Consider the following 56,800-nt stretch of genomic DNA (forward strand, 5'->3'; position numbering starts at 1 on the left):
CGTTCACCGCCGACGGCTAGGGGGCGCCACGGCGCCGACTCAGGACTTCAGCTGGTCGAAGGTCACCCCGGTCAGCCGCTCCGAGCGCTCCCAGAGGAGTTCGCCGGCCCGGTCGTCGAGGGTCCAGGGGGCGCGCGGCGACCTGGCGGGCGCGCCGCGCCACATCAGGAACCGGGGGCCGATGAAGGAGTCGGGGGCGACGCCGGGCGCGGTGGCCGCGTACAGGGTGGGCAGGGCGCCCGCGTCGGCGGACTGGGCGAAGAACCGGTTGCCGACCCGCATGAACCGCTCGGTCGCCTTGCGGCCCTCCGCCTTGGCCCCGGCGGTCTGGAGGTTCGTCGCCGCGTACCCGGGGTGGGCGGTCGCGGCGACGACGTCGGAACCGGCCGCCGCGAGCCGCCGGGCCAACTCGTGCGTGAACAGCAGATTGGCCGTCTTGGAACGGCCGTACGCCAGCCAGCGCCCGTACTCGCGCGCGGTGTCCAGGTCGTCGAGGTCGATGTTGGCGCGCAGGTGCATCCCGCTGGAGAGGGTCACGACCCGCGCGCCGGAGGTGGCGAGCAGCAGGGGCGCCAGCAGGCCGGTGAGCGCGAAGTGCCCGAGGTGATTGGTGCCGAACTGCGTCTCGAACCCGTCGGCGGTACGGCCCTCGGCCACGGCCATCACGCCCGCGTTGTTGATCAGCAGATCGAGCCGCTCGTACGTCTCCTCGTACGCGGCGGCGAACTCCCGCACGGAGGCGAGGTCCCCGAGGTCCAGCCGCAACAACTCGACGCGGCCATCGGGCACCTCGCCCCTCATCCGCTCCAGAGCGGCAAGACCCCGCTCCTCACTGCGGCAGGCGAGCACGACCCGGGCCCCGCGCCGGGCGAGTTCACGGGCGGCGACGTACCCGATGCCACTGTTGGCACCGGTCACGACGGCGGCACGACCACGCTGGTCCGGAATGTCGCCCACGTTCCACCCCGCCATACCGCCACCCTCCCGGAAGCGACCGTCTTCGACACCGCCAGCGTAGGAGCAGGCGGGACGGTTGTCTGCGGGTGAGACCCCGTGGGGGCCGCGGGGAAGCGGGGCGCAGCCCCGGCTTCTCAGGGGCGCGGAACTGCGTGAGCGGCCAGGACGGACGCCGCACTCGCCGACGCGCCCCGCCCCGGGCTGGAAGGCGCCCTACCAGCCGCCCCGAGCCTCCTCCACACCCTCCGGCATCGGCCGCGTATCGAGATAGAACCACTCGGCATCGGGCCCAGGCCCGGCCGACCCGGTCGGCACCTGCACCGCCGCCGGCACGGGCACCGGCACCTGCACCGCCCCCGGCACCGACATGGGCCTCGACACCGGCGGAGCCTCCGGCCGCGGCGGCACGGCTCCCCGCCCCGTACCCCGCCCCTCGGGGACCGACCCCGTCGCCGTCAGCTCCGGCATCAGCAGTTCGACCCGCACCCCCGCTCCCCGCTGCTGCGCCACGAACTCCTCCACCTGGCTGCGGCACGCATGGTCGAGATGCGTGACCCCCAGCAGATCGAGCCGGATCCGCGGCTTCCCGGAGGCCGCCGCGTTCTCCAGCGCGTCGATCAGCCGCGGCAACCGCAGAAACGTCGCGTTGCCCGCCATGACGACCTTCGCCGTGTCGTCCTCGATGTGCTGCCGCACCACGGTCTGCGACATCCGCAGCGCGGCCAGCACGACACCCGCCGCGAGTCCGAACAGCACCCCTTCGAGCAGCGCCGTCGCCGTGATGACGAGCGTCGTCAGCGTCATGACGGCGAACTCCCCGCGGTCCTGCCGCCACATCTTGGGGAACTCCTCCGGCGCGAACAGTTTCCACCCGCTGTGCACCAGCACGCCCGCGAGCACGGAGATCGGAATGAGGGCGAGCACCTGCGGCAGCAGCAGCGCGAAGGCGAGCAGCCAGAGCCCGTGAAGCGTACGGGAGAGCCGCGTCTTCGCCCCGGCCTGCACGTTCGCCGAACTCCGGGCGACGACGGCGGTGATGGGCAGGGCGCCGAGGAGACCGGCGACCGTGTTGCCCGCGCCCTGTGCGATCAGCTCGGTGTTGTAGCGGGTGCGCGGCCCGTCGTGCATCCGGTCCACCGCGGCGGCGGTGAACAGGCTCTCCGCCGAGGCGATCACCGTGAACGTGAGGATCGCCGTGACGATCCCCGCGTCGGCGAGCCCGGCGAGCTGTGCCGGTCCGGGTACGTCCACGGAGGCCAGCAGGTTGCCGACCTGGAGCGTCCGCACGTCGACGCCCGGCAGGGAGGCGACGGCGATACCGATGCCGACCGCCACGAGCGCGGCCGGGACCTTCTTGACGGCGGCCGGACCGGGCAGCCGCTTCCACAGGAAGCTCAGCACGACGGTGACGATGCCGAGCCCGGCGGCGACGAGCGCCTGCGGATCGGTCAGGGTGTCGGCGATCAGACCGGGGACTCCGGCCATGTTCTCGAAGGGGGTGCCCGGCGCCTTGGCGTCGGTCATCGGGTACAGCTGGCTGAACATCAGCGGCAGTCCGATGCCGGCCAGCATGCCCTGGACGACGGCGAGGGAGATCGCCTGGAACATCCGGCCCAGTCTCACCAGGCCCAGCACGATCTGGAGGATGCCGGAGAAGAGGACGATCACGCCGAGCATGGCGACGCCGAACTCCATCACCGTCTCGGCGACCAGCGCGGCGAGCCCGGCCGCCGGCCCGCTGACCTGGAGGGTGCTGCCGCGCGCGGCGCCGACCACCAGACCGCCGATCACCCCGGAGATGATGCCCAGCTCGGCGGGGACCCCGGAGGCGACGGCCACGCCGATGCAGAGCGGCAGCGCGACGAGGAACACGACGAGGGAGGCGGTGATCTCGGTAGCGAGGTCGCCCCGCCCACCACCCCGGTCGGCACCCCGGGCCCGCCCGGCACGCCTTGTCGGGGCGGAGGCGGCGGGAGCCTCCGGTAACGGCGCCTCGGGCGGCCCCCACTCCGCTCCTCCGGGGCCGCCGCCCCAGTCGGTCGCGGGGGGCCTGCGGTGGGTGCCCGCCGCGTGCCGGCCGTGGGCGCCGCTCATGAGCCGTGCACCTCGAAGCCGCCGTCCTCGTCGAGTTCGTGGATCGTGCCGGTGTCGATCTCGTAGTACCAGCCGTGCAACCGCAGCCGTCCGGCGTCCAGTTGCTGCCGGGCGACGGGGTACTCGCGGAGCACGGCGAGCTGGTTGCGGATGTTCAGCTGGACGACCTCGCGCAGAGCGGGGTCGTCGGACACGGCGGCGACCCCCGTGGCGGGCCCGTCGTCACCGTCCGCCCCGCCTCCGTCGCGCAGGACGGGGGCGAGCGCCGGCCGGGCGTAGTCGAGCCACGCGTCCACCCGGGGCAGCCCGGACAGGTCGGCGCGGTACTTCAGCGCGCCCATCGCCCCGCAGTGCGAGTGACCGCAGACGACGATGTCCTGAACGCCGAGCACCTCCAGTGCGTACTCGATGGTGGCGGCCTCGCCGGAGGCCGCTCCGTACGCGTCGTGCGGCGGCACGATGTTGCCCGCGTTCCGTAGCTCGAATATCTCTCCGGGGCGCGCTCCGGTGATCAGCGCGGGAATCACCCGTGAGTCCGAGCAGGTAATGAACAACGCCTCGGGGAATTGCCCGACGGCGAGTTTCCGGTATTCGTCGCTCTCGAAGTCGACCCGGCGCCTGAACGACCGGGCGCGATCCAGCAACGCCTTCATCCTGCCCTCCTTGCTGCTTCCGACCAGGTAGGACGACCGTAGGGGGGCGATGACCAGAGGAAGGTTAAGCGAACACTAAAACGCCGCCAGGGTTTCCACAGATTTCAGCCAGGCCGCCCTTCTCCGCAGGTCGACCGGCTGAATACAAGCGGTTTCTGAGGGTCATTTCACAATGCTCCGGATTCACTGCGCATCACTGTTCGGTCTCTTGTAGCGTGGTCGATCCCACAGCACGGGAACCGTGTTGTACGGACCCTTTGGAGAGACAGGACGCCATGGGCGTACGAGTGCTGCTCATCGAGGACGACGAGACGATCGCCGAACCGCTCGCCGACGGGCTGCGCCACTTCGGCCTGGCGGTCCATCACGTGGCCACCGGCGCGGACGGGTTGAGAGGTCCGCACGGCGATGTCGTCCTGCTGGATCTCGGTCTGCCCGACATGGACGGCATCGACGTCTGCCGCGGCATCCGCCGGTCCTCCGACGTCCCCATCATCATCCTCAGCGCGCGGGGCGAGGAGGCCGACCGCGTCCTGGGCCTGGAACTGGGCGCCGACGACTACCTGGCGAAACCATTCAGCATCCGCGAGCTGGTGGCCCGGATACGAGCGGTGTCCCGACGGCACCGACGGCCCGGGCCGGAGGAGGGGACACCGGACGCGACCGGCGCGCGGCGCGGCATCGGTGCCTCGCCCGAGTACGACTGGGCGACGGCGTACGAGACGCCCGCGCACGGCACCCGTGTGGACGAGGCCCCTGTCCGCGACCACACCGTCCACGAACCCCCCGCCTACCGAACTCCCGCCTACCGGTCCTCCGCCTACGAACCACCCGCCTACGAGCCCCCTGTCCACGAACCACCCGCCTACGAGCCCCCTGTCTACGCACCCCCCTCCTACGAACAGGCCCCGGCCGAACCCCGTGACGCCTCCGCCGTGGACGGCACCGGCAGCGAGGGCGACCGTTCCGTGTCGTCGCCCGGGCCGCTGGTCGTGGACCGGCGGACGCGGCAGGTGTGGGTGGGGGACGTGCCGGTCGCGCTGACGCCGAAGGAGTTCGAGCTGCTGGCGCTGCTCACCGAGGACCCCGGGGCGGTCTACTCCCGGCAGCAGATCCTCAACCGCGTCTGGGACGACCACTACCAGGGCCCCACCAAGACCCTGGACGTCCATGTCGCCACCCTGCGCCGCAAGCTCGGCGACCCGGCGTGGATCCAGACCCTGCGCGGTGTCGGCTTCCGGCTCGCCGTCCGCGGGCCCGGGCCGGGGCAGGGCCGTGGGCCGGGACCCGGTCCGGGCCGGCACCACACGCCCGAGGCGGCGGCCTCATGACCCGCCGGCTGCTGCTGAGCTACCTCAGCCTCGCCGCCCTCGTCCTGCTGGGCCTGGAGATCCCGCTGGGCTTCGTCTACTCGCGGGCCGAACGCGAGCGGATCGTCAACTCCGCCAATGACGAGGCGGAGTCGGTCGCCGCGTTCGCCGCGCTGTCCCTCGCCGCCCGGCGTCCGGACGAACTCGCCGAACGAGCCGCGCACTGCGCCGAGCGCATCGGCGGCAAGGTGGTCATCGTCGACGCGCGGGGGAACCTGTTGGCCACCTCGCACGACCTGTCCGAGGCGGAGAGACGGGACCTGGCCTCCCTCCCCGAGATCTCCGCCGCGCTCAAGGGCCGCGCCACCACCGACGTACGCACGACGACGACCGGCGGGGTCCACTACCTGTCCGTGGCGGCCCCCGTGGGCCACACGGCCACGGCCACAACCGCCGACACCGCCCCAGCCGCAGCTACGACCCCCCGCTCCGCCGTGCGGACGGCCGCCGCTGCCGGCCCGGCCTCCGGCGGAGCGACCCAGGGTGCCGTGCGCGTCACGCTGCCCACCACCATGGTGCACGCGCGCGTGTTCGCGGTGTGGCTGCTGCTCGTGCTGGCCGGGCTGGCGGTGCTCGCCGGTGTGACGGTGGCGGCGTTCGCGTTCGCGCGGTGGGCGGGGCGGCCCATCCGGCAGTTGGAGGAGGCCACGCACCGTCTTGCCGAGGGCGGGGCGGCCACCTCCGTGAAGGTCACCTCGGGCCCGCCGGAGGTGCTCCGCCTGGCGGCGGCCTTCAACACGACGGCCGCCCGGCTGGAACACCTGCTGGCCTCGCAGCGGGCCTTCGCGGGGGAGGCGTCGCACCAGCTGAAGACGCCGCTGGCGGCGCTGCGGCTGCGCCTGGAGAACCTGGAGCCGGACATCGCCCGGCCCGCCCGGCCGAGCCTCGACGCCGCCGTCACCGAGACCGACCGGCTGGCCCGGATGGTCGAGGGACTGCTCGCGATGGCCCGCCTGGAGGAGGCGGCGGCCATCCCGGTCCAGGTCGACGTGGGCGCGATCTGCGCGGAACGGCACCGCACCTGGGGCCCGTTGTTCGAACGCGAGGGTGTCTCGCTGGTCCTCTTCGCCGGCAGCGTGGGCCCCGTGACGGCACTGCCGGGAGCCGTGGAGCAGCTCCTCGACAACCTGCTCTCCAACGCGCTGCGGGCCTCGCCGTCCGGCAGCACGGTCACCATGGAGCTACGGCTCCACGCCCCCGCCCGTCGGGGCCTGCGCGACGCCCGGCCCGCCTGGGTCGACCTCCATGTCACCGACGAGGGGCCCGGGATGACGGCCGAGCAGCGGGCCCGTGCCTTCGACCGCTTCTGGCGCGCCCCCGGCGCCCCCAAGGGCGGCACGGGGCTCGGTCTCTCCCTCGTCCAGCGGCTCGCGCACGCCAGCGGCGGCGAGGTCACGCTCCACGAGGCGGCCACGGGCGGTCTGGACGCCGTCGTCCGCCTGCCTTCGGCGGAACCGCCGGTCCCGCCCGGCGGCCACGGTTTCGGTACGCGTCCCGGTCCGCGCAGGCGCGAGGCGCCGCCGCTGCCCGCGTGAGCGGGCGCCGCCCGAGAACGCCGCCGCACGGTCATTGATTGTCCATGCCCCGTCCATCACGCTCCCCTAAGTTCCGTCACCGCGCGACCCCGCCGCCGACCGGCAGGCGGGCCGGTCAACGCACCTTTGGAGCGACAGTGGAACGTCGTACCCTGCTACGCGCGGCCGTCCTCGGCGGCACCTCGACCGCGTTCGGCGGAACCCTGTGGCGCGGCGCCGCGTACGCCGCGCCCGCCCAGCCCGGCGCGGGCCCGTACGGTGCGCTCGGCGCGCCGGACGCCAACGGCATCAGGCTCCCCAGCGGTTTCACCAGCCGGGTGATCGCCCGCTCCGGCCAGCGGGTCCCCGGCACGTCGTACACCTGGCACAACGCGCCCGACGGCGGGGCCTGTTACGCGGACGGCAGCGGCTGGATCTATGTCTCCAACTCGGAGATCAGCCCGTCCGGCGGTGCGAGCGCGGTGCGGTTCTCCTCGACGGGCGCGGTCACCTCGGCGTACCGCATCCTCTCGGGCACCCGGACGAACTGCGCGGGCGGGAAAACGCCGTGGAACACCTGGCTGTCCTGCGAGGAGGTCGACCGGGGATACGTCTACGAGACCGACCCGTGGGGCGTGAAGGCGGCGGTGCGCCGGGACGCGATGGGCCGGTTCAAGCACGAGGCGGCGGCCGCCGATCCGGCGCGCGGGGTCGTCTACATGACGGAGGACGTCACCGACGGCTGCTTCTACCGCTTCCGGCCGACGACCTGGGGCGATCTGTCGTCGGGCACGCTGGAGGTCATGGTGGCCGGCACCGGCACCAGCGGCCCCGTGACCTGGGCCAGGGTCCCCGACCCGTCCGGCGCGACCGCCACCCGCAACCAGGTGTCCGGCGCCAAGCGCTTCAACGGCGGTGAGGGCTGCTACCACGCCGACGACACCTGCTGGTTCACGACGAAGGGGGACAACCGCGTCTGGCAGTACGACGCGGCCGCGCAGACCATCGAACTCGCCTACGACGACTCCCTGGTGACCGGCGGCAACGCCCCGCTCACCGGCGTCGACAACGTCACCGGCACGGCCTCCGGCGACCTGTTCGTCGCGGAGGACGGCGGCACCATGGAGATCTGCGTGATCACCCCGGACGACGTCGTCGCCCCCTTCCTCCGCGTCGACGGCCAGTCCGCCTCGGAGATCACCGGCCCGGCCTTCTCCCCCGACGGCCGCCGGCTGTACTTCTCCAGCCAGCGCGGCACCAGCGGCAGTTCGTCCGGCGGCATCACGTACGAAGTGACGGGGCCGTTCCGCACCTGAGCAATTCCCGAAGGGAATCCCGAAGGGGAATACGGAGAGGAATCCGGAGGGGAAATCTCGAACCCATTTCCACGCCAAACCCGTTCGATTTCCCTTCTGCTAGGTTCTGCGCGTGGTCTTGCCCAAAGAATCGGGGCCGGCGAGCCCCGGAGACGGCATCCGCCCGCGCAAGGTTCTCCTCGCGGCATGCGGTACCAGCGAGGACGTGCGGCCCTTCCTCGCACTGGCCGTGGCGCTCCGTCGCCACGGCCACACACCGTTATTGGCCGCTCCGTCGCCGTACGCGTCCGAAGCGGCCGCGTACGGGGTGGATTTCGCGTCGATCGACGACGGACCCACCCGGATTCTCGACGAGCCGGAAACCCGCCGGATCATCGACCACGGGCTGCTGGGAGTACGTGGGAACATCGCGGCCGCGAGAACGGTCGCCCGTCTGAAGAAACTACTGATTCCCTCGCTTCAGGACGTGGCAGCGATCGCCCACGATCACGGCGACGTGGCGGCCGTGGTGCATTCGGCGGCGTTCCCCGCCCAGCATGTGGCCGACATGCTGGAGGTGCCCGCCGTCGTCGTCGCCCTGCAGCCCGGCTGGATTCCCACCGATGAGTTCCCCTGCTCCCTGCTGCCGTTGCCGCGGGTACCCCGTTTCCTGAACCGGAGCACCTACGCCGTGGTGACGGCGACCCAGCGGTCCCGTGAGGTGGAGCGCTGGCGGACGACGGAGCTGGGGCTCGCGGCGCGCAGGTACGGCGCCCGGGGGTGGCTGCGCGATCCCGAGGGCAAACGGCGGCAGGTTCTCCAGTCGTTCAGCCGGCATGTGATGCCCGTCGACCCCGTCTGGGGCGACGCCGTGCACACCACGGGCTTCTGGTTCATGCCGGCGCGCCACGACTGGACGCCGCCCGCGGAGCTGACCCGCTTCCTGGACGAGGGACCGGCACCGGTCTGCATCGACTTCGGGAGCATGTCCGACACCTGGGCGCCCTCGTACAACGCCCTGGTCATGGAGGCGGTCCGGCTGTCCGGGGCGCGGGCCGTCGTGGCGACGGGGCGCGGCGGCATCGAGCAGTCTCCCCCGTCACGGGACGTCCTGACGATCGACGCGGCGCCCCACGACTGGCTCTTCCCGCGTACGGCGGCGGTCGTCCACCACGGTGGCCCCAGCACCGTCGCGGCCGCCCTCGCCGCCGGTCGCCCCCAGGTCCTCTGCCCGCACATGGGCGACCAGTCCCACTGGTCCGAACGGATGCGGGCGCTGGGCGTGGCCCCCGCTCCCGTCCCCGCCCAGCGCCTCACGGCGGAGAGGCTCGCGGAGGCGATCGGCCGGGCGGTCGAGGACCGGCACCTGTGGTACCGGGCGACGGAGATGGCCCCCTTGATCCGCGCCGAGAACGGCGTCAACGCGGCGGTGAGTTCTCTGCTGGCCCGACTCGCTTGACGTGTTTGTCCGGTCCCCGGTCCTCGCGGGAAATCCGCACCCCTGCCCCCGCCCCCCCGCTCCCTCCCACGCACACGAACAGAGAGCCTCGGAGTGCTACAGATTCCTTTCACCGAGACCCGAATCGCGCCCGGCACCCTCGTTTCCTGGTCCCTGCGCGCCAAACACACCCCGCGTTCCGGGGGAGACGATCCGGCCGCCGTGTCCAAGTCCGCGTCCTTCAACCAGGACAAACATCATTCGTCGTTCCAGGCGACGCGGAGCACGAGTGACTGCATCGCCAGTTCCATCACGATCACCTTCGAGATCGAGGGCCGGCTCGACCTCGCGGCGCTGGAATCCGCCTTCCTTCTCCTCGTACGCCGCCATGAGGTGCTCCGCTGTGAATTCCGGCGGCCGGCCGGTGATCTGACCTGCACGGCCCTCTCACCCGAATCGGTCTCGCTGGAGGCGGAGCAGGTCGGCCATTTCCACACCGCGGAGGGACTGCACACCCATCTGGACAAGGAGTTCAAGAGCATCGACACGCTGTCCTGGCCGCTGCTCCTGATGGGCGCGGTGGTCCGGGAGTCGCGTTCCACGGTCTATCTCTGTTTCGACCACCTCGTGTGCGACGGCATGTCGATGCCCGTGGTGGTGAACGAGATCCAGACGGCATACGCGGCGCACACGGCCGGCCGTCTCCCCGAACTGCCGCCAGCGGCCAGCTATCTGACCTTCGGGGACGCGCAACGCCGCCGCTGGTCGTCCCTGCGGCCCGACGACGACCGGCTGGACTACTGGAAGGGATTCACCGCCCGGAACGGTGGGTTCTTCCCCCGGTTCCCCTTCGACATCGGGGTGGCGGACGACCGCCTGTACCCGATGGCGAACCGCAGCCGCCGGTTGCTGGACGCCGACGAGACGAAGGCACTGGCCGCGGGTGCCCGTGCGGCTGGGGGCAGCGTCTTCACCGGTGTCCTGGCGGCGGTCGCGACGGCGCTGCGCCGTTTGGGAGGCCCCGCGGTGTACCGGGGGCTGCTGCCGGTCAGTGAGAGGAACGCGGAGGTCTGGGAGCATTCCCTCGGCTGGTTCGTGAACACGATGCCCATCGAGTTCGAGGTGGGCGAGGCGGGCGTCGGGGGCCTTGGCGCCACCATCGCCGGGGCGGGCGCCGCCTATACCGAGATGCAGCGGCACGTGGACGTCCCGTTCGTACGGGCCTGGGAGCTGCTCGCACCGGAGGCCTACTGTCTGCACCACTGGCCGTACGCCGTGAACTTCTTCTCGTACATCGACTTCCGCAGGGCTCCGGGCGGCGAGCAGCACCCCCTGTGGAACCCCAAGCTGCACGTGTGGGCGGCCCGCGGCAACGGCATCAGCCACTGGTTCCACCGGACCGCGGCAGGCCTGCACGTCAACACGCTGCACGTCGACACACCCGAGGCACAACAGATCAACGACGCGCAGCACGACGAACTCGTGGCGGTGCTGCGGGAGATCGGGGGCGCTCAGCGGAACTCGTGAGTGACCTCGATGGGGCCCACGATGTGCGCGTTGAACTCGTCGAGCTCCTCGGCGGGCACCCACAGCTCCAGGATCGTCTCGCCGCCGGCCCGGCGCACCGGGTAGCGGCGCAGGAACGCGGTCTCGACCTCGAACCGGGTCACGAAGCCGGCCCCGCTGTGCTTCACGTTCCAGTCCCGCGCGATCCTCACGGCGTAGTCCTCGTTGAGGACGGGGTAGAAGATCGGCTGCTCGGGAAGGCGCGGCGGCCAGGCCCTCCAGCCCGACTCCCGCACCAGCGCGAGCTCCTCGGGGCCGGTGGGACGCCACAGCGTGGTCGTCCCGGACGGCGTCTCGTACGGCGTCGGGCGCGGCGTACTCACGGAACTCACCCTCGGGGAACGGGCCGACTGCCCGGCGCGGTCGGCGGTCCCCCGACGCTACCGACAGCCCGGCCCCACGGGCCACGGAGTTTTCCTCGCACGGAGGGCGGCACCCCCCGCACGGGGTGCCGCCCTCTTTTCGTGATCCGGAACCGCCGCCCATCGGTGAGGGTCGGTCGGGGACAAGCGGCGGTTCCGGGGTCCGGGGTGCGAGGCGGATGCCTCGCGGTGCCGGCTAGCGGTGGTCGCTGCCCTCCGACTGCGTCGCCGCGCGGCCGGCCTCCAGACGGGCCACCGGGATGCGGAACGGGGAGCAGGAGACGTAGTCGAGACCGACCTCGTGGAAGAAGTGGACCGACTCGGGGTCGCCGCCGTGCTCGCCGCAGACGCCGAGCTTGAGGTCGGGGCGGGTGGCGCGGCCGGCCTCGGCGGCCAGCTTCACCAGGGAGCCCACACCGTCCTTGTCGATCGTCTCGAACGGGCTGACGCCGAAGATGCCCTTCTCCAGGTAGGCCGTGAAGAAGCTCGCCTCCACGTCGTCCCGGCTGAAGCCCCACACCGTCTGGGTGAGGTCGTTCGTGCCGAAGGAGAAGAACTCCGCCGCCTCCGCGATCTGGCCGGCGGTCAGCGCGGCCCGCGGCAGCTCGATCATCGTGCCGATCGCCAGCTTCAGCTGCGTACCGGTCGCCGCCTCGACCTCCGCGACGACCTGGTCGGCCTCCTCGCGGACGATCTCCAGCTCCTGCACCGTCCCGACGAGCGGGATCATGATCTCGGCGCGCGGGTCGCCCTTGGCGTTCTTCCGCTCGGCCGCCGCCTCCGCGATGGCCCGCACCTGCATGGTGAACAGGCCGGGGATGACCAGGCCGAGGCGGACACCACGCAGACCCAGCATCGGATTCTGCTCGTGCAGCCGGTGGACGGCCTGGAGGAGCCGGAGTTCGTTCTCGTGGGGCTCCTGGCGGGACTCCGCCAGGGCGACCCGGACCGACAGCTCGGTGATGTCGGGCAGGAACTCGTGCAGCGGCGGGTCGAGGAGACGGATCGTCACCGGCAGTCCGTCCATCGCCGAGAACAGCTCGACGAAGTCCTGCTTCTGCAGCGGGAGCAGCGCCTTCAGGGACTCCTCGCGCTCCGTCTCCGTGTCGGCCAGGATCAGCCGCTCGACCAGCTCACGCCGGTCGCCGAGGAACATGTGCTCGGTGCGGCACAGTCCGATGCCCTGGGCGCCGAAGCGGCGGGCGCGCAGCGCGTCCTCGGCGTTGTCGGCGTTGGCCCGGACCCGCAGCCGGCGCTTGCGGTCGGCGAAGGCCATGATCCGGTGGACGGCCTCGACCAGTTCGTCGGCGTCGTTGGCGCCGGCGTGCATCCGGCCCTCGAAGTACTCCACGACCGGGGACGGGACGACCGGGACCTCGCCCAGGTAGACCTTGCCGGACGAGCCGTCGATGGAGATGAGGTCGCCCTCCTCCACCACGTGCCCGCCGGGCACGGTCATCCGCCGGCGCTTGGTGTCGACCTCCAGCTCCTCGGCGCCGCAGACACAGGTCTTGCCCATGCCGCGGGCTACGACGGCCGCGTGGGAGGTCTTGCCGCCGCGCGAGGTCAGGATGCCCTCGGCGGCGATCATGCCGTCGAGGTCGTCGGGGTTGGTCTCCCGGCGGACCAGGATGACCTTCTCGCCGGACCGGGACCACTTCACGGCCGTGTACGAGTCGAAGACGGCCTTGCCGACGGCCGCGCCCGGCGAGGCGGCGATGCCCCGGCCGACCTGCTGGACCTTCGCGTCCTCGTCGAAGCGCGGGAACATCAGCTGCGCGAGCTGCGCCCCGTTGACGCGCTGGAGCGCCTCGGCCTCGTCGATGAGGCCCTGGTCGACGAGCTGGGTGGCGATCCGGAACGCGGCGCCCGCGGTGCGCTTGCCGACGCGGGTCTGGAGCATCCACAACTGGCCGCGTTCGATGGTGAACTCGATGTCGCAGAGGTCCTTGTAGTGGTTCTCCAGCGTCTCCATGATCTGCATCAGCTGGTCGTACGACTTCTTGTCGATCGACTCCAGCTCGGCCAGGGGGACGGTGTTGCGGATGCCCGCGACGACGTCCTCGCCCTGCGCGTTCTGCAGGTAGTCGCCGTAGACGCCCTGGTGGCCGGAGGCGGGGTCACGGGTGAAGGCGACGCCGGTGCCGGAGTCGGGGCCGAGGTTGCCGAAGACCATGGAGCAGACGTTGACGGCGGTGCCGAGGTCGTGCGGGATGCGCTCCTGGCGGCGGTAGAGCTTCGCGCGGTCGCCGTTCCAGGAGTCGAAGACGGCCTTGATGGCCAGGTCCATCTGCTCGCGCGGGTCCTGCGGGAAGTCCCGGCCGGCCTCCTTCTTGACGATCTTCTTGAAGGTGGTGACCAGTTTCTTGAGGTCGGCGGCCTCCAGCTCGGTGTCGACCGTGACGTTCTTGGTCTCCTTGGCCTTGTCGAGGGCGTCCTCGAAGAGTTCGCCGTCGACGCCGAGGACGGTCCTGCCGAACATCTGGATGAGCCGGCGGTAGGAGTCCCACGCGAAGCGCTCGTCGCCGGCCTGGTCGGCGAGGCCCTTCACGGACTTGTCGGAGAGGCCGATGTTCAGGACGGTGTCCATCATGCCGGGCATGGAGAACTTGGCGCCGGAACGGACCGAGACGAGAAGCGGGTCGTCGGCCTGGCCGAGCTTCTTGCCCATGCGCTTCTCGAGCGCCTCCAGATGGGCGCTCACCTCGTCACGCAGTGCCGCGGGCTCGTCACCGCTGTCCAGGTAGACCTTGCAGGCCTCGGTGGTGATGGTGAAGCCGGGAGGCACCGGAAGACCGAGGTTGGTCATCTCGGCGAGGTTCGCGCCCTTGCCACCGAGGAGGTCCTTGAGGTCCTTGTTGCCCTCGGTGAAGTCATAGACGAACTTCACGCCCTCAACGCTCCGAGCTACGTGGCCTACGTGGGGATCTTTGTTTTCCGACACAGGTCCCAACTCCTTGAGGACGCGGTGGCTGCCCTGACGGCCAGGAACATACCCAGATCGAAGGCTCCTGGGTACGTCCACTTGTGCGTCATGCGCCTGTAACCACCCGTCCGCCAGCAGATCGAAAGTCAAGGCTTGGCAAGGTGTTGAACGCTGATGTGTTCACCTCTTGAAGGCGACATGCCCCGAGACCCGCGATATCCGCTCAGATGAGCGGCAATCAACACGTCTGAGTTCGCGCGATGAACGATCAAGGGGTGGCACTGAGTGCCACCCCTTGAAGACCCGGAACCGCCCAAGATCCGCTCATCTGAGCGCAACCCTTATCAGGGGTGGCGAGAATCACGCGTTCACGGAGGCCGGGATTTCACCATGCGGACCGCCGCACGGGACGGAAACCCGCCTGTCACACGCCCGGCGGAGGCACCCGTCACACCCCCAGGGCCGCGAGCCGCTCCTCCGCTCGTTCGGGCGCGTACAGGTATTCGACGACCAGGGCGCCCGCCCCGACCAGCCCCGCCCGCTCCCCGAGCCGGGAGGTGACGACGTCCAGGTGGGCCGTCGAGCGCGGCAGCGCCCGCTGGTAGAGCAGTTCGCGCACGCCCGTGAGGAAGGGGGTTCCGGCCAAGTCCCCGGCGATCATCAGGACGCCGGGGTTCAGCAGGGTCACCACCGTCGCCAGGACGTCGCCCACGGAGCGGCCCGCCTCCCGTGCGAGCGCGGTCGCGCCGGGGTGCCCGGCGACCAGCAGATCGCGCACATCGGAGCCGGACGCCGCCGGAACCCCGGCCTCGCTCAGCCGCCGCGCGACGGCGCCGCCGCTCGCGACCGCCGCCAGACAGCCGTAGGACCCGCACTTGCACTGGGCGTCCGCGCCGTCGGGCACCCGGATGTGGCCGATGTCGCCGGCGCCGCCGTCGACGCCCCGGTAGATCGAGCCGCCGACCACCACGCCGGCGCCGATACCCGTGGACACCTTGACCAGGGCGAACGCCGAGCAGTCCGGGTAGCCCGTGCGCTGTTCGCCGTACGCCATGAGGTTGGCGTCGTTGTCGACGAGGACGGGGACGCCGGGCGGGCCGGCCGCGTGGTCGGCGAAGGCGCGGGCCAGCCGGCCGCGTATGTCGTAGCCGTCCCAGCCGGGCATGATCGGCGGCTGCACCACCCGGCCGGTGTCCATCTCCACCGGTCCGGGCACGGCGAGCCCGATGCCGCAGACCGCGTCGGCCGACTGCCCCGCCTTTTCCAGCAGTTCGGCGAACCAGTGCCCAAGGCCGTCCAGGACGGCCTCGGGACCGTCCTCGATGACGAGAGTGCCGCTGTGCTCGGCCTGTATCTCGCCGGTGAGGGAGACGACGGCGGCGCGGGCGTGGCGGGTGTCGAGGTCGGCGGCGAGGACGACCGCATGCTCGTCGTCGAACTCCAGTGTGATGGAAGGGCGTCCACCCAGCGGGGAGCCGACCGGACCGCCGGCGCCCTCACGGAGCCAGCCCGCGCGGAACAGCCGGTCGAGACGCTGCCCCACCGTGGCCCGGGACAGGCCCGTCGCCTGCTGGAGCGCGCCACGGGTGGTGGCCCGGCCGCTGCGGACCAGCTCCAGCAGATCTCCTGCACCGGCGTGACTGCCCACCTTCACGACCTCCCGTTCGCGTGGTCCCTCACCCGATCATCCCCGCCCCGGCGGCCGGACGACGCACCGCTCCCGCGATCGTCCGCGGACCGTTCCGCGCGACCGCTTGCGCTCACCCTCTTGCGTTCCCCAACTCTGCATTACATATTGAGTTTTGCGTGTTAAATAGACGTAACCCTACGGTACCTACTGCCGAACCGGTCGGCACCTTGTTCTCGGGGAGCCCTGAGTGGATCGCACAACCCAGCTCACAGCCCGCCGACCAGGCACGGGCGTCCGTCCTGAAGGCGCTGTATACGATCCGGGCGTCCGGGGCGGATCGCTGCACCGCAGGGCATCCGAGGTGCTGGAGGGCAACTGGACGGGGACGTCCACGGTGCCCTCCCACCGGCTGTACCCCCACCAGTGGTCGTGGGACTCGGCGTTCATCGCGATCGGGCTGCGCCACCTGTCGCCGCTGCGGGCGCAGACCGAGCTGGAGACCCTGCTCGACGCCCAGTGGGGTGACGGACGGATCCCGCACATCGTCTTCAACCCCTCGGTGCCGCTGGAGGCGTACTTCCCGAGCCCCGACTTCTGGCGCTCCTCGACCGCGGGGCGCGCTGCGGGCGCCCCGCGCACCACCCAGACCTCCGGCATCGTGCAGCCGCCGGTGCACGCACTGGCCGCGTGGCTGGTGCACCGCTCCGACCCGGGGCTCTCCCGGGCCCGCGGCTTCCTGCCCCGGGTGTACCCGCGGCTCGCGGCCTGGCACCGCTATCTGCTGCACCGCCGGGACCTGGGCGGCGGCGGGCTGGCCTCGGTCGTCCACCCCTGGGAGCAGGGCATGGACAACAGCCCCGCCTGGGACGCGCCCCTGTCCCGGGTGACCCCGGCCCCGACCCGCTCCTTCCGCCGCGCCGACCTCGACCACGGCGCGGCCGAGGACCGGCCGACGGATCTGGACTACGGGCGGTACGTGCGGCTGGCGACGGACTACCGGGACGGGGGATACGCCGACGGGCGCGGCGAGTTCGCCGTCGAGGACCCCGCCTTCAACGCCCTCCTCATCGCCTCCGAGCACGCCCTGGCCCGTATCGCCGCGGAGTTGGGGGCGACCGGCACGGCCCGCGACGCCCGCGCGGAGCGGCTGACCGCCGCCCTCGTGGAACGGCTGTGGGATCCGGCGGAGGAGATGTTCCTGTGCCGGGACGTCGTCGGTGGCGGCCTCGTCCCCGAGCGCGGTGTCTCCGGACTGCTGCCCCTGCTCGTGCCCGGTCTGCCCCGCGAGATCGTCGCCGCCCTCGTGCGGACGGCGCACGGACCGCACTTCGGGCTCGGGGACACCACCCGTCTCGTGCCGTCGTACGACCTGCTGGGCGAGGCGTTCGATCCGCACCGGTACTGGCGGGGCCCGGCCTGGTTCAACACCAACTGGATGCTGGAGCGGGGCCTGAGGCTCCACGGGGAGCTGGGGCGGGCGGACGCGCTGCGGTCGGCGCTGCTGGAGACCGCGGGCGCCTCCGGTTTCGCCGAGTACGTCGACCCGTACACGGGCGAGCCCTGCGGCGCCCTCGGCTTCAGCTGGACCGCCGCGCTCGCCCTCGATCTGCTGCACCAGGACGACCACGGCCGCCGAAGCGGCGACGGACCGGACCGCGACGACGACCGGCACCACGACGACCGGGCCGGATTCGACACGTGCGACATGAGTGACCAGGGAGGGGACCGGCGATGACGGACCGGCATCACCTGCTCGTGCGCGGCGGCACTTTCGCCGCCGTGGGCGACGGCGGCGACATCAGCGGGCGGCGGGGCGGCAGTTCCCCGGACGGCTTGTTCGTACGGGACGCACGGCATCTGAGCCGGTGGCAGCTCACCGTGGACGGCGCCGTCCCCGAGACGCTCACCCCGGTCGGCGACGGCGACACCGCGCGGTGTGTGCTCGTCCCCCGGGGCGGGCGCCAGGAGCCGCCCGCGTACACGATCTTCCGGGAGCAGGCCGTCTCCGACAGCGCGTTCGTCGAGGCGCTGCGCGTCACCAGCAACCGTCCGGTGCCGGCGACGGTCCGGATCGCGCTCACCGTGGACGCCGACTTCACCGACCAGTTCGAGCTGCGCTCCGACTTCCGTACGTACGCCAAGATCGGCGCCGTCAGAAAGCGTGAGGTCCTCGACGACGGAGTGGAGTTCAGCTACCGGCGCGGTGAGTGGCGGTCCTGCACGACGGTCACGGCCGAGCCCGCGCCGGATGCCGTGGAGGAGACCGGGACGGGCGCGCGACGCCTCGTCTGGGCGCTGGACCTGGAGCCGCACGGCTCGGTGGAGCTGACCCTGCGGGTGATGGCCCGCCCGCACGGCGACCGGCGGCCCCTGCGCGTCCCGGCCTCCCCGGCCGCCGTGACGCACCAGGTCCTCGCCTCCGAGGGCGCGTTCATGGAGGGTGTCGCCTTCCCGACCGGCTGGCCGGAGCTGGCCGCGGCCTGTTCGCGGGGCCTCGCCGATCTCGCCGCGCTCCAGGTCCCCGCGACCGGACCGGACGGCGAGAGCCTCCGGGTGCCGGCGGCCGGGGCGCCCTGGTTCCTGACCCTCCTCGGCCGCGACGCGCTGCTGACGTCGCTGTTCACCCTCCCCTACCGCCCGGAACCGGCCGCCGCCACGCTCCTCGCGCTCGCCGCCACCCAGGCCGCCGAGGTCGACGTGGACGCGGTCGCCCAGCCCGGCAAGATCGTCCACGAGGTGCGCCACGGCGAGCTGGCCCACTTCGGGCAGGTGCCGTACGGCCGCTACTACGGCTCGGTCGACGCGACCCCGCTGTTCCTGGTGCTGCTCGGCGCGTACGTGGAGCAGACCGGTGACGTCACCCTGGCCCGGCGGCTTGAGCCGCAGGCGCGGGCCGCGATCGGCTGGATGCTGGACCACGGCGGCCTCACCTCCCGCGGCTACCTCGTGTACCGCGCCGACCAGGGCGGGCTCTCCAACCAGAACTGGAAGGACTCCCCCGGCGCCATCTGCTCCGCCGACGGCAGCCGCCCGCCCGCCGGGCCGGTGATGGCGGCGGGCGCCCAGGGCTACGCGTACGACGCGCTGCGCCGGACCGCCGCGCTGGCCCGGACGGTCTGGGAGGACGAGGTCTACGCGGCGCTCCTGGAGCAGGCCGCCGGTGACCTCCGGGACCGTTTCCAGCGGGACTTCTGGATGCCGGAGCACGACTTCCCGGCGCTGGCCCTGGACAGCGAGGGCCGCCGCACGGACGCGCTCGCCTCCGACGCGGGGCATCTGCTGTGGTCGGGGCTGCTGGACAAGGAGTACGGCAAGACCGTCGGCCGGCGGCTGCTCGAACCGGACTTCTTCTCCGGGTGGGGCGTGCGGACCCTGGCCTCGGGGCAGCCGGCGTTCCATCCGCTGTCGTACCACCGGGGCTCGGTCTGGCCCCACGACAACGCGCTGATCACCCTGGGCCTGGCCCGGTACGGGCTGCACGACGAGGCCCGCACGGTCGCGGGCGGGCTGGTGGACGCGGCCACGGCCATGGGACACCGGCTGCCGGAGGTGCTCGCCGGGTACGGCAGGAACACGCATCCGGAGCCGGTGCCGTACCCGCACGCGTGTGTGCGGGAGTCCCGGTCGGCGGCGGCGCCGCTGGCGCTGCTGACCGCGGTCGGGGGCGCGTAGCCGCGCGCCGGGCGCGCCTCAGGGCAGGTCGACGAGGAGCCTGCCCGCGGTCTCCCTCGCCTCCGCCTCGGTGCCCGCCCAGGCCACGGTCGCGCCCGGTGCGGTCGGGGGCCGGTGGGCGGTCCAGGTGTCCCAGTAGCTGCGGATCTTGCCGTAGCGGTCGGGGACGAGGACGTGCGGCAGGGCGAGGAGCAGACCGAGGACATGGCCGTGGAGGCGGTCGGTGACGGCGACCCGGCCGGACGTCAGCAGGCGGCAGCCGCGCGCGAGTTGGAGACGGGCGAGGCCGTCGTAGGCGGTGAGGAGACCGGGGGCGGCTCCGACGGGGTCGCCCGAGGAGGCCCGGCACAGGGCGCGGGCCCGGCCCCGCCACAGGGTCTCCTTCGCCTGCCGCCACTCGGCGTCCGTGGCCTCGCGTGCCCAGTCGAAGACGTACGGGCCGCCGCACCCGCCGCCGATCGCGCCCCGCCCGGCGGGCGGGCCCTTCGCGGACTCCTTGTCCTCCCGGGCCAGCCAGACGACGTCATGGCTGGCCGTGCCGCCGGTCAGCGCGTCCGGGGGCACGGCGAACGCGAGGTCGGGCACGAGCAGCGCGGGCGCCTCGAAGACGGTGCGGCAGCGGTGCAGGCTGTGCCGGTCGCGCAGCAGCAGGGTGAGGTCCGGATGGGCGTCGAAGACCCGGCGGGCGCGGGTGAGGTTGGCGTGGTCCGTGAAGTGCACGGACTGGGCCAGCTGGACGATCCGGCGGTCGGGGAAGTCGCGCAGCACCCGCTCCCGCAGCAGCTGGCTGTCCTCCCACAGGTCGCCGAGGGTGCCGCCGCCGGTCAGCATGATCGGCCCCTCCGGCACGCAGGCCGCGAGGTGGGCGGCGTCGTACGACACCAGGTCGCAGGCGTAGCGCACCTCGGCGCCGAGCGCGGCGAGCAGGGCGCGCTGGCCGAGCCAGATCGCGCTGTCGCCGACGTTGGAGTTGAGCGGGGCTCCGATGACCGCGCACCGGGTGCCGACGGGCACGAGCCGGTCCAGGACGGTCAGGAGGTAGGAGACGTGGTGGGAGCAGTGCGGGACGTAGGACGGCGGGGGCGGGGCTCCCGCGGGGGGCGGGGCCGGCCGGTTCGGCCCTGCCGCCGGTTTCCGCGCGATCCGGCGGGTGGGCCGCTTCGCCGTCTTCTTCGGGGTCCTGAGGGTCTTCGGGGTCTCGTTCGCTCCGCACACCGAAGCGCGCTACCCGGACATTTCCCCACTCATTCCGAGATGACGGAAACCGGCCGCACAACGACCGGAACGACGACGAAACGGGTCAACAGGCCCTCGGTCGTGGCCAGTTGCGGGCACTTGCGGCCGGGGCGTTGGCCGGGCGGTGGCGGCCGGGTGGCGGTGGCCGGGTCAGCCGCCGGAGGTGTCGAGTTCGGCGTCCTCGCCGACGCCCGCGCAGTCGTAGGGGTCCTTGAGCCAGCCGTCGGGCAGGACGACGCGGTTGTTGCCGGAGGTGCGGCCGCGCGGTCCGTCGGCACCGGCCGGCCACGGCTGGTCCAGGTCCAACTCGTCGAGTCCCGCGCGGAGTTCGGCGAGGGACGAGGTGATGGCGAGCCGCTTGCGCATCTCGGAGCCGACGGCGAAGCCCTTGAGGTACCAGGCGACATGCTTGCGGAAGTCGACGACGCCCTTGGACTCGTCGCCGATCCACTCGCCGAGGAGGGTGGCGTGCCGGACCATGACGTCGGCCACCTCGCGCAGCGACGGGCGCGCGATGTCCTCGGCACGCCCCTCGAAGGCGGCGACGAGATCGGAGAACAGCCAGGGCCGGCCCAGGCAGCCGCGTCCGACGACGACTCCGTCGCAGCCGGTCTCGCGCACCATCCGCAGGGCGTCCTCGGCGGACCAGATGTCTCCGTTGCCGAGCACCGGGATCTCGGGCACGTGCTCCTTCAGCCGGGCGACGGCGTCCCAGTCGGCGGTGCCGCCGTAGTGCTGGGCGGCGGTGCGGCCGTGCAGGGCGATGGAGGTGACGCCCTCCTCGACGGCGATACGGCCGGCGTCGAGGTAGGTGATGTGGTCGTCGTCGATGCCCTTGCGCATCTTCATGGTGACGGGGAGGTCCCCGGCGCCGGAGACGGCCTCGCGCAGGATCGCGCGGAGCAGGTTCCGCTTGTACGGGAGGGCGGAGCCGCCGCCCTTCCTCGTCACCTTCGGCACCGGGCAGCCGAAGTTCAGGTCGATGTGGTCGGCGAGGCCCTCCTCCGCGATCATGCGGACGGCCTTGCCGACGGTCACCGGGTCCACGCCGTACAGCTGGATCGAGCGCGGCTTCTCGGTCGCGTCGAAGTGGATCAGCTGCATGGTCTTCTCGTTGCGCTCGACCAGCGCCCTCGTCGTGATCATCTCGCTGACGAAGAGGCCCTTGCCCCCACTGAACTCCCTGCACAGGGTGCGGAAGGGCGCGTTCGTGATCCCGGCCATGGGGGCCAGGACGACGGGCGGGGTGACGGTGTGCGGACCGATCTGGAGAGGCGCGGCGGCCGCGGTCGAGGGCGTGGACATTCCCCCATTGTCCCGCACACCGGGCGAGCCCTGTGCGGCGGCCGGTGGCGGCTCCCGGACGCCACCGCGTTCGTGAGCGACGACACCGCATTCATTAGTTAGGCGCACTATTGACTCGGGCGTACGATGGAGGACATGCCCGAGCTCAGCCGTCGCCACCGTCTGCTGGTGCTCGCGATCTGCTGCACCAGCCTCCTGATCGTGAGCCTGGACAACACCGTCCTCAACGTCGCCCTGCCGACCCTCCAGCGCGACCTGGACGCGAGCGTCGCCGGTCTCCAGTGGACGATCGACGCCTACACGCTGGTCCTCGCCTCGCTGCTGATGCTGGCGGGCTCCACGGCGGACCGGATCGGACGCAAACGGGTCTTCATGGCGGGCCTCGTCGTCTTCACCCTCGGCTCGCTGCTCTGCTCCCTCGCCCCGAATCTCGACGCGCTCGTGGTGTTCCGCATGGTGCAGGCGGTCGGCGGTTCGATGCTCAACCCGGTCGCGATGTCGATCATCACGAACACGTTCACGGCCCCGCGCGAACGGGCCCGGGCGATCGGGGTGTGGGGCGCGGTGGTGGGCATCTCGATGGCGGCGGGGCCGATCATCGGCGGTGTCCTGGTGGAGTCGGTCGGCTGGCGCTCGATCTTCTGGATCAACCTCCCGGTCGGTCTGGCCGCACTCGCGCTGACCTGGCGGTTCGTCCCGGAGTCCCGGGCGCCGAAGGCCCGCCGCCCCGATCCGGTGGGGCAGCTCCTGGTCATCGCGCTGCTGGGTTCGCTGACGTACGCGATCATCGAGGCGCCGACCGCGCCCGTGGGGCGGACGCTGGTGTTCGGCGGTGTCGCCCTCGCCGCGCTGGTCGGCCTGCTCCGGTACGAGCCGCGCCGGGACGAGCCCCTCATCGACCTGCGTTTCTTCCGTTCGGCGCCGTTCAGCGGGGCGACCGTGATCGCGGTCAGCGCGTTCGCGGCGCTCGGCGGTTTCCTGTTCCTGTCGACGCTGTACCTGCAGAACGTCCGGGGGCTGGACGCCCTGCACGCCGGGCTGTGGATGCTCCCGATGGCCTTCCTGTGCTTCGTGTGCGCGCCGGTCGCCGGGCGGCTGGTCGGCAGCCGGGGCCCACGGCTGCCGCTGCTCGTCGCGGGGGTGACGATGACCGCGAGCGGGGTGCTGTTCGCCGCGTTCGAGGCGGAGACGGCGAACGTCACCCTGGTCGTCGGATACGTGCTGTTCGGTATCGGCTTCGGCTTCGTCAACGCGCCCATCACCAACACGGCGGTCTCCGGCATGCCCCGCGCGCAGGCCGGTGTCGCCGCCGCCGTCGCCTCCACCAGCCGGCAGATCGGCCAGACCCTGGGCGTCGCCGTGATCGGGGCGGTGCTGGCGGCGGGCGTGGGGGCGTCCTCGTACGCCGAGTCGTTCGTGTCGGCGGCCCGCCCCGCGTGGTGGATCGTCGCGGCATGCGGCTTCGCCGTCCTGACCCTGGGCGCCCTGACCACCGGCCCCTGGGCCCGAGCCACCGCCGAACGAACGGCGGCCCGCCTGGAGTCGCCGGAGGCACGGGACGCGGCGGGTATCGGGGCGCCCTAGAAGTCGGGGCGCCCTGACAGGAGGGGCGCGGAGCCGGCCCAGGTGCCCGGCGGTCCGGTTCGCCGCCCCGCGTTTCTCGTGGGGGTGGGTGGCGTCACCACAGGTGGAGGAAGCTGCGGACGTCGTCGTAGCCGTCGAGGGCGCGGCCGTCCACGTCCGACGGGTCCGCCTCGGCGCGCGCCGCCAGTGACTCCGCCAGGGCGCGGGCCTCGTCGCCGAGACGCCCGAAGCGTCGGGCGGTGTGACCCAGGCACAGCCCGGCCAGCCCGAGCAGCGGACTGCCCGGCACGGCCCGGGTCCCCACCTGCACGCACCAGTGCTCGACGAACCCCGCGTCGTCGTCGTGCAACGCGGTGCCGACCAGCACCCCCGCCGCCTCCCCCTCCGCCGAACGGTCACGCAGGGCCCGCTCCAACGTCTCGACCACCACCCCGTGAGGCAGCGCGGGAGGGTTCTTGAAGCGCCGGTGGACATGCATCCCGCGAGCCTACGCGGGCCGCGTCCCCCGCCGGGGACCGTCGGGTCGGCGGCGCTGCTCAGGCGCCGTTGCCGACCCGACGGTCCCGGTCCGCCAGGGCCTCCTGGCGGTATTCCGTGGGTGGGGCGCCGTAGGCCGTGCGGAAGGCTCGGGTGAAGTCGGAGGCCCGTGGGTAGCCCCAGCGGGTGGCGATGACGTGGACCGGGGTGGTGCGCAGGGAGCGGTCGGCGAGGTCGCGGTGGGCGCCCTCCAGGCGGCGGGCCCGGATCCACGCGGCGACCGTCTCGCCCCGGGTGTGCTGCTGGAAGACGCGGTGCAGATAGCTGACGGAGATGTGGTGCGCGGCCGCGATCACCGGCGGTGTCAGCTCCGGGTCGTGCAGGTTCTGCCGGATGAACGCGGTGACGCGCCGCGCGAGGGCCTCCTGGCGGGTCTCCGGCGGCAGCGCCGCCTCGGCGTCCAGCGCCTGGCCCAGCACGGCGGACACCAGGTCGAGGACGACCGTCCCGAGGCGCGGCGCGTCGGCCGGGCCGAGGGTGTCGGCCTGCCGTTCCAGACCGAGCAGGAAGTCCGTCAGCAGCGCGGCGACACCCTCCCGGCCCGGAATGCCACGGCCCAGCAACTCCCCCACACGGTGCGGAGGAAGGGGCAGCAGCGACTTGGGGAAGTCGACGCCCACACCCCGGACGGGCGCGGGCCGCAGATCGTCCGCCGGCCGGAGGTCGTACGGCTGCGAACTGTCCGCGAGGTGCAGGTCGAACGCGCCGAACGCGCCGCTGCGTCCCGCGTGGTCGAGGGTCAACTCACCGTCCAGCAGCAGCGACAGGTGATACAGCTCGGGGTCGGACTGCCGCACCATCCGCTGGCTGCGCCGGTAGCGCGTCGGCAGGAACGAGGTGGGCCACACGGTCACCGGGCCCAGCTCCATCAGCCGGAACTCCGCCCAGAAGTCGGTGGTGTGGGCGCTGATGATGTCGCTGGGCGAGCGCATCCGGCCGACCATCTCCCGCCAGTGGTCGAACCTGTCGTCCGCCGGCACGTCCTCGCTACGGAACACCGTCCCGATCATCGCGTCCCAATCTCCGCCGCCCCGACCGTCTCAAAACAGCCGTCGTCCTCGAACAGCCGTCATCCTCGCACGCGGTACCCGCACGGCCGGCACGCGGGGAGCACGGCGGCAGCGCATACGGAGGGCACGGGTCCGCCGACCCGGCCCGACCGGCGCCCGGGTGGGACAACTCATGGCCGAATCGCCCCTGTTGATGTTGGTCGTGCTGCACACTCCTCACGGGCAGCGGTCGGTGAAAGGCCGACGACCCTCGACGTGTCGGCTGGAGACCTGATGTCGGAGAACAAGTCGAGCAACTCGAACAACGCGAGCAAGGTGAGCCGTTGGGACCAGCACGGGCGACAGCACGTCGTGCGGGTCCAGCGCTCCGGGGTGCAGCGCACGATCAGGTGCGACACGTGCGGCTGGCGCAAGGGCGCGCAGTTCCTGCCGTGGCTGAAGGCGCAGGAGCACCTCGCCGAGGCCCACCAGGCGACGGTGGACCCCGCGGCCTCCTGAACCGGCCGGGCGGTCAGGCCCGTACGTCGAGGGCCTGCGCGACCCGGTCCAGCACGCGCCGCCAGTGCTCCCTGCGCCGCTCGCGTTCCCCGGCGCTCGCCATGCGCTCCTGATGGAACCGGAGGACCGTCCTGCCCCCGGCGGCGGCCGAGACGGTGACCTGGACGGTCGTGTCGCCGTACGTCACCCGGATCCGTTCACCGGGCCGGTACCCGCGCACCTCGCCGCCGATCCCCGCGTCGGTGGTGTACGGGGCGCCGCGCTCGGGGGTGAGCCGCGCCCCGGCCCCGAGCCACAGCGCCAGCCCCCGCGGTCCGCTGACGAACTCCCAGACGGCGGCCGGCGGTCGGTCGAGGGTGCGGGAGACGCCGATCTCCCATCCCGCGTCGCGGGTCAGTCCGGTGGCGGCCATGGCGATCACTCCTCGTTCGGGGCGGGCTCGTCGGTGCGGCGCGCGCGGTGGGCGCGGTGGGCTCGCACCTTGCTGCGGTTGCCGCAGTGCTCCATGGAGCACCAGCGGCGGCGGCCGGGCCGCGAGGTGTCGACGTAGATCAGGTAGCAGCGCTCGCCGGAGCACATGCGGACGCGGTCCGCGTACGGCCCGGTGAGCAGGTCGACGGCGTCACGGGCGACGGTGGAGGCGAGCTGGACGCCGCTCGCCGGGGCGGGCGACCAGCGCCGGGTGCCGTCCTCGCCGAGGGCGGGGGCGAGCGGAGGCTGCGCCGCGGCGTCGTTGATGACGCGCAGGTCGGCGGGGCCGGCCGCCGGGATGTCCAGCGGGGGCAGTCCGCCCGGGTGGAGGCGCGAGACCACCGTGCGAAGCAGCGCGTCGCGCAGTCGCCGTACGTGCTCCACGTCGGCGTCGGTGAGGTCCAGGGTGCCCGGCGTGGGGGTGAGCCGGGACCCGCCGACCCAGGCGGCCAGGTCCTCGGGGGTGTGCAGCACCTCGTAGCGGGTGAGGGCGCCGGGTCCTCCGGTGACGAGGAGCTCCAGACAGAGGGCGCCCGGATCGAAGCGGAAGACATGGCCGGTGTACGACCGCAGGGGGATTCCCGGCCCTTCCGGGGACCCGGAAAGGGCCCCTTCCGGCGTGGCTGACGTGGACGACGAGGGCATGTAACCACTATAACCGGTTACATGACTGCCGCACTGAGCTGGAAACTGGTCATCGACACCCGCGACGCGCAGCCCCTGGCCGATTTCTGGGCAGCCGCGCTGGGCTACGAGGTGGAGGATCCGAGCGCGCTGATCGCCCACCTCCGCTCCACGGGCGGCCTTCCGGAGGAGGCCGTCGGCGAGCACGCCGGCCACGCCGTGTTCCGCGGCTACGCCGCCGTCCGCCACCCCGACGACCCGTACGACCCCTTCACCGGCATCGGCCGGGGCCGCCGCCTCCTCTTCCAGGACGTCCCGGAGCCGAAGACGGTGAAGAACCGCCTCCACATCGACGTCCACGCCGAACCGGGCGGTTTGGACGACCTGGTGGCCCGCCTGGAGACCCTGGGCGCCACCCGACTGCACGAGGTGGACAAGGGCCCGGCCGGCCACTGGTGGGTGATGCACGACCCGGAGGGCAACGAGTTCTGCGTGGCCTAGAGGCCCGTCGCGCAGGCGCCGTGCTCCGCCCCCTCAGGCCCGCAGCCCCCGGACCACCAGGTCCACGACGGCCTCGAACTGGTCCTCGATGTCCGGCTGGTCCCAGTCCTGGGCGTAGCCGGGATCGTGGAAGCGGGCGGTGGCGTGGAAGACGGCGCGGGCGGTGATCGCCGGATCGGTGGCGGTGAAGGCACCGGTGTCCGCCCCGTCGCGGATGATCCGGGTCAGCTGCCCGGTCAGGTCGGCGATGTGGGCGCCGACGGCCTCGACGTTCTCGCCGGTCAGGACCTGGTACGTGGCGAACAGCTCGGGGTCGTCGCCCGCCTTGCGCCGCTTGGCCGTGAACAGGGCGGCGAGCCATTCGCGCAGCCGGGCCTCGGGATCGCGGGCCTCGGCGGCGATCCCGGTCAGGGACGCGGACGTACGGTCCAGCCACCGCTTGGTGACCGCCTCCCGCAGCGCCGCCTTCGTGCGGAAGTGGCGGTAGACGCTGCCGTGGCTGACGCCGAGCGCGCGGGCCACGTCGACCACGGTGGCCTTGGCCGGGCCGTGGCGGCGCAGGACCTCCTCGGTCGCTTCGAGGATGCGCTCGGCGGTCAGGGTCTCGGTGGTCGGCGTCATGTCCGGAACCGTACCCGGAGTGGGGTTCAGCGTTCGCTGTCGAGGTGTGCCATCTGGGCCGCCGGGTAGCGGTCGCCCGCCGCCGCGCCGGCCGGGACGGCCTCCTCGATCGCCGCCAGATCGGCCTGGTCGAGCCGTACCTCCAGCGCGCCCAGCGCCTCGGCCAGCCGGTCGCGGCGGCGGGCGCCCACCAGCGGCACGATGTCCTCGCCGCGCGAGAGGACCCAGGCGATCGCGATCTGCGCGACGGTCACGCCCTTCTGCTCGGCGATCTTCCGCAGCGCCTCGACCAGGTTCAGGTTGTGCCGGAGGTTGTCGCCCTGGAAGCGGGGCGAGAACGAGCGGAAGTCCCCGGCCGCGAGCTGCCGGTCGGGGGTGAAGTGGCCGGAGATCAGACCGCGGGAGAGCACCCCGTACGCCGTGACGGCGATGCCCAGTGCGCGGGCGGTGGGGAGGATCTCGTCCTCGATGCCGCGCGAGATGAGGGAGTACTCGATCTGGAGGTCGGTGATGGGGGCGGTGGCGGCGGCTCGGCGGATCGTCTCCGCGCCGACCTCGCTGAGGCCGATGTGGCGGACGTACCCCTTCTCGACGAGTTCGGCGATCGCGCCGACCGTCTCCTCGATCGGGACGTCGGGGTCGACGCGGGCGATCCGGTAGACGTCGATGTGGTCCGTGCCGAGCCGCTGGAGCGAGTAGGCGGCGAAGTTCTTCACGGCCGCGGGCCGGCCGTCGTAGCCGGCCCAGCCGCCGTCCGGGTCGCGCAGCGCCCCGAACTTGACGCTGATCAGGGCCTGTTCCCGGTGCGCGGCCGGTGCGGCGCGCAGGGCTTCGCCGATCAGCAGCTCGTTGTGCCCCATCCCGTAGAAGTCGCCGGTGTCGAGCAGGGTCACCCCTGCTTCGAGGGCCGCGTGGAGGGTGGCGATGGACTCGGCCCGGTCGGCCCCGCCGTACAGCGCGGACATGCCCATGCAGCCGAGACCGAGGGCGGAGACCTGAGGGCCGGTGGTTCCGAGGGTGCGGGTTCGTGTCGTCATGCCACCACCCTGACATGACAGCTGACAGATTTCAATATCTGTCATCTGCCACTTGTCAGCCCTCCTTGGTCACCAGCCCTCCTTGGTCACCAGCGCTCCCTGCTCACCCGCGCTCCCTGCTCACCAGCGGACCTCGCCCACCCGGGTCAGCCCTGCCGCAGCGGTATCGCCAGATCGATCACCTGCCTCGCCCTCGGGAAGCTCCCCAGTTCGCGCGCCCGCCCGGTCAGCAGGTCGACGCCGTACACCCGCGACCCCGTCACCGCGTATCCGGCGTTCACCCCGTTCCGGCCGGTGCCGTAGATGTCGAACCCGGCGGTCGGCGGCAGGTCGACGCCGAGCCCGCCGGTGGGCGCGAGGTTCCCCGCGTTGGCCGGGGACTGCACGGAGATCCGGTCCAGGGCCGTGTCGAGGTCGAACAGCGTGGTGGCCGTGCCGGCGTCGAGGTCGTTGTTGGTGTACGCCGCCCCGGTCACCCCTGGCGCGGTCGCGCCGCCGGTGGCGGGCGGGACCGGCGGGTTGGTGAGGGTGCCGTCGACGGCGGTCGTCCCGGCGGCCGGGGCGCCCTGTGGGTCGTCGAGGTTGTGGCGGAGGTTCTGCCCGGTGTCGCTGATCACCCGGAGCCGGTTGGCTGCGGGGTTGAAGTCGACGCCGTACGACCGGCCCTGGAGCGGAACGGAGAGCTGGGAGACCTTGGTGGCCTTGGCGCCCACCTCCCGCAGCGTGTAGACGCCACCCTTGTCCCCGACGCCGTACAGCTTGTTGTTCTGGACGCGGTAGTCGATGCCGACGAGCCGGGTGTCGCCCTTGAGCCCGCGGACCCCGCCGAGCGGTACGGCGGCCCCGGGCCTGTCGATCCGGAAGACGACGAGCCGCTGGTCGGCGGTGAGCCCGACGGCCTTCAGCCCGTTCGGCACCCGAGCCCCGCCGACCGGCACACCGCCTTTGGCCTCGATACCGGTACCGCCGCCCGAACCGGCCGCGTCGCCCGCCGCCGCGGACGCGACCGCCCCGGACATCGACGCACTGGACGTCGCCCCGGACCCCGACGACGAGGCTCCGCCGAGCGCCCCCGATCCGACCGCACCGACCGTGCCGACCGCGACGGCCATGGTGAGTACGCCGATGACTGCCTGCTTGCGCATGTACGCCCCCGTGGAAGATGCGCGGCCCGCCCCCTGCGGGCCTCATGACCTCTCCTTCGGAGCGGGGACGGATGCGGATGGGTGCCGCTTACGAGAAATTTCCGGGAACGCCGGAAGTCGCCCTGACGTTCCGTTGGACACGTTTCCTCCGCTCTCCGACAATCGGACCATGCGAACGGTCGGCGCGCGGTCACCGCGCCCCGGCATCGGCCGCGCGGCTGCCTGGAGGGCGCATGACGATCCGCATCGCCACGTTCAACGCCGAGAACCTCTTCCGTCGGCCGAAGGTGTTCGGCCTCCAGGACCCCGAGCGGCGCAAGGAGATCCTGGACGACTTCAACGAACTGGTCGCTCTCCTCGACAAGGACATCTACGAAGAGGCGGACAAGGAGCGGATCGCCGAGCTGATCGTGAAGCACGGCGCCCACGACCCGGCCGGGGGCGGCGACCACCCGTTCCTCGTCAACCAGCCGCGCGGCGGCGCCAAGTTGTTCACGGTCGGGCCGTCGGGCGGCTCCGGTATCCGGATCGTCGCCAAGGGCCGCTCGAAGTGGGCGGGTTGGGCTGAGATGACGCGCGGCGACCTCAGCTGGCAGGCCGTGGAGAACACCGCCCGCGTGATGGCGGAAGTCGACGCGGACATCCTCCTCACCGTCGAGGTGGAGGACCGCGTCACCCTGGACCGCTTCAACTCCCAGGTCCTGGGCGGGGCGTTGGGCAACCGCCCCTACCCGTTCAACCTGCTGATCGACGGCAACGACAACCGGGGCATCGACGTGGGTGTCCTCAGCCGGTTCCCCATCACGTCCGTGCGGTCGCACATCTTCGATCCGGGCGAGTCCGGGCAGCCGGTGTTCAGCCGGGACTGCCCCGAGTTCGAGATCGAGGTCCCGGGTGAGCCGCTGTGGATCCTCGGCAACCACTTCAAGAGCAAGGGCTTCGGCCGCGCCTCCGAGAACGACAAGCGCCGCAAGGCCCAGGCCCTGCGCGTCAAGGAGATCTACGAGGCGGCGCTGAGCCGCTCGCCCCGCGTCGTCGTCGCCGGTGACCTCAACGACTCCCTCGACAGCGCCCCCGTCAAGCTCCTCCTCGACGCGGGCCTGCGCGAGGCCATGACCCACGAGAGCTACGAAGGGGTCCTGCCGGGCACCCACGGCACCGGCAAGCGCGACGAGCAGAAGCTCGACTACCTGCTGCTCTCCCCGGAGTTGTGGGACGCGGTGACCCATGTGGGCGTGGAACGCCGGGGCATCTGGGCCCCCAGGACCTTCCCGTCCTTCACCACGGTCACCTCGAAGATCGACCAGGCCTCGGACCACGCGGCCCTGTTCGCGGATCTGGACCTGTAGGGCCCTGAACGAACAGTTCCCCGGCCCCGGTAGGGGCGCGGGGAACTGCGCGACCAGCCACGGACAACCCGCAGCCGGCCGAAGTCACGAGCCGGGCGGACGCCGACCCCCGAAAAACGGCCTAGCAGCCGATGAGACGCGCCGCGAGGTACCCCTCGATCTGGTCCAGCGACACCCGCTCCTGCTTCATCGAGTCCCGCTCACGCACCGTGACCGCGTTGTCGTCGAGCGTGTCGAAGTCGACGGTCACGCAGTACGGCGTACCGATCTCGTCCTGACGGCGGTAGCGGCGCCCGATCGCACCCGCGTCGTCGAACTCGATGTTCCAGTGCTGTCGCAGCGCCTGCGCGAGCCCCTTGGCCTTCGGGGACAGCTCGGGGTTGCGGGACAGGGGCAGGACCGCGACCTTCACCGGGGCGATCCGGTGGTCGAGGCGGAGCACCGTCCGCTTCTCCATCTTGCCCTTGGCGTTGGGCGCCTCGTCCTCGGTGTACGCGTCGAGCAGGAACGCCAGCATCGTGCGGCCGACACCTGCGGCGGGCTCGATGACGTACGGGGTGTACTTCTCGCCGAGCTCCTGGTCGAAGTAGACGAGGTCCTGGCCGGAGGCCTTGGAGTGCGCGGAGAGGTCGTAGTCCGTGCGGTTGGCCACGCCCTCCAGCTCACCCCACTCGTTGCCGCCGAACTGGAAGCGGTACTCGATGTCGGCGGTGCGCTTGGAGTAGTGGGAGAGCTTCTCCTTCGGGTGCTCGTACCACCGCATGTTCTCCTCGCGCAGACCCAGGCCGGTGTACCAGTTCCACCGCTCCTGCATCCAGTACTCCTGCCACTTCTCGTCCTCACCCGGCTTGACGAAGAACTCCATCTCCATCTGCTCGAACTCGCGGGTGCGGAAGATGAAGTTGCCGGGCGTGATCTCGTTGCGGAAGGACTTGCCCATCTGCGCGATGCCGAACGGGGGCTTCTTGCGCGAGGTGGTCTGCACCTGGGCGAAGTTGGTGAAGATGCCCTGGGCGGTCTCGGGGCGCAGGTACGCGATCGAGCCGGTGTCCTGGGTGGGGCCGAGGTGCGTGGAGAGCAGACCCGAGAACTGCTTGGGCTCGGTGAACTGACCCTTGGTGCCGCAGTTCGGGCAGTTGATGTCCGCGAGGCCGTTCTCCGGCAGGCGGCCCTTCTTCGCCTCGAACGCCTCCTCCAGGTGGTCCGCGCGGAACCGCTTGTGGCAGGAGGTGCACTCGGTGAGCGGGTCGGAGAAGGTGGCGACGTGGCCGGAGGCGACCCAGACCTCGGAGGCCAGGATGACGGACGAGTCGAGACCGACCACGTCCTCGCGCGACGTCACCATGTAGCGCCACCACTGACGCTTGAGGTTCTCCTTGAGCTCGACACCCAGCGGTCCGTAGTCCCAGGCGGCACGCTGGCCGCCGTAGATCTCGCTGCACGGGAATACGAAGCCACGGCGCTTGCTCAGGCTGACGATGGTGTCGATCTTGTCGGCGGCCACGGTGCTCTCTTCATTACGACGACGGGCGACGAAGCGATGCGCTTCAGAGCGAATGCTTCAGGTTACCGGCGGAGGCTGCCCTCCAATCAAATCGGTTCGGGACCAGAACGGACATAGGCCTTACCCAGGGCTTACCAACAGGCTTGTTGACAATCGTTTCCAGAAAAGCTGAAAATGACTGTCATGAACGTAGTACGACGACGACTCCTGATACCCGCGGCGGCGACCGCGGCCGCCGCCCTGAGCCTCACGACCCTTTCGGCCTGCTCCACCGACAGCGCCGCCGCGGGCAACACGGACAAGTTCGACGTCGTCGCGTCGTTCTACCCGATGGCCTTCCTCGCCGAACGGATCGGCGGGAAGTACGTGAACGTCACCAACCTCACCGAGCCCGGTCAGGAACCCCACGACCTGGAGATCAGCGCGCGGCAGACCGCGCAGCTCCAGGAGTCGGACGCCGTCCTGTACCTCAAGGGCCTCCAGCCCGCCGTCGACGACGCCGTCGACCAGTCGGAGATCAAGACGAAGATCGACGCCGGCTCGCTGACCTCCCTGGAGGAGCACGGCGACGAGGTCGGCGGGCACGCCGCCGAGCACGACGACCACGAGCACGAGGAACTGTCCGGCAAGGACCCCCACGTCTGGCTCGACCCGGTGAAGTACGCCGAGATCGCCAAGGGCGTCGGCGCCGCCTTCGAGAAGGCCGACCCGGACCACGCCTCCACGTACAAGACCAACACCGAGGCCCTCGTCGAGAAGCTCGGCGCGCTGAACGACCAGTACGAGAACGGCCTGAAGGACACGAAGACCAAGGTCTTCATCACCACCCACGCCGCCTTCGGCTACCTCGCCGAGCGCTACGGTCTCATCGAGGAGGCCATCTCCGGCCTCGACCCCGAGTCCGAGCCGAGCGGCGCCCGCGTCCGCGAACTGGAGAAGATGGCGAAGGCCGACGGCGTCACCACCGTCTTCTACGAGACACTGGTCAGCGACAAGACCGCGAAGACCATCGCCGCCGACGCCGGGCTGAGGACGGACGTCCTCGACCCGATCGAGGGCATCACTGAGAAGTCCCGCGGCAAGGACTACTTCTCGGTCCAGGAAGCCAACCTCAAGGCGCTCCAGACGGCCCTGGGAGCCAAGTGACCATCCGGAGGATGCAGGCATGACCGAGCCCGTCATCTCGCTGCGCGGGGTACGCGCCGAACTGGGCTCGCGCACGGTCCTGCGCGGCATCGACCTCACCGTGAACCGCGGTGAGGTCGTCGCCCTGCTCGGCGCCAACGGTTCCGGCAAGTCCACCGCCGTACGCACCGTGATCGGCCAGGTGCCGGTCACCGACGGCGAGATCGAACTGTTCGGCACCCCCCGGCGCCGCTTCCGCGACTGGCGGCGGCTCGGCTACGTACCGCAGCGCACCACCGCCGCGGGCGGCGTGCCCGCGACGGTGACGGAGGTCGTCGCCTCCGGCCGGCTCTCCCGCGCCCGCCTCGGCATCCTCCGCAAGTCCGACCACGAGGCGATCCGCCGGGCCATCGACCTCGTCGGCCTCGCCGACCGGGCCAAGGACTCGGTGAACGCCCTCTCCGGCGGCCAGCACCAGCGCGTCCTCATCGCCCGCGCCCTCGCCTCCGAACCCGAGCTGCTGATCATGGACGAGCCGATGGCGGGCGTCGACCTCGCCAGCCAGGAAGTCCTGGCGCGCACCCTGCGGGGCGAGGTCGCCCGCGGCACCACCGTGCTGCTCGTGCTGCACGAGCTCGGTCCGCTGGAGCCGCTGATCGACCGCGCGGTCGTCCTGCGCGACGGCTGCGTCCTGCACGACGGCCCGCCCCCGAAGGCGGTCGGCCAGCACGCGCTGCCCGGCCACGACCACGTCCACCCGCACGCGGCGCCCGGCACCGAACCGGTCCGCACGGGTCTGCTGAGCTGAGAAGGCACCCATCATGGACTTCCTGAACTACGCCTTCATGCAGCGGGCCCTGCTCGCCGCCGTCCTCGTCGGCATCACCGCCCCCGCGATCGGCGTCTACCTCGTCCAGCGCCGCCAGGCCCTCATGGGCGACGGCATCGGCCATGTCGCGATGACCGGCGTCGGCCTCGGCTTCCTGCTGTCCTGGTCGCCGGTGTGGATGGCGACCCTGGTGTCCGTGCTGGGCGCGGTGCTGATGGAGTTGATCCGCTGGTACGGCAGGACACGCGGCGACATCGCCCTCGCCATGCTCTTCTACGGCGGCATGGCGGGCGGTGTGATGCTCATCAACCTCGCGCCCGGCGGCACCAACGCCAACCTGATGTCGTTCCTGTTCGGCTCGCTGTCGACCGTGTCGCAGGAGGACATCACCGCGATCTGCGTCCTCGCCGCGTTCGTGATCGTGATGACGCTGGCGCTGCGCCGGCAGCTGTTCGCGGTGAGCCAGGACGAGGAGTTCGCGCGGGTCACCGGTCTGCCGGTGCGGGCGCTGAACCTGCTCACGGCGGTCACGGCCGCGGTGACGGTGACGGTCGCCATGCGCGTCGTCGGCCTGCTGCTGGTGTCCGCGCTGATGGTGGTGCCGGTCGCGGCCGCGCAGCAGCTCACCCGCAGCTTCGCGGCGACGTTCGCGCTCGCCGTGGCCCTCGGGGTGACCGTGACGATCGGCGGCACCGTCGCCTCGTACTACCAGGACGTGCCGCCCGGCGCGACGATCGTGCTGCTCGCCATCGCCGCGTTCATGCTGCTCACGGCGCTGGCGACGCCGCTGGCCCGGCGGCGCGCGAAGGCGGCGGTGACGGCCGCGGCCGACCCCGCGGAGTGTGTGATCCCGGGAGCCGCCGAAGCCGCCGGGGCGGGGGTCGCCAAGGACACGATTCCGGCCGGCCGGGGCTCCGCCGAGGGGTCCGCCGGGTGACCGGCGTCTGACCGGGGTGCCGCCGGGCTGGCACAATGGCCCGGCAAGACCGCGACGTGAGGAGGCAACGGTGACGACCGCTGGACCTGTACGAGGTCGTTCCACCCGGCAGCGGGCCGCCGTGGCCGCGGCACTCGACGAGGTCGACGAGTTCCGCAGCGCGCAGGAACTGCACGACATGCTGAAGCACCGTGGCGACTCGGTGGGGCTCACCACCGTGTACCGCACGCTGCAGTCCCTCGCGGACGCGGGCGAGGTCGACGTCCTGCGGACGTCCGACGGGGAGTCCGTGTACCGGCGGTGCTCCACCGGGGAGCACCATCACCACCTGGTGTGCCGCATGTGCGGCAAGGCCGTCGAGGTCGAGGGGCCCGCGGTGGAGAAATGGGCCGACGCGATCGCCGCGGAGCACGGGTTCGTGAACGTGGCCCACACGGTGGAGATCTTCGGCACGTGCGCGGAGTGCGCGAGCGCGTCCGCGGGTGCCGAGTAGGCGCCGTTCGCGTCCGTGGGTGCCCGGTGAGCGCCGTTCGCGACCGCGGGTTCGTGGGGGCTGGGCGCGCAGTTCCCCGCCCCCCTAGGTGGGCGAGCCGAGCCTCTGGTCCAGGAGTGCTCGGAGAGCCTCCACATCGCTCGTGACCCGCTTCGGGAGCAGGATGGGCGCCGGGGCGTACTCGTGCCCGTCCAGGAGGACGAAGGTGCCGCGGGTCTCCGCGTAGCGGGTGATCTCGCTCCAGCGGGACATACGGGGCGCGCCCCGGTCCGTGGTGGTCGTCACGCCCCAGAGGTCCAGCACCGTGCGGTGCACGCCCCTGGCCTCGGCCCGGCGGTGGAGGCGACGGGCCTGGGCCCGGGGCAGCACGACCAGGCCGCGAGGGCGGCGGCCAGGCCCACGAGGGCCTGGGCGCCCGGGGTGCCGCCGAGCACCAGGGGGACCGCCGTGACGAGGGCGCCCGCGCCCGCGGCGAAGAACAGCAGGCCCCGCCCCCACCGGCCGGCGACCGAGGCGCGCGTGGCGACGCGCAGCGCCTCACGGAAGTCCCCGACCGTCGCGCGGTACACCAGCTCGACGTGCTCCCCACCGGCCTCGGCCACGGGTCAGTCCTCCTGTCGCCCTTCCATGGCCAGCAGTTCCTCGTTCGGGACGGCACCGCCGAAGCGGCGGTCGCGGGAGGCGAACTCCACGCAGGCGCGCCACAGGTCACGGCGGTCGAAGTCCGGCCAGAGGACGTCCTGGAAGACCATCTCCGCGTACGCGCTCTGCCAGAGCAGGTAGTTGGAGGTGCGCTGCTCGCCGCTGGGCCGCAGGAACAGGTCGACGTCCGGCATGTCGGGGTAGTACAGGTACTTCGCGAAGGTCTTCTCGGTGATCTTGGAGGGGTCGAGACGCCCGGCGCGGATGTCCTCGGCGAGGGCCTGCGCGGCGTCGGCGATCTCGGCGCGGCCGCCGTAGTTCATGCAGAAGTACAGGGTCAGCAGGTCGTTGTCCTTGGTCTGCTCCTGGGCGACCTGGAGTTCCTTGGCGACGGACTTCCACAGCTTGGGCATCCGGCCCACCCAGCGGACCCGGATGCCGAGTTCGTCGAGCTGGTCACGGGTCTTGCGGATGAAGTCGCGGTTGAAGTTCATCAGGAAGCGGACCTCGTCGGGCGAGCGCTTCCAGTTCTCGGTGGAGAAGGCGTAGAGGGAGATGTTGCGCACGCCGATCTCGATGGAGCCCTGGAGGACGTCGAGGACGCGCTCGGCGCCGACCTTGTGGCCCTCGGTGCGCGGCAGCCCGCGCTCCTTGGCCCAACGGCCGTTGCCGTCCATGACGATCGCCACGTGCCGGGGGACGAGTTCGCCGGGGAGCTTGGGCGCGCGGGCACCGGACGGGTGCGGCTCGGGCGTCTTGTACTCACGGCGCTGACGCCCCAGGAACCCGCGTACCACCATGTGTTTCTCGTCTCCTCTGAGGTGCTTGCGGCGCTGTGGCCGCTCAGGACTTTTCCACGTACCGAAGGGAGCGCAGGCCGCGCTCCAGATGCCAGTGCAGATAGGCGGACACCAGTCCGCTCCCCTCCCTGACGTACCGCGGCTCAGCGGCGTCCGCGGTCGCCCAGTCCCCCGTCAGCAGCGCGCCGAGGAGTTCCAGTGCCTGCGCAGAGGGTACGACGCTGCCGGGCACCCGGCAGTCCCCACAGACGGAGCCCCCGGCCCCCACCGAGAAGAACCGATTGGGTCCGGGCAGACCGCACTTGGCGCAGTCGCTGAAGGTGGGGGCGTAGCCGTTGACGGCGAGGGAGCGCAGCAGGAAGGCGTCGAGGACGAGATGCGGGGCGTGTTCGCCGCGGGCGAGGGTGCGCAGACCGCCGACGAGCAGCAGGTACTGCTGCACGGCGGGCTCGCCCTCGTGGTCGGTGAACCGCTCGGCCGTCTCCAGCATGGCCGTCCCGGCGGTGTAGCGGGCGTAGTCGGTGACGATGCCGCCGCCGTAGGGGGCGATCGTCTCGCTCTGCGTGCACAGGGGCAGCCCGCGGCCGATCAGCTCGCTGCCCCGTGCGAAGAACTGCACGTCCACATGGGAGAACGGCTCCAGCCGCGCCCCGAACTTCGACTTGGTGCGCCGCACCCCCCGGGCCACGGCCCGTACGCGTCCGTGACCGCGGGTGAGCAGCGTGATGATCCGGTCCGCCTCGCCCAGCTTCTGGGTGCGCAGCACGATGCCGTCGTCGCGGAACAGACTCATGGGCCCATTCTCGCCTACGACGGCGCCGCGGCGGACCGCTCAGGGGCCGTACTTCAAGGGACCTCCCCCCGGCCGCGGGCGTTCTCGTGGGCGGTCACGGCGCGCAGCCGCTCCATCGTCGTCGCGGCCCGTACGGACCGGGGCGGGCAGTCCCACTCCCGTCCGCCGCCCACGGGCCGCAGTTGGACGTAGGGCCCCTCGTGGCCCATGACGCGGCCGACCTGCCCGGTGCGGGTGTCCACCGCGTAGGTGCCGATCGGCGGCTTCTTGCCGTTGCCGTTCACCGCGGGGCCGCCGCCGGGTGCCGGGGCGCGGGCCGTGCTCCCGCGGTTCTCGCGGGTCCCCGCCGCAATTCCTCCACCGTGTCCTCCGCCTCACTCGACGCACCGCGCCGGGTCTCGTCCCCCGAGCCCTTCGCCCATTGCCCTCACGGTGCTACCCCCGCCGCATCGAGTTTCACTCTTCGCATCCCCTCGGTGACCTGCTGTGTCTAGACTCGGTAGGAGTCTGTGCTCCACGCCCGCGGGAGCCGTCGAGGGGGCATGATCGGCGCCGCGCGTGGCACCTCGTCCTCATGCAGACCTCGCGAGTCCGGTGCGACGAGCCCGTCACCACCGTGTTCACCTGGCAGGTGCGGCCGGGCAAGGAGGACGTCTTCGAGGAGTGGACCAAGGGCGTCACGCGCAGCGCCTCCCGGTTCCCCGGCAACGAGGGCGTCGCCTGGCTGCGGCCGGAGGAGGGGCACCGGTTCCACGCGGTGCTGCGCTTCTCCGACCCGGAGCGGCTGGGCGCCTGGCTGACCTCGGACGAGCGGGCGCGCTGGCACGCGCGCATCGACGGTGTCGCCACGGAGGTGAGCAGTGAACGGCAGTCGACGACCGGCATGGAGACCTGGTTCGATCTGCCGGGCACGACCGGGCCGGCCCCGCCGCGCTGGAAGATGGCGCTGACGACGTTCCTGGGCGCCTATCCGTTCACGCTGCTCATCCAGTGGCTGGTGACCCCGCACACCGCCGACTGGCCGCTTCCGTTGCGCGCGGCGCTCTTCCCCCTGGTCCTGCTGCCGACGCTGACCTTCGTGGTCATGCCGTTCCTCAGCAGACTGCTGCGGAGATGGCTCTATCCGTCACCCTCGTCCGTGCGATGACGCACACTGGCCCGCGTGACCGCCGCCGATCCGCTGACCGCCACCGCCGAGCCCCCTCTGCGCCCCCTGCCCGAGCGGGCCGCCGCCCTGCTGCGCGACCTCGGGGCCTCGCCCCGGCTCGCCGCGCACCTCCGGCTCGTGCACGACGTGGCGGTCGAGCTGGCCGACTGGGTGGAGCGGCGGTACCCGGAGCTGCCGTTCGACCGGGCGGCCGTGCTGTTCGGGGCGGCCACCCACGACATCGGGAAGACGGCGCACGTCGGGGAGTTGTCCGGCCCCGGCTCCGCGCACGAGGAGGCCGGACGCCGACTGCTGCTGGAGCGCGGGGTCGAACCGGAACTGGCCCGGTTCGCGAGCACCCATGCCGCGTGGGCGGCGGACCCGGACGTGGGCTTCGAGGACCTGCTGGTCGCCCTGGCCGACAAGGTGTGGATGAACAAACGGGTGTCCGGGCTGGAGGACCTGGTGGTCGCCCGGCTGTCCGGGGCGAGCCGTCGTCCCGTGTGGGAGGAGTTCCTGGCCCTCGACGACCTGCTCTCGCCCCTGGGCGCCGACGCGGAGCGGAGGCTGGCCTTCCAGGCGGCGTATCCCGTACGCCCGTAATCCCCGCCTCCGCCACATCACTCGCACAGCCCGCCCACGAGGGCATGTCGAATCTCCGTGTCGTCCACCTAAGATTCCCTGTGGTTACCCCGTTTTACGACAACTCTCTGGCGCATCACGCGTCCTGGGAAACCACTCGGCGTGCATGAGCGTCGAACGTTGCGTGAGCAGCCGCTGTCCCGGCGGTCCGACGGCACGGAAGATGGGGACCCGTGGAGCTGGAATTCCGACTGCTCGGCCCGGTCGAGGCGTGGCATGCGGGGAGACCTCTGCGGCTGGGCGGCCCCAAGCCGCGCGCGCTGCTGGCCGTGCTGCTGCTGCGGGCCGGGCAGGTGGTGCCCGCGGACGTGCTGGTGGACGCGGTGTGGGGCGAGGATCCCCCGGACACCGCGCGGGCGTTGGTGCAGACGTATGTGTCGGCGCTGCGGCGGGCGCTGCCCGGGGACGCGGCGGACGCGATCGAGACTCGGCCGCCCGGATATCTGATGCGGCTCGGGGTCGGACGGGTCGATCTGGCGGAGTTCGAGGCGCTGACGGCGGAGGGCCGGCAGGCCGCCGCCGCGGGAGATCACGAGGGCGCGGCGCTGCTGCTGCGGGCGGCGGCGGCGCTGTGGCGCGGTCCGGCGCTCGGCGGGGTCGGGGACGCGCTGCGGGGTGAGGCCGGGCGGTTGGAGGAGGCCCGGCAGGCGGCGCTGGAAGAACGTATCGCCGCGGAGCTGGAGGCCGGGGGCCACGAGGCCGAGCTGGTCACCGAGCTGACCGCGCTGGTGGGGGCGCATCCGACGTGGGAGCGGCTGCGCGGGCAGCTGATGCTGGGGCTGTACCGGCTGGGCCGGCAGGCGGACGCGCTCGCCGTCCACGCCGAGGGGCGGGCCGTGCTCGCCGAGGAGCTGGGCCTGGACCCCGGCCCGGAACTGACCGGGCTGTACGAGGCGATCCTGCGGGCCGACCCGGAGCTGCTGGCGCCCGGCACCACCGCCGCCGCCCCGCGGGGCGCCGCCGTGCCCCGGACGGTGTCCCTCCTGCCGCCCGCCATCGGGGACTTCACCGGGCGCGAGGAGGAACTGGCGGCGGTCGTCGCGGGGTTGTCCGGGGAGCGGGAGGCGATGCCCGTCGTGGTGGTGTCGGGGGCCGCCGGGGTCGGGAAGTCGGCGCTCGCCGTGCAGGCCGCGCACCGGGTGGCGGCCGCGTACCCCGACGGGCAGCTCTACGCCGAACTCCACGGTTTCAGCGAGCCCGTGCCGCCCGCCGAGGTGCTGGGCCGGCTGCTGCGGGCCCTCGGCGCCGATCCGCCGGAGGACACCGCGGAGCGCGGTGATCTGTTCCGCTCCCTGGTCGCGGGGCGGCGGATCCTGCTGGTGCTGGACGACGCGGGCGGCGAGGCGCAGGTCCGGCCGCTGCTGCCGGGCAGCGCGACCTGTGGGGTGCTGGTCACCTCGCGGGCCCGGCTCGGCGGCCTCATCGGGGCGCGGCGCACCGACCTCGGCGTACTGGACGACGTGCGCGGCCTGGAGCTGCTGACCCGGGTGACCGGCCCGGAGCGCACCCCGGGCGAGCCCCGCGAGGAGGCCGCCGCCCGGCGCATCGTCGAGCTGTGCGGCGGGCTGCCGCTGGCGCTGCGGATCGCGGGCGCCCGGCTGGCGACGCGGCGGCACTGGACGCCCCGTGTGCTCGCCGAGCGTCTCGCCGACGAGCACCGCAGGCTCGACGAGCTCGCGGTCGGCGACCTGGCGGTACGGGCCAGCCTCGGCCTCAGCTACGAGGCGCTGGACGAGTGCGCGCGCCGGGTGCTGCGGCGCATCGCCACGCTGGGCTCGGCCGATGTCGCCGTGTGGGCGGTGGCCGCGCTCGCCGACACCTCGGAGGACGAGGCGGAGGAGATCCTGGAGCGGCTCCTCGACGCCCAGTTGATCGACTGCCCCGGCACCGACCACGTCGGGCAGCCCCGTTACCGCCTCCACGACCTGGTCCGTGTCTACGCCGCCGAACGCGCCGAGGCGGAGGATCCGCCCGGCGACCGCACGGCGGCGGTGGGCCGGGCGCTGTCCGCGGGGCTGTGGCTGATGGACCGGGTGACGAAGGCGGCGCCCTCGGGCGCGGTGGTCCTCCGGCAGAGCTTCGCCCTCAAGGGGCGCGGGACCGTCCCGTGCGCGCCCCCGTCACGGGAGCGTGCGCATCCCGGTGGCGGCGAGCAGGCCGAGGCGCCGCCCCCCGTGGGCGCCCGCACCACCCGCCTCGCCCTGGAGGACCCCTTCTCCTGGTTCGACGCGGAGGCGGACGCCCTGACCTCCGCCGTCGAGCGGGCGGCGGCGATGGGCCTGCACACCCTCGCCTGTGAGGCGGCGGCGGCCCTGTGCTCCTCCTCGTTCGCCATCAAGAACCGCTTCGACGCGTGGTGGCGCAGCCATGACGCCGCGCTCGCAGCGGCCCGCCGCGCCGAGGACCGCTCGGGCGAGGCCCTGCTGATCATCGGTCTCGGGCAGCTGCGGTACGAGCAGGACCGGATCGCGGAGGCCCAGGAGTACTTCCGCACCGCCGAGCGGATCTGCACCGAACTCGGCGATGTCCGGGGCCGGTCCGCCGCGCTCGCCGGGCTGGGCAGCGCCTGCCGTGAGGTCGGCGAACTCCGCGAGGCGGAGCGGGCGCTGACCGACGCGGCCGACGGCTTCCGGCGGGTCGGCGACGACACCGGGGTGGGGGTGGCCTGCCGGTACGGCGGCTCCGTACGGCTCGAACTCGGCGACCAGGAGGGGGCGTTCCCGCTGCTCGACGAGTCGCTGCGGGCCTACCGGCGGCTCGGCAGCCGGCGCGGTGAGGCGCTGGCGCTGCGCACCCTCAGCCTGGTGCACCGCTCGCTCGGCGCGTACGAGGAGGCGGCGCGGGTGGCCGAGCAGGCGCTGGAGATCCTGCGCGCCCTCGGTGACCCGCACATGGCGGCGTACGCCCTGCGGGCCCGCGCCAAGGCCCGGCTGCGGCTGGGGCACACACGGGAGGCGGAGGCGGAACTGCGGGAGATCCTGGAGGTCTGCCGGGTCCACGAGGACCGGTTCGGTGAGGCGCTGACGCTGCGCACCCTCGGCGAGTGCGCGTTCGCCGAGGGCCGGGCGGCGGACGCGGACGGTCTGCTGACGGCGTCGGCCGCCCTCTGGGAGGTCCTCGCCCTGCCCCTGCCCCGTGCCCGCGCGCTGCGGAACCTGTCCGCGGTGCGGGCCGCCCTCGGTGACCCGGAGGGCGCGGCCGCGTTGCGCGCGGAGGCCATGGCGGTCTTCGAGGCGTGCGAGGCCCGGGAGCGGTACGAACCATGGCCGGGGGCGCCGGCGTAGCCCTTTCGGAGCTGGTCACGGCGGTGGCCGCGGGGGCGGGCGGCTGCTTCCGCGCGGCTTGAACTCGCTTGCGGCCGACTTGCAGAGAACTTCCAGCGGGGCCCGGCATTCTCGTGGTTCTCGGGGGAACAACGGATCGGCCGGGCGACCACCGCCCGGCCGGTCGGCCCACCGGAACGCACAGGGGACGGACCGGCGGGATCATGAACACAGTGGGATCAGAACGGCAGAACGGACGGGTTGTACCACCGTCGCCAGGCCACAGACCACCACTCAAGGGGGGAAGCCCCCGGGGAGGGACATCAGGGGATCAGGTCCCTCCCCGGGGCGCAGCCTCATCCCCCGCGACACACCTCCGGTACGAGGCCCAGGAAGCACTCGGGACTCGTGGACCCTGTGGAAGACGACGCATGCCTTCGATCATCCTGATGAGCGACCCCGAGGTCGCCCGCGTCCCGGTCCGGGACTGCGGTGAACCCCTCGTCGATCTGAGGGAACTGCCCTTCGTGGTGGTCGACCCGCGCCAGGCCGACCCGGCGGGCGCGTTCGCACACCTGCGCGAGGGCGTGGCCTGGCGGCTGGCCAGGGCCGCCCGGCTGCTGCCGGACGGGCTGCGGCTGCTCGTGACCGAGGGGTACCGGCCGCTGGCCCTGCAGATCGAGTACTTCGAGGCGTACGCGGCCGAGTTGCGGCTCGCCAACCCGGACTGGCCGGAGGAGTATCTGCGCGAGCAGACCAGCCGTTCCCTCTCCCCGCCGGAGATCGGGCCGCATGTCGCCGGGGCGGCCGTCGATCTGACCCTGTGCACCGCCACCGGCGAGGAGCTCGACATGGGGACGGCGGTCGACGCCAGCCCCGAGGAGAGCGACGACGCCTGCTACACCGACGCGCCGCACATCTCCGAGGCGGCCCGCGGCAACCGCCGTATCCTCTCGGCGGCGCTCACCACGGCCGGACTGGTCAACTACCCCACCGAGTGGTGGCACTGGTCGTACGGCGACCGCTACTGGGCGCTGATGACCGGGGCGCCCGGCGCGCTCTACGGGCCGGCCGAGTTCGGCGGCCCGTAGCCGGGAGGGTCCGGGGACCTGGGGGCCCGGGACCCTCTCCCGCCCCCGCCGTCCCTACCCGTCCCATCCCCGAGGGCTGTACCCCGAACCCCTGTTGTCGCCTTGGCGGCAAACCCCGTAGCGGGGGCTCATGGGCAGCACCCTGCGGATGGGGCGGGCAGGGACGGCGGGGGCTTCGTCTTGTGCGGAGCCACCCGGCTCCGCGGCGCACCGGGAAGTACTCGCGCGGGCTCACGCCGACGGTGCGGTGGCAGGCGCTGACGAAGGAACTGGCGGAGGCTTGGCCGACCCGGTGCCCGTCCGTCCCGCGCGACGGCCGGCACCCCACCGCGACCCGCGGCGGGAGCGACGCGGTCTCCCCGCCCGGCTGGAGGGGGCGGCCTTAACGGATGTGGCCGTGCCCGAGGGCGGTGGCAGCCTCCGCTTCCGCGCCCGGCGGCCCTGACCGCGCCGCCGCCCTCGCGTGCGTCAGGGTGCGAAACGGCGTACGTAGCGCCGCTGCCACGGGGTCTCCACGGCGTGCCGGTCGTAGTGCCGGCGCACATAGGCGACGGCCTCCTCGGGCGGTACGCCGTCCAGGACCGCCAGGCAGGCGAGCGCGGTGCCGGTCCGGCCCCGGCCGCCGCCACAGGCGACCTCGACGCGCTCCCCGGCCGCCCGCTCCCGGACGTCCCGGAACACCTCCGCGGCCTCCACCCGGTCCGCGGGCAGCCGGAAGTCGGGCCACCGCAACCAGCGGGCCTCCCAAGGGACTTCGGGCGGCTCCTTGCCGAGCAGATACACCGCGTACGTCGGCGCGGGACCGTCGGGCAGCGGATGCCTGAGCCCCCGTCCGCGCACCAGCCGCCCGGACGGCAGCCGCAGCACGCCGGGGGCGTCCGGGCTCCAGGGTTCGATGGGGTCGGTCATCCGGTCAGCGTCTCAAATCAGCTAAGTGATCCTGTGTCAGACATGGTGCCTGGCAACGGGTGATCGTCGTCACGCCCTGGTGCCGGTGGGCCGGCAGGCGGGCGGCGCCCGCCTTGCCGCGTTCCGTGCCCGGCCCCTGGACGACGTCCACTTCCCGTACGTCTGCCTGGACGCCACCCACTGCGAGGCGAGGGTCGAGCACCGGATCCCGGCCCGTGGTCCGGAGAGCTCCACGCCTTCCCCGCTGTCACCTCTTCCGTCGTGTTCCAAGGGTCGTGCGGGGGTTGCGCCTCCTGAGCCTCGCCCGCCTGCGCGGGTCGCGGGCAGCCGGGGTCAGGCGCCAGTATCCGTACGGGTTGTGGAAGAAGTCGTCGTCCTCGAACCGTTCGCACTCCACACGGTTCATGATCCAGCGCGGGGCGTCCTGGGCGATGCGGAAGCCCTCGCCGTTCTGGACTCCGTGCTCCGGCTGTTCCGTCAACAGGTAGTACGACGCGATCTGCATGGTGGCCATCCAGTCGAGCAGCAGCTTCGGCTCGGGCACCCCGGTGGTTCCGTGGGCCAGCTCCACGTCGGCCTCGCCCAGGAGGTGCATGCCGCAGCTGTAGTAGACCTCCCCGTCGTAGATCATCGGCACGACCCAGGCCCGGACGAGGGCGCCGGCCAGGTCGTCCACGGTCTCGGCGGCCGCCGCCTCGCTCGCCAGGGCCAGCCACCGCTCGCGCCCGCAGGCCACCCCGCTGGACTCGTTCTTCACCGCGGTGGCCCCGTTGGCCAGCAGGGCCGCGGTGACGGCCAGCGCCCGGCGGGACACGTCGAGACCGGTGGCCTGGGAGATCGGCGGCGACAGGACGTAGGCGACCGAGTCGTGTGCGTCCACCGCGGCCCAGTCGCTCTCGCCGAACCCGTCGTCGCCGGTGATCTGGCGGGAGGCGAGCGCGGCGTCGAACGCCTCCCGCATCCGGAGGTCCGGCTCCTGCTGGAACTCGTCGAGTTCGAAGTCCCCGCCGCCCGCCTCCTCGACCACCCGGCTGATGACATCGGGATCCAGGCCCACGCCGACCGCGCACAGCACGTGCCTCGGCGTCACACCGGACGCCGGGACCACGAAGCGCGTGCCCTCGATGACGTGCCCTTGCCACAGCTTGCTCATCGGGCCAGCATCGCAGATGTGCGTACGCCGTTGTGATCTTTTTGGCACCAACAGGCATGGTGGGTCCCGCAGTTGAGCTTTCCGGTGTTCGCCGCCTGCTTCTGGCGGAGACAGACCCGCCCCGGCTGAGCGATCAGCAGACAGTGGCGATGAACCGCAGGTGGGACGAGGCCGTCGCAGCGAACCCGTCGCTCTTCGACGGGCCCACAGTGGTATGCGCAGGGCTGGAGCGGAAGGACTCGCAGACCCTGCTGTTGACCTGGTACCGGGCGACCTACCGCCTGTACCTCCTGCGGCTGGACCCGGTCCACGCCGTGTCCGCCCCGTCGGTGTTCGTGTCCGTCACGCAGCCCACGGACGACGGGCGGCTGATGGTGGGGCGCATGGCATCGTCCACCGCGCATTCCGGACGCTGGCAGCTGCCCGGCGGAACCATCGAACCCCCCAACGTGGGCGCCGCCCTGGACCTGGAGTGCCTGCGCCGGCACGCCGCACTCGAGCTCGCGGAAGAGGCCGGACGCGACGTCGCCTCCGAGGACCTGGAGCTGTGGACGGTGACCCGCGGCGACAAGGGCAACGTGGGCGTGCACTTCCGCGCTCCCGCCTGCCCGGCCGACACACTCACCAGCCAGTACACGCAGCTCGTCGCCGCCGAAAGCACCCAGGGCGCGCCGGCCATCCACTTCCGGCGATCGTCCCTGCCTCCGTACCCGGCGCTGCTGCACACCCTCCACCGGTACCGGCCGACGTCGGAGGCGTGGCACCCGTGGATGCTCCGCATTCTCGACCTGGAGGAAGCGGTGCGGCTGCGGGGCTGGCCGGATGACCTCGACATCGCCTTGCCTGTAGACATCGCGAGCGAGGACGGCGGAAGCTGGGACCAGTACCTGCTCGAAGTGAAAGGCGGTGCTGGCCAGCTCTGTTCGCCTCCGGGACCGGGCCGTCCACCTGGAACCGAATCCGCCAGGCGGCCGGCGCCTCGTCTCGAACCGGCTCAGATGCGCCGGTGTCGCTGCCCTCCAGCAGAGCCGCCGTGCGGTCCAGCCTTTCCAACGCCGCCTCCTGGGCGGCACCCGGTGCGGGACCGCGGCCGAAGAGACGGGCCGTCCGCTCTCGGAAGCCCCGCCGGTATGCCTGACGGATCTGACCGCGGACGCCGTGGCAGATTGCGCGCCAGGCGGTGGCGGGACTCCTGCACGGCCAGCTGCCGGCTCATCAGCCGGCGGTAGGTGTCGTCGACCGGGCCGACCAGGGCGAGCAGGTGCATGGTCTTCTCGATCCGTCCGTACTGGGCGAAGGCGGCGCCGAGCGGGGTCGGGCGTCCGGGTGACGCGCTTGTCTCGCCGCACAGCGCGATGCGCGGCGACACGCGAATGACCGATTAGCGAAATTTGACACTGTTTCAGTTGCTCTGCACTCTGCTCTGGGAGGCGAACGAGTCAGGAGGGTGATGCGATGGGCACGGCGAACCGGTTGCGAGGAGAGCCAGGCCGCGAAGCGACTGCGGGTTTCCCGTTGCTGCCTTCCCGGCAAGCGGCGCGCAGGGCACCTTTCCTCGCCGGATGCCTCCTCCGGTTCCGCCCGGTGGTTCATCGGCCGCAGACCACTGACGGAGCCGAGTGGAAACCCGGATGGCTCACTGCGCCATCCCGCTCGGGGCGCGCCTGCCTCGTCGGCGCGAGAGTCCGCCCACGCGAGAACCTGTGGAATCGACGGCCGACCACACCCCGCTCGCACCGGACCATGTGAACCGAGCGGCCGACTGGCCCGAGTGACCGAACGGTCCAGTGGCCGAGCGACTCCTGCCGCACAGCTTGGGCGTTTCGGAACCTGAAACCTAACTCCGGGAACCATGAAAAAGATCTCCATGCGACGGTGCCAGCCGTTAGCGGCACTCGTCGTCCTGTTCCTGGCACTGCCGGGCACCGGGGCGCTCTATGCCACGTTCGCGCCCACGAGCAAGGCGCGGGCCCATCAAACCGCGCAGTCCGTCGCCATCGAGGAGGGCAAGGAGCTCTACGCCGTGGGCTGCGCGACTTGCCACGGCACCGGTGGTCAGGGCACCACTGACGGGCCCAGCCTGGTGGGCGTGGGCGCGGCGGCCGTCGACTTCCAGGTCGGCACCGGCCGTATGCCCGCGCAGCAGCCGGGCCCGCAGGTTCCGCAGAAGCGGAACATCTACTCGCAGGCCGAGATCGACCAGTTGGCGGTATATGTCGCCTCGCTCGGCCCCGGCCCTGACATCCCGACGGAGAAGCAGTACAGCCCTGAGGGGGCGAACATCACCGCGGGCGGTGACCTCTTCCGTACCAACTGCGCGCAGTGTCACAACTTCATCGGCAGGGGTGGTGCGCTGACCCGCGGGAAGTACGCGCCGAGCCTTGAGGGCGTCACGCCCAAGCACATCTACGAGGCCATGCTGACCGGCCCGCAGAACATGCCCTCCTTCCCCGACAGCACACTGACCGAGCAGAACAAGAGGGACATCATCGCCTACCTGAACGCGGTCAGCGGCGAGGACACCGTGAGCCCCGGCGGCATGGAGCTGGGCGGACTCGGTCCGGTCCCTGAGGGGCTGTTCGGCTGGATCTTCGGTCTCGGTGGGCTCATCGCCGCCGCGGTGTGGGTCGCCGCCCGAACCGCGAAGGCCAGGAAGTCATGAGCGGCAAGGACTTCCCCGAGGGGGATCTGCCCGCTCAGCGGGATGCCGCAGAGAGCGCGCTGGACGTCACGGACGAGGAGAACCCGTTCGCGGATCCGGGCCTGCCGCCCCATGAGCACCGGATCCAGGACGTCGACGAGCGAGCCGCCAAGAGATCACAGCGCACGGTCGCCCTGCTCTTCACCGTGTCGGCACTGTCCACCATCGGTTTCATCGCCGCATATGTGACGATCCCCATCGAGCGCTCCATCTACGTCTTCCCGCTCGGCCACATCAGCGCGTTGAACTTCGCGTTGAGTCTGACCCTCGGCACCGCGCTGTTCACCATCGGTGTGGGCGCGATCCACTGGGCCCGCACCTTGATGTCCGACGTGGAACTCGCCGACGACCGTCACCCGATCGAGGCCCCCACCAGGACGCGCGCGAGGGTCCACGCCGACTTCAGGCAGGGTGCCGAGGAGTCGCAGCTGGGCCGCCGCAAGCTGATCCGCAACACGATGCTCGGCGCGCTCGCACTGGTGCCCCTCTCCGGCGTCGTCCTGCTGCGCGACCTCGGTCCGCTGCCCGGGGACAAGTTGCGCCACACCCTGTGGGCCAGGGGCAAGGTGCTCGTCAACATGAACACGAACGAGCCGCTGCGTGCCTCCGCCGTCACAGTCGGCTCGCTGACCTTCGCCAAACCCCAAGGCCTGGAGGAGACCGACCACGGGTTCCAGAACGAGATCGCCAAGGCGGCCCTGCTGGTCATCCGTATCCAGCCGGACGACTTCAAGGACAAGCGCGAGCTGGAGTGGTCCCACGAGGGCATCGTGGCGTTCTCCAAGATCTGTACCCACGTGGGCTGTCCGGTCTCCCTGTACGAGCAGCAGACGCACCATGTCCTCTGCCCCTGCCACCAGTCCACCTTCGACCTCGCCGACGGAGGCCGGGTGATCTTCGGCCCGGCCGGTCACGCTCTGCCGCAGCTGCGCATCGGCGTGAATGACGATGGCTACCTCGAAGCGCTCGGCGACTTCGACGAACCGGTCGGTCCTTCCTTCTGGGAGCGCGGATGAGCACGGCGAAGAACATCGGGTCCCATTCTCGCGGACAGGCACCGGCCGGCGAGCGGCTTGCCGACTGGGCCGACGGTCGCCTGGGGATCTACGCCCTCGCCAAGGCCAACATGCGCAAGATCTTCCCCGACCACTGGTCGTTCATGCTGGGCGAGGTCGCGCTCTACAGTTTCATCATCATCATTCTCACCGGTGTGTACCTGACACTGTTCTTCCACCCGTCGATGAATGAGGTGGAGTACCACGGCAGTTACGTCCCGCTGCAGGGACAGCTGGTGTCCGAGGCCTTCAGCTCGACCATGGACATCAGTTTCGAGGTGCGCGGTGGTCTGCTCATCCGGCAGATCCACCACTGGGCGGCGATCATCTTCCTCGCCGGCATGTTCGTGCACATGATGCGGATCTTCTTCACCGGTGCGTTCCGCAAGCCCCGCGAGGTCAACTGGCTGTTCGGATTCCTGCTGTTCGTCCTCGGCATGTTCACCGGTTTCACCGGCTACTCGCTCCCGGACGACCTGCTCTCCGGCACCGGCGTCCGCTTCACCCAGGGTGCGATCCTGTCGATCCCGATCGTCGGTACGTACCTCTCGATGTTCCTGTTCGGCGGCGAGTTTCCGGGCGACGACTTCGTGGCCCGGTTCTACTCCATCCACATCCTGCTGCTGCCCGGCATCATGCTCGGCCTGGTGGTCGCGCACCTGATCCTGGTCTTCTACCACAAACACACCCAGTTCGCGGGCCCCGGCAAGACGAACAAGAACATCGTCGGCATGCCGCTGCTGCCGGTTTACACGGCCAAGGCGGGAGGCTTCTTCTTCCTGGTCTTCGGTTTCACCACTCTGATGGCTGGCATCGCGTCCATCAACCCGATCTGGCTCCTGGGTCCCTACCGTCCGGACCAGGTCACCACGGGCGCCCAGCCCGACTGGTACATGGGCTTCGCCGAAGGCCTGGTCCGTGCCATGCCGGGCTGGGAGATCAATTTCTGGGGGCACACGCTCGCCCTGGGCGTTTTCATCCCGCTGGTTCTCTTCGGAATCTTCCTCGGCCTGCTGGCGGTCTATCCGTTCATCGAGGCCTGGATCACTGGGGACAAGCGCGAACATCACATCCTGGACCGGCCGCGCAACGCTCCGACCCGTACCGCCCTCGGTGTCGCCTGGGTCACCGCGTATCTCATCATGTTGATCGGCGGTGGCAACGACATCATCGCCCTCCGTCTGCGGCTGTCGATCAACGCGGTGACCTGGTTCGTCCGCATCGCCTTCTTCCTCGGCCCCGTGATCGCGTTCGTCGTCACCAAGCGCATCTGCCTCGGCCTCCAGCACCGCGACAGGACCAAGGTGCTGCACGGCCGTGAGGCGGGCATCATCAAGCGCCTGCCGCACGGTGAGTTCATCGAGGTGCACGAACCGCTCAGCCAGGAGCAGATGTATACGCTCACCGCGCACGAACAGTACGACCCGGACCGAATGGGCGCGCCCATGGAGGAGCACGGCCTCGAGCGGAAGGTGACGAGGCTCGAAAAACTGCGCGCCAAGCTCCGCCGCGCCTACTACGGCAAGGGCGCCCAGATCCCCAAAGCGACCGTCGAGGAGTACAAGGAGATCACGAGCGGCCACGGCCACCACTGACTCCACCGCTTCCCAGCCGTGCTCATCGCCTGCGGCACAGGCGATCGGCCTGCCACACGGACACTGCCTGCGCCCGGTCTCGCCGCCCCTTCCCGCGGTCGTGGCCGCGTGGGCGCCTTCTCACCGTTGACGGTGAACGGGACGGAGCATAGATGCGGAGCGTGGTCGGCCGTGAGCGATCGTGAGGGGGCGACCCGACGGACGGGTTTGTTGCTTGTGCTCACCGATCTGATTGCGTAGATCATTGAACAGCTCGTCGAACTCGGCGCCGGTCACCGGATCCGACCCCGGGAAGCTCATCTGGACGGACGCCCGCTCGAAGAACCAGCCCTCAGGACGCTGAAGAAAGGACTCGGCGTACCGGCGCTCGACGGCCAGGCTTGCGTAGCCGAGCAGGTCTTCCCTGATGGAGTCCATCCCCGGTGCGTTACCGATGACCTCGATCCGGCTGATGAGCTCGGCCCGGCGTATGCGTCCCGAGCGCGTCGAACGCCTCGAAAGCCTTGGCTGACGTCGTACTCTTCGAGGACTGCCGCGCCTGGACGAGGAGGGCCTCGGCCGCCTGCTCGTTACGGTGTCCGCTGGCCTTGGGTTGCAGGAGGAACCCCGCGCTGTCCTCCGGCAGCTCTGCGGTGGTAATCAGGTAGAGGCTTGTCTCGGCAAGATCGATTTGCCCCTCGGTGACGGCGTGTGACCAGACCCTGAGTGTCTTCCACAGGTCCGAGGTGGAAGGCAGACCCTACGAACAACCGGATGCTCCAGCGGTGCGGATGGTCGGGATCGGTGGGGCAAGCGAAGAGGTCGAGCTCGCCGGAGCGGCCGACGGTGACCTCGGTGGGAGTTGCGGACCGAAAGGCGGGCAGGTCCCGGTCCTAACGGCCGGCCGTAGGCGTGACCGTCGGGTGCCACTCGCGGCGGAGGAGGCCGAAGACCCAGGAGTCGGAGACGTCGCCGTTGACGACGCAGTCCTCGCGGAGGGTGCCTTCGCGCACAAAGCCGAGCTTCTCCAGGACCCGGGCGGACGCCACGTTGCGGGTGTCGGTCTGGGCCTGGACGCGGTTCAGGCCCAGGGTGTCGAACGCCCACCGCAGGACGGCGTGCGCGGTCTCCGTGGTGTAGCCGTGGCCCCACGCGGCGGCGTCGAAGACGTAGCCCAGGCACGCGCTGCGGAAGTCCGGGTTCGTTACCGTGCCGGCCATGGCGCCCAGCAGCAACCTCTCCGTGCCAGTGCTGCTGTCGAAACCCGTGAACATTTCGATTCCCTCTGGGGTGGCGGCTGCCTCCCGAACCGGTGTACATCCGCTGCCGTTCTCGCGGACACGGACAAACCGAAGCGGAAGAAGGCCACCACGGACGACAACGGCGCCGATGAAAACACGGCCGGGGAGACGGACAAGCTCCCCGCGCTGCCGAAAGCGGCACGCACTGCCGTACTCACCGCGCTCGCACCGCGCGACGCCATCGACATCGCCCTGTACGGCCGCTTCCTCGCCGAGATCGCCGAGCGTCGGCCCACCCTGCCGTGCCGGGCCGGGAGTGGGTGCCCTGACCACTACACCGCCCCAGAAAGGGAAGGACTATCCGTTGACTTCTGTGCGGTGGGGACTCTAGCTTCGGCGTCGATCTGTTCGGCAAACCGAGCATCGTTCGACATACCGGTCAACCGTGTGCGGTTGTCGTGCCTGCGAAAGGAACCCGTATGCCCCTCCAGCAGTGCGTCCCCCGTGCAAGACGCCTGGCCAGAGCCGTCCTTGTCCGTGCGTCGGTGCTGGCGATGGCCGGGGGTGCGCTGGTCGGTCTCCAGCACCAGCAGGCCACCGAACTGGACCGGGCGGAACCGGTCGCGGTGACGTCCAACCAGATCGCGGTGGACCCGGCGCCGATGGGCTGGGCCTCTTGGAACACCTTCGCCGCGAAGATCGACTACAACGTGATCAAGGCGCAGGTCGATGCGTTCGTCGCGGCCGGTCTCCCGGAGGCCGGGTACAAGTACATCAACCTCGACGAGGGCTGGTGGCAGGGTACCCGCGACAGCCAGGGCAACATCACCATCGACGAGTCCGAGTGGCCCGGCGGTATGAGCGCGATCGCCGACTACATCCACAGCAAGGGCCTCAAAGCGGGCATCTACACCGACGCGGGCAAGGACGGCTGTGGCTACTACTTCCCGACGGGCCGCCCGGCCGCGCCCGGCAGCGGCAGCGAGGGCCACTACGAGCAGGACATGCTCCAGTTCTCCAAGTGGGGCTTCGACTACGTCAAGGTCGACTGGTGCGGCGGCGACGTCGAGAAGCTCGACGCAAAGACGACGTACCAGGCCATCAGCGACGCCGCCGCGAAGGCGTCGGCCACCACGGGCCGCCCGCTGACCCTGTCGATCTGCAACTGGGGCAAGCAGAACCCGTGGAACTGGGGCGCCGGCATGGCCGCCCTGTGGCGTACCAACACCGACATCATCTTCCACGGCAACGCGCCCTCGTGGGACAGCATGCTCGCCAACTTCGACGCGAACGTGCACCCCTCGGGCCAGCACACCGGCTACTACAACGACCCGGACATGCTCATGGTCGGGCTGGACGGCTTCACCGCCGCCCAGAACCGCAGCCACATGAACCTGTGGGCCGTCTCCGGCGCACCGCTCCTGGCCGGCAACAACCTGGCCACGATGAGCACGCAGACGCGTGACATCCTCACCAACCCCGAGGTCATCGCGGTTGACCAGGACCCGCGCGGCCTCCAGGGCGTCAAGGTCGCTGAGGACAGCCCCGGACTGCAGGTCTACGGCAAGGTCCTGTCCGGCACGGGCAAGCGGGCCGTCGTCCTGCTCAACCGCACCTCCAGCGCGCAGAACATGACCGTGCGCTGGTCCGACCTCGGCCTGACAGGCGCCTCCGCCACGGTCCGCAACCTCTGGACGCGCTCCAACGTGGGCAGCTTCAGCACCAGCTACACCGTCTCCGTGCCCGCCAAGGACTCGGTGATGCTCACGGTCACCGGCGGTACCGAGGCCGCGAGCTCGACGTACGAGGCCGAGGCCGCCGCGAACACCAAGGGCGGCTCCGCGGCCAACGCGGCCTGCGCCAACTGCTCCGGCGGCACCAAGGTGGGCAACGTCGGCAACAGCGCCGCCAACACCCTGCGCTTCAACAACGTCACGGCCGACGCTACGGGCACGAAGGTCGTCGACATCGCCTACACCAACGGCAGCAACGCGGCCCGTACGGCCGTCCTCCAGGTCAACGGACAGCAGGCCACCAAGGTGTCCTTCCCGCCGACCGGCTCCTGGACCACACCGGGCACCGTCTCCGTCGAGGTCTCCCTGAAGAAGGGCTCGTCGAACACGCTGGCCTTCTCCAACTCCACCTCCTGGACACCGGACTTCGACGCCATCGAGGTGCGCCCGCTGCCCGGGGCGAACAGCGCCCAGGTGGTCGGACAGCAGTCGAACCGCTGCCTCGACATCAACAACAACACCATCCTCAACGGCACCGACGCACAGCTGTGGGACTGCAACGGCGGCGAGAACCAGTCGTGGGCCCACGTCACATCCCGCAAGCAGCTGGTGGTCTACGGCAACAAGTGCCTGGACGCCTACAACCGCGGCACGACCAACGGCACCCGGGTCGTCATCTGGACCTGCAACGGCCAGACCAACCAGCAGTGGAACGTCAACGCGGACGGCACCATCACCAACGTGAACGCCGGCCTCTGCCTGAACGCCAACGACGGGGCAACCGCCAACGGCACCAAGCTGGTCCTGTGGACCTGCAACGGCAGCAACAACCAGAAGTGGACCCTTTCGTAGTCCGCGCGGCGCCGTGAAGCGCGAGGGCCCGGTCCGAAGCGGACCGGGCCCTTCGCCGTTCCCTTTCCCTCCCTGAGGCGGGACCTCGCCACGCGTGCGTGATGTGAGCGTCGTAGCCCTTGAGGTGACCTCCCAGCGTGGAGGCATTGGTGACTCCAGGATCCGGCGGGCTCAGGCCCGTCGGGCCGCTCGTGATGCTGCAGAAGATCTTGACGCTCGGATGGGGGCTTGTTGGTGTGCGGGGTGGCGGCTGGCCTGGGGTGTTGCTGGTGTGCGGGGTGGCGGGGTGAGCGGTTCCTGTGAGGAGGTCAGGGTGTGTGAGCTGGGGTTGTGTGTTGTGTGTTGAGATCTTCGCTCGGCTCCCAGACCATCCCGGCCAGGTGGCCGAGCGTCTGCCGGGCGGGAACATGCAGGCCCTGCAGCAGTTCGTGAGCCAGTCGCCGTGGGATCCGCTGCCGGTCCGGCGGCGGATCGCCGAGCGGCTGTGTGGGGTCGTCATGCCCGAGGTGTGGGTGATCGACGATGTGTCGTTCCCCAAGTGCGGCAAGGCGTCGGTCGGGGTGGCCCGCCAGTACTGCGGAGCGGTCGGCAAACGGGCGAACTGCCAGGTCGGGCGGTCAGTGTCCATGCCGCCACCGACACCGCCTCGTGCCCGCTGGAGTGGCAGTTGTATCTGCCGCGTGAGTGGACGGACGAGCCGGACCGGTGCCGCAGGGCGGGAGTCCCCGGCGACGTGGTGCACCGGGAGAAGTGGCGTCTTGCGCTCGGCCTGCTGGACACACTCGCCCAGTGGCAGGTGAAGGCGCCGGTCGTGGTCGCCGATGCCGACTACGTCGTCAGCACCCCGTTCCGGCTCGGTCTCGAGGAGCGGGGGCTGTCCTATGTCCTGGCCCTGACCGGGAAGGAAGTCGCCCACCCGGA

General features: G+C 71.5%; 47 protein-coding genes and 3 pseudogenes (1 of these 50 cut by a window edge). 24 read left to right on the forward strand and 26 right to left on the reverse strand.

Features of this window, described 5'->3' with window-relative positions; translation table 11 throughout:
- Positions 1–39: 39 nt before the first annotated feature.
- The 3 genes from ACZ4Z3_RS00620 to ACZ4Z3_RS00630 all read right to left on the reverse strand — a co-directional run bounded on the left by ACZ4Z3_RS00620 (position 40) and on the right by ACZ4Z3_RS00630 (position 3,704).
- Positions 40–972, reverse strand: a complete 933-nt coding sequence (locus ACZ4Z3_RS00620) for an oxidoreductase (RefSeq protein WP_468498987.1) — start codon at positions 970–972, stop codon at positions 40–42.
- Between the two features lie 198 nt (positions 973–1,170).
- A complete protein-coding gene (locus ACZ4Z3_RS00625; protein WP_468498988.1) occupies positions 1,171–3,051 on the reverse strand; it encodes a SulP family inorganic anion transporter in 1,881 nt (626 codons plus the stop codon).
- Positions 3,048–3,704 (reverse strand): carbonic anhydrase, encoded by a 657-nt coding sequence (locus ACZ4Z3_RS00630; RefSeq protein WP_468498989.1) that lies wholly within the window; start codon positions 3,702–3,704, stop codon positions 3,048–3,050. The genes ACZ4Z3_RS00625 and ACZ4Z3_RS00630 overlap by 4 nt, the downstream gene beginning before the upstream one ends.
- A 275-nt stretch (positions 3,705–3,979) precedes the next feature.
- Here ACZ4Z3_RS00630 and ACZ4Z3_RS00635 point away from each other — a divergent pair, with 275 nt between their 5' ends.
- The 5 genes from ACZ4Z3_RS00635 to ACZ4Z3_RS00655 all read left to right on the forward strand — a co-directional run bounded on the left by ACZ4Z3_RS00635 (position 3,980) and on the right by ACZ4Z3_RS00655 (position 10,848).
- Positions 3,980–5,035: a response regulator transcription factor gene (locus tag ACZ4Z3_RS00635; protein ID WP_468498990.1), complete on the forward strand. Its 1,056-nt coding sequence runs from the start codon at positions 3,980–3,982 to the stop codon at positions 5,033–5,035.
- A complete protein-coding gene (locus ACZ4Z3_RS00640) occupies positions 5,032–6,609 on the forward strand; it encodes a sensor histidine kinase (RefSeq protein ID WP_468498991.1) in 1,578 nt (525 codons plus the stop codon). The genes ACZ4Z3_RS00635 and ACZ4Z3_RS00640 overlap by 4 nt, the downstream gene beginning before the upstream one ends.
- 137 nt (positions 6,610–6,746) lie before the next feature.
- A complete protein-coding gene (locus ACZ4Z3_RS00645) occupies positions 6,747–7,904 on the forward strand; it encodes an alkaline phosphatase PhoX (RefSeq protein WP_468498992.1) in 1,158 nt (385 codons plus the stop codon).
- 112 nt (positions 7,905–8,016) lie between these two features.
- Positions 8,017–9,342, forward strand: a complete 1,326-nt coding sequence (locus tag ACZ4Z3_RS00650) for a glycosyltransferase (protein ID WP_468498993.1) — start codon at positions 8,017–8,019, stop codon at positions 9,340–9,342.
- Positions 9,343–9,543: 201 nt separating this feature from the next.
- Positions 9,544–10,848, forward strand: a complete 1,305-nt coding sequence (locus ACZ4Z3_RS00655) for a condensation domain-containing protein (protein ID WP_468498994.1) — start codon at positions 9,544–9,546, stop codon at positions 10,846–10,848.
- Here ACZ4Z3_RS00655 and ACZ4Z3_RS00660 read toward each other — a convergent pair.
- The 3 genes from ACZ4Z3_RS00660 to ACZ4Z3_RS00670 form a co-directional block, all read right to left on the reverse strand.
- Entirely contained in the window at positions 10,833–11,210 is a 378-nt protein-coding gene (locus tag ACZ4Z3_RS00660) for a hypothetical protein (protein WP_468498995.1), read from the reverse strand. The two genes, ACZ4Z3_RS00655 and ACZ4Z3_RS00660, sit on opposite strands and share 16 nt — an antisense overlap.
- Before the next feature lie 235 nt (positions 11,211–11,445).
- Positions 11,446–14,193: a pyruvate, phosphate dikinase gene (gene ppdK, locus ACZ4Z3_RS00665; protein ID WP_468498996.1), complete on the reverse strand. Its 2,748-nt coding sequence runs from the start codon at positions 14,191–14,193 to the stop codon at positions 11,446–11,448.
- A 430-nt stretch (positions 14,194–14,623) separates the two neighbouring features.
- Positions 14,624–15,823, reverse strand: coding sequence for an ROK family protein (locus ACZ4Z3_RS00670; protein WP_468498997.1), 1,200 nt, complete (start codon positions 15,821–15,823; stop codon positions 14,624–14,626).
- 229 nt (positions 15,824–16,052) lie between these two features.
- Between ACZ4Z3_RS00670 and ACZ4Z3_RS00675 the strand changes: the two genes are divergently transcribed.
- Both ACZ4Z3_RS00675 and ACZ4Z3_RS00680 read left to right on the forward strand, forming a co-directional pair.
- Positions 16,053–17,540, forward strand: a complete 1,488-nt coding sequence (locus tag ACZ4Z3_RS00675) for an MGH1-like glycoside hydrolase domain-containing protein (protein WP_468498998.1) — start codon at positions 16,053–16,055, stop codon at positions 17,538–17,540.
- A complete protein-coding gene (locus ACZ4Z3_RS00680) occupies positions 17,537–19,477 on the forward strand; it encodes an amylo-alpha-1,6-glucosidase (RefSeq protein WP_468498999.1) in 1,941 nt (646 codons plus the stop codon). The genes ACZ4Z3_RS00675 and ACZ4Z3_RS00680 overlap by 4 nt, the downstream gene beginning before the upstream one ends.
- An 18-nt stretch (positions 19,478–19,495) precedes the next feature.
- Here ACZ4Z3_RS00680 and ACZ4Z3_RS00685 read toward each other — a convergent pair whose 3' ends face one another.
- Both ACZ4Z3_RS00685 and dusB read right to left on the reverse strand, forming a co-directional pair.
- On the reverse strand, positions 19,496–20,692 hold the full coding sequence (locus ACZ4Z3_RS00685) for a polysaccharide pyruvyl transferase family protein (protein WP_468499000.1): 1,197 nt from the start codon (positions 20,690–20,692) through the stop codon (positions 19,496–19,498).
- Positions 20,693–20,863: 171 nt separating this feature from the next.
- Positions 20,864–22,018, reverse strand: coding sequence for a tRNA dihydrouridine synthase DusB (gene dusB, locus ACZ4Z3_RS00690; protein ID WP_468499001.1), 1,155 nt, complete (start codon positions 22,016–22,018; stop codon positions 20,864–20,866).
- A 135-nt stretch (positions 22,019–22,153) separates the two neighbouring features.
- On the opposite strand from dusB, the gene ACZ4Z3_RS00695 reads away from it, so the two are divergent.
- Positions 22,154–23,602, forward strand: a complete 1,449-nt coding sequence (locus tag ACZ4Z3_RS00695) for an MFS transporter (RefSeq protein WP_468499002.1) — start codon at positions 22,154–22,156, stop codon at positions 23,600–23,602.
- Between the two features lie 94 nt (positions 23,603–23,696).
- Here ACZ4Z3_RS00695 and ACZ4Z3_RS00700 read toward each other — a convergent pair whose 3' ends face one another.
- Together ACZ4Z3_RS00700 and ACZ4Z3_RS00705 are read right to left on the reverse strand one after the other, a co-directional pair.
- On the reverse strand, positions 23,697–24,080 hold the full coding sequence (locus tag ACZ4Z3_RS00700) for a hypothetical protein (protein WP_468499003.1): 384 nt from the start codon (positions 24,078–24,080) through the stop codon (positions 23,697–23,699).
- A 58-nt stretch (positions 24,081–24,138) separates the two neighbouring features.
- A complete protein-coding gene (locus tag ACZ4Z3_RS00705) occupies positions 24,139–25,149 on the reverse strand; it encodes a helix-turn-helix domain-containing protein (protein WP_468499004.1) in 1,011 nt (336 codons plus the stop codon).
- Positions 25,150–25,422: 273 nt separating this feature from the next.
- Here ACZ4Z3_RS00705 and ACZ4Z3_RS00710 point away from each other — a divergent pair, with 273 nt between their 5' ends.
- On the forward strand, positions 25,423–25,647 hold the full coding sequence (locus ACZ4Z3_RS00710; RefSeq protein WP_468499005.1) for a hypothetical protein: 225 nt from the start codon (positions 25,423–25,425) through the stop codon (positions 25,645–25,647).
- Between the two features lie 13 nt (positions 25,648–25,660).
- Here ACZ4Z3_RS00710 and ACZ4Z3_RS00715 read toward each other — a convergent pair whose 3' ends face one another.
- Both ACZ4Z3_RS00715 and ACZ4Z3_RS00720 read right to left on the reverse strand, forming a co-directional pair.
- Positions 25,661–26,059, reverse strand: coding sequence for an SRPBCC domain-containing protein (locus ACZ4Z3_RS00715; protein WP_468499006.1), 399 nt, complete (start codon positions 26,057–26,059; stop codon positions 25,661–25,663).
- 5 nt (positions 26,060–26,064) lie between these two features.
- Complete coding sequence (locus tag ACZ4Z3_RS00720) at positions 26,065–26,763, reverse strand: CGNR zinc finger domain-containing protein (protein ID WP_468499007.1); 699 nt, start codon at positions 26,761–26,763, stop codon at positions 26,065–26,067.
- Between the two features lie 21 nt (positions 26,764–26,784).
- Between ACZ4Z3_RS00720 and ACZ4Z3_RS00725 the strand changes: the two genes are divergently transcribed.
- Positions 26,785–27,243: a VOC family protein gene (locus ACZ4Z3_RS00725; protein ID WP_468499008.1), complete on the forward strand. Its 459-nt coding sequence runs from the start codon at positions 26,785–26,787 to the stop codon at positions 27,241–27,243.
- A gap of 33 nt (positions 27,244–27,276) precedes the next feature.
- Here ACZ4Z3_RS00725 and ACZ4Z3_RS00730 read toward each other — a convergent pair whose 3' ends face one another.
- The 3 genes from ACZ4Z3_RS00730 to ACZ4Z3_RS00740 form a co-directional block, all read right to left on the reverse strand.
- Entirely contained in the window at positions 27,277–27,864 is a 588-nt protein-coding gene (locus ACZ4Z3_RS00730) for a TetR/AcrR family transcriptional regulator (RefSeq protein ID WP_468499009.1), read from the reverse strand.
- Positions 27,865–27,890: 26 nt separating this feature from the next.
- Positions 27,891–28,901, reverse strand: coding sequence for an aldo/keto reductase (locus ACZ4Z3_RS00735; protein WP_468499010.1), 1,011 nt, complete (start codon positions 28,899–28,901; stop codon positions 27,891–27,893).
- A gap of 146 nt (positions 28,902–29,047) precedes the next feature.
- On the reverse strand, positions 29,048–30,046 hold the full coding sequence (locus tag ACZ4Z3_RS00740) for a DUF4394 domain-containing protein (protein WP_468499011.1): 999 nt from the start codon (positions 30,044–30,046) through the stop codon (positions 29,048–29,050).
- A gap of 233 nt (positions 30,047–30,279) precedes the next feature.
- Between ACZ4Z3_RS00740 and ACZ4Z3_RS00745 the strand changes: the two genes are divergently transcribed.
- Entirely contained in the window at positions 30,280–31,395 is a 1,116-nt protein-coding gene (locus ACZ4Z3_RS00745) for an endonuclease/exonuclease/phosphatase family protein (RefSeq protein ID WP_468499012.1), read from the forward strand.
- Between the two features lie 121 nt (positions 31,396–31,516).
- Here ACZ4Z3_RS00745 and ACZ4Z3_RS00750 read toward each other — a convergent pair whose 3' ends face one another.
- Positions 31,517–32,899 (reverse strand): glycine--tRNA ligase, encoded by a 1,383-nt coding sequence (locus ACZ4Z3_RS00750; protein ID WP_468499013.1) that lies wholly within the window; start codon positions 32,897–32,899, stop codon positions 31,517–31,519.
- A 183-nt stretch (positions 32,900–33,082) separates the two neighbouring features.
- Between ACZ4Z3_RS00750 and ACZ4Z3_RS00755 the strand changes: the two genes are divergently transcribed.
- The 4 genes from ACZ4Z3_RS00755 (at position 33,083) to ACZ4Z3_RS00770 (ending at position 36,283) form a co-directional block, all read left to right on the forward strand.
- Positions 33,083–34,045 (forward strand): metal ABC transporter substrate-binding protein, encoded by a 963-nt coding sequence (locus ACZ4Z3_RS00755; RefSeq protein ID WP_468499014.1) that lies wholly within the window; start codon positions 33,083–33,085, stop codon positions 34,043–34,045.
- A gap of 19 nt (positions 34,046–34,064) precedes the next feature.
- On the forward strand, positions 34,065–34,832 hold the full coding sequence (locus ACZ4Z3_RS00760) for a metal ABC transporter ATP-binding protein (protein WP_390945508.1): 768 nt from the start codon (positions 34,065–34,067) through the stop codon (positions 34,830–34,832).
- A 13-nt stretch (positions 34,833–34,845) separates the two neighbouring features.
- Entirely contained in the window at positions 34,846–35,790 is a 945-nt protein-coding gene (locus ACZ4Z3_RS00765) for a metal ABC transporter permease (protein ID WP_468499015.1), read from the forward strand.
- 70 nt (positions 35,791–35,860) lie between these two features.
- Complete coding sequence (locus ACZ4Z3_RS00770; protein WP_107464136.1) at positions 35,861–36,283, forward strand: Fur family transcriptional regulator; 423 nt, start codon at positions 35,861–35,863, stop codon at positions 36,281–36,283.
- Between the two features lie 84 nt (positions 36,284–36,367).
- Here the strand turns inward: ACZ4Z3_RS00770 and ACZ4Z3_RS00775 are convergent, their stop codons facing one another.
- Genes ACZ4Z3_RS00775 through ACZ4Z3_RS00795 form a run of 5 tightly spaced genes read right to left on the reverse strand, consistent with a single transcriptional unit; the run spans position 36,368 to position 38,802 of the window.
- Entirely contained in the window at positions 36,368–36,568 is a 201-nt protein-coding gene (locus tag ACZ4Z3_RS00775; protein WP_468499016.1) for a YcxB family protein, read from the reverse strand.
- Positions 36,565–36,885, reverse strand: a complete 321-nt coding sequence (locus tag ACZ4Z3_RS00780) for a hypothetical protein (RefSeq protein WP_468499017.1) — start codon at positions 36,883–36,885, stop codon at positions 36,565–36,567. Before ACZ4Z3_RS00780 ends, ACZ4Z3_RS00775 begins: the two co-directional genes overlap by 4 nt.
- A gap of 3 nt (positions 36,886–36,888) precedes the next feature.
- Complete coding sequence (locus tag ACZ4Z3_RS00785; protein WP_468499018.1) at positions 36,889–37,725, reverse strand: isoprenyl transferase; 837 nt, start codon at positions 37,723–37,725, stop codon at positions 36,889–36,891.
- Between the two features lie 43 nt (positions 37,726–37,768).
- Entirely contained in the window at positions 37,769–38,518 is a 750-nt protein-coding gene (recO, locus tag ACZ4Z3_RS00790) for a DNA repair protein RecO (protein WP_468499019.1), read from the reverse strand.
- A 53-nt stretch (positions 38,519–38,571) separates the two neighbouring features.
- Positions 38,572–38,802, reverse strand: a complete 231-nt coding sequence (locus ACZ4Z3_RS00795) for a hypothetical protein (protein ID WP_468499020.1) — start codon at positions 38,800–38,802, stop codon at positions 38,572–38,574.
- Positions 38,803–39,092: 290 nt separating this feature from the next.
- Here ACZ4Z3_RS00795 and ACZ4Z3_RS00800 point away from each other — a divergent pair, with 290 nt between their 5' ends.
- The 4 genes from ACZ4Z3_RS00800 to ACZ4Z3_RS00815 all read left to right on the forward strand — a co-directional run bounded on the left by ACZ4Z3_RS00800 (position 39,093) and on the right by ACZ4Z3_RS00815 (position 44,661).
- On the forward strand, positions 39,093–39,665 hold the full coding sequence (locus ACZ4Z3_RS00800; RefSeq protein ID WP_468499021.1) for an antibiotic biosynthesis monooxygenase: 573 nt from the start codon (positions 39,093–39,095) through the stop codon (positions 39,663–39,665).
- 15 nt (positions 39,666–39,680) lie between these two features.
- Complete coding sequence (locus ACZ4Z3_RS00805) at positions 39,681–40,268, forward strand: HD domain-containing protein (RefSeq protein ID WP_468499022.1); 588 nt, start codon at positions 39,681–39,683, stop codon at positions 40,266–40,268.
- A 212-nt stretch (positions 40,269–40,480) separates the two neighbouring features.
- A complete protein-coding gene (locus ACZ4Z3_RS00810) occupies positions 40,481–43,591 on the forward strand; it encodes an AfsR/SARP family transcriptional regulator (RefSeq protein WP_468499023.1) in 3,111 nt (1,036 codons plus the stop codon).
- Between the two features lie 410 nt (positions 43,592–44,001).
- Entirely contained in the window at positions 44,002–44,661 is a 660-nt protein-coding gene (locus tag ACZ4Z3_RS00815) for a M15 family metallopeptidase (RefSeq protein ID WP_468499024.1), read from the forward strand.
- Positions 44,662–45,129: 468 nt separating this feature from the next.
- Here ACZ4Z3_RS00815 and ACZ4Z3_RS00820 read toward each other — a convergent pair whose 3' ends face one another.
- From ACZ4Z3_RS00820 to ACZ4Z3_RS00830, 3 genes and pseudogenes are all read right to left on the reverse strand, one after another.
- On the reverse strand, positions 45,130–45,570 hold the full coding sequence (locus ACZ4Z3_RS00820) for a protein-tyrosine phosphatase family protein (protein ID WP_468499025.1): 441 nt from the start codon (positions 45,568–45,570) through the stop codon (positions 45,130–45,132).
- Positions 45,571–45,817: 247 nt separating this feature from the next.
- Entirely contained in the window at positions 45,818–46,723 is a 906-nt protein-coding gene (locus ACZ4Z3_RS00825) for a hypothetical protein (protein WP_468499026.1), read from the reverse strand.
- A 1,095-nt stretch (positions 46,724–47,818) separates the two neighbouring features.
- A pseudogene (locus ACZ4Z3_RS00830) lies at positions 47,819–48,047 on the reverse strand (Tn3 family transposase); the annotation flags it as partial.
- Between the two features lie 528 nt (positions 48,048–48,575).
- Here ACZ4Z3_RS00830 and qcrC point away from each other — a divergent pair.
- The 3 genes from qcrC to qcrB are packed head-to-tail and all read left to right on the forward strand — an operon-like array spanning position 48,576 to position 52,074.
- Positions 48,576–49,385 carry a cytochrome bc1 complex diheme cytochrome c subunit gene (gene qcrC, locus ACZ4Z3_RS00835; RefSeq protein WP_468499027.1) on the forward strand — a complete coding sequence of 270 codons (810 nt, stop codon included), beginning with the start codon at positions 48,576–48,578 and terminating at the stop codon, positions 49,383–49,385.
- Positions 49,382–50,440, forward strand: coding sequence for a cytochrome bc1 complex Rieske iron-sulfur subunit (gene qcrA, locus ACZ4Z3_RS00840; RefSeq protein ID WP_468499028.1), 1,059 nt, complete (start codon positions 49,382–49,384; stop codon positions 50,438–50,440). Before qcrC ends, qcrA begins: the two co-directional genes overlap by 4 nt.
- On the forward strand, positions 50,437–52,074 hold the full coding sequence (gene qcrB, locus ACZ4Z3_RS00845) for a cytochrome bc1 complex cytochrome b subunit (RefSeq protein WP_468499029.1): 1,638 nt from the start codon (positions 50,437–50,439) through the stop codon (positions 52,072–52,074). Before qcrA ends, qcrB begins: the two co-directional genes overlap by 4 nt.
- Before the next feature lie 120 nt (positions 52,075–52,194).
- On the opposite strand, the gene ACZ4Z3_RS00850 is transcribed toward qcrB, so the two are convergent.
- The gene (locus ACZ4Z3_RS00850) at positions 52,195–52,491 is read right to left on the reverse strand and encodes a hypothetical protein (RefSeq protein ID WP_468499030.1); all 297 of its coding nucleotides are present in this window, start codon (positions 52,489–52,491) and stop codon (positions 52,195–52,197) included.
- A gap of 455 nt (positions 52,492–52,946) precedes the next feature.
- A pseudogene (locus ACZ4Z3_RS00855) lies at positions 52,947–53,318 on the reverse strand (GNAT family N-acetyltransferase); the annotation flags it as partial.
- 455 nt (positions 53,319–53,773) lie between these two features.
- On the opposite strand from ACZ4Z3_RS00855, the gene ACZ4Z3_RS00860 reads away from it, so the two are divergent.
- Both ACZ4Z3_RS00860 and ACZ4Z3_RS00865 read left to right on the forward strand, forming a co-directional pair.
- Positions 53,774–55,879 carry a ricin-type beta-trefoil lectin domain protein gene (locus tag ACZ4Z3_RS00860; protein WP_468499031.1) on the forward strand — a complete coding sequence of 702 codons (2,106 nt, stop codon included), beginning with the start codon at positions 53,774–53,776 and terminating at the stop codon, positions 55,877–55,879.
- A gap of 380 nt (positions 55,880–56,259) precedes the next feature.
- Positions 56,260–56,800 (forward strand): annotated as a pseudogene (locus tag ACZ4Z3_RS00865) (IS701 family transposase) (its annotated part continues 460 nt past the right edge of the window); the annotation flags it as partial.

The organism is Streptomyces sp. NPDC030296, from assembly GCF_055572815.1.

Bases quoted from the DNA above. Each gene is read 5' to 3' on its own strand.
- ACZ4Z3_RS00620 (WP_468498987.1), bottom strand. From the start codon at position 972: ATGGCGGGGTGGAACGTGGGCGACATTCCGGACCAGCGTGGTCGTGCC.
- ACZ4Z3_RS00625 (WP_468498988.1), bottom strand. From the start codon at position 3,051: ATGAGCGGCGCCCACGGCCGGCACGCGGCGGGCACCCACCGCAGGCCC.
- ACZ4Z3_RS00630 (WP_468498989.1), bottom strand. From the start codon at position 3,704: ATGAAGGCGTTGCTGGATCGCGCCCGGTCGTTCAGGCGCCGGGTCGAC.
- ACZ4Z3_RS00635 (WP_468498990.1), top strand. From the start codon at position 3,980: ATGGGCGTACGAGTGCTGCTCATCGAGGACGACGAGACGATCGCCGAA.
- ACZ4Z3_RS00640 (WP_468498991.1), top strand. From the start codon at position 5,032: ATGACCCGCCGGCTGCTGCTGAGCTACCTCAGCCTCGCCGCCCTCGTC.
- ACZ4Z3_RS00680 (WP_468498999.1), top strand. From the start codon at position 17,537: ATGACGGACCGGCATCACCTGCTCGTGCGCGGCGGCACTTTCGCCGCC.
- dusB (WP_468499001.1), bottom strand. From the start codon at position 22,018: ATGTCCACGCCCTCGACCGCGGCCGCCGCGCCTCTCCAGATCGGTCCG.
- ACZ4Z3_RS00695 (WP_468499002.1), top strand. From the start codon at position 22,154: ATGCCCGAGCTCAGCCGTCGCCACCGTCTGCTGGTGCTCGCGATCTGC.
- ACZ4Z3_RS00700 (WP_468499003.1), bottom strand. From the start codon at position 24,080: ATGCATGTCCACCGGCGCTTCAAGAACCCTCCCGCGCTGCCTCACGGG.
- ACZ4Z3_RS00705 (WP_468499004.1), bottom strand. From the start codon at position 25,149: ATGATCGGGACGGTGTTCCGTAGCGAGGACGTGCCGGCGGACGACAGG.
- ACZ4Z3_RS00710 (WP_468499005.1), top strand. From the start codon at position 25,423: ATGTCGGAGAACAAGTCGAGCAACTCGAACAACGCGAGCAAGGTGAGC.
- ACZ4Z3_RS00715 (WP_468499006.1), bottom strand. From the start codon at position 26,059: ATGGCCGCCACCGGACTGACCCGCGACGCGGGATGGGAGATCGGCGTC.
- ACZ4Z3_RS00720 (WP_468499007.1), bottom strand. From the start codon at position 26,763: ATGCCCTCGTCGTCCACGTCAGCCACGCCGGAAGGGGCCCTTTCCGGG.
- ACZ4Z3_RS00725 (WP_468499008.1), top strand. From the start codon at position 26,785: ATGACTGCCGCACTGAGCTGGAAACTGGTCATCGACACCCGCGACGCG.
- ACZ4Z3_RS00730 (WP_468499009.1), bottom strand. From the start codon at position 27,864: ATGACGCCGACCACCGAGACCCTGACCGCCGAGCGCATCCTCGAAGCG.
- ACZ4Z3_RS00735 (WP_468499010.1), bottom strand. From the start codon at position 28,901: ATGACGACACGAACCCGCACCCTCGGAACCACCGGCCCTCAGGTCTCC.
- ACZ4Z3_RS00740 (WP_468499011.1), bottom strand. From the start codon at position 30,046: ATGCGCAAGCAGGCAGTCATCGGCGTACTCACCATGGCCGTCGCGGTC.
- ACZ4Z3_RS00745 (WP_468499012.1), top strand. From the start codon at position 30,280: ATGACGATCCGCATCGCCACGTTCAACGCCGAGAACCTCTTCCGTCGG.
- ACZ4Z3_RS00755 (WP_468499014.1), top strand. From the start codon at position 33,083: ATGAACGTAGTACGACGACGACTCCTGATACCCGCGGCGGCGACCGCG.
- ACZ4Z3_RS00760 (WP_390945508.1), top strand. From the start codon at position 34,065: ATGACCGAGCCCGTCATCTCGCTGCGCGGGGTACGCGCCGAACTGGGC.
- ACZ4Z3_RS00765 (WP_468499015.1), top strand. From the start codon at position 34,846: ATGGACTTCCTGAACTACGCCTTCATGCAGCGGGCCCTGCTCGCCGCC.
- ACZ4Z3_RS00785 (WP_468499018.1), bottom strand. From the start codon at position 37,725: ATGGTGGTACGCGGGTTCCTGGGGCGTCAGCGCCGTGAGTACAAGACG.
- recO (WP_468499019.1), bottom strand. From the start codon at position 38,518: ATGAGTCTGTTCCGCGACGACGGCATCGTGCTGCGCACCCAGAAGCTG.
- ACZ4Z3_RS00800 (WP_468499021.1), top strand. From the start codon at position 39,093: ATGCAGACCTCGCGAGTCCGGTGCGACGAGCCCGTCACCACCGTGTTC.
- ACZ4Z3_RS00815 (WP_468499024.1), top strand. From the start codon at position 44,002: ATGCCTTCGATCATCCTGATGAGCGACCCCGAGGTCGCCCGCGTCCCG.
- ACZ4Z3_RS00820 (WP_468499025.1), bottom strand. From the start codon at position 45,570: ATGACCGACCCCATCGAACCCTGGAGCCCGGACGCCCCCGGCGTGCTG.
- ACZ4Z3_RS00825 (WP_468499026.1), bottom strand. From the start codon at position 46,723: ATGAGCAAGCTGTGGCAAGGGCACGTCATCGAGGGCACGCGCTTCGTG.
- qcrC (WP_468499027.1), top strand. From the start codon at position 48,576: ATGAAAAAGATCTCCATGCGACGGTGCCAGCCGTTAGCGGCACTCGTC.
- qcrA (WP_468499028.1), top strand. From the start codon at position 49,382: ATGAGCGGCAAGGACTTCCCCGAGGGGGATCTGCCCGCTCAGCGGGAT.
- qcrB (WP_468499029.1), top strand. From the start codon at position 50,437: ATGAGCACGGCGAAGAACATCGGGTCCCATTCTCGCGGACAGGCACCG.
- ACZ4Z3_RS00850 (WP_468499030.1), bottom strand. From the start codon at position 52,491: ATGGACTCCATCAGGGAAGACCTGCTCGGCTACGCAAGCCTGGCCGTC.
- ACZ4Z3_RS00860 (WP_468499031.1), top strand. From the start codon at position 53,774: ATGCCCCTCCAGCAGTGCGTCCCCCGTGCAAGACGCCTGGCCAGAGCC.